Origin of the sequence: Peptococcus simiae (assembly GCF_046097595.1) — a bacterium.
Lineage (GTDB): Bacteria > Bacillota > Peptococcia > Peptococcales > Peptococcaceae > Peptococcus > Peptococcus simiae.
On the sequence record NZ_JBJUVG010000003.1, the window covers coordinates 110902 to 154146 of the forward strand.

General features: G+C 55.1%; 56 protein-coding genes, 1 tRNA gene and 1 other RNA gene (1 of these 58 only partly in view). 47 read left to right on the forward strand and 11 right to left on the reverse strand.

Going from position 1 to position 43245, the window contains the following annotated elements; all coding sequences use genetic code 11:
- From ACKQTC_RS03580 to ACKQTC_RS03590, 3 genes are all read left to right on the forward strand, one after another.
- Positions 1-621, forward strand: partial view of a Fic family protein gene (locus ACKQTC_RS03580; RefSeq protein ID WP_408977059.1) — the 3' portion only. It extends 288 nt beyond the left edge of the window; the window shows 621 of its 909 coding nt (coding positions 289-909); its start codon lies beyond the left edge, outside the window; its stop codon occupies positions 619-621.
- Positions 622-763: 142 nt separating this feature from the next.
- Positions 764-1030: an autorepressor SdpR family transcription factor gene (locus ACKQTC_RS03585; RefSeq protein ID WP_408977060.1), complete on the forward strand. Its 267-nt coding sequence runs from the start codon at positions 764-766 to the stop codon at positions 1028-1030.
- The gene (locus ACKQTC_RS03590) at positions 1023-1646 is read left to right on the forward strand and encodes an SdpI family protein (protein WP_408977061.1); all 624 of its coding nucleotides are present in this window, start codon (positions 1023-1025) and stop codon (positions 1644-1646) included. Before ACKQTC_RS03585 ends, ACKQTC_RS03590 begins: the two co-directional genes overlap by 8 nt.
- A 45-nt stretch (positions 1647-1691) precedes the next feature.
- Here ACKQTC_RS03590 and ACKQTC_RS03595 read toward each other — a convergent pair whose 3' ends face one another.
- Together ACKQTC_RS03595 and trmB are read right to left on the reverse strand one after the other, a co-directional pair.
- A complete protein-coding gene (locus ACKQTC_RS03595; RefSeq protein WP_408977062.1) occupies positions 1692-2234 on the reverse strand; it encodes a glutathione peroxidase in 543 nt (180 codons plus the stop codon).
- 128 nt (positions 2235-2362) lie between these two features.
- The gene (gene trmB / locus ACKQTC_RS03600; RefSeq protein WP_408977063.1) at positions 2363-3013 is read right to left on the reverse strand and encodes a tRNA (guanosine(46)-N7)-methyltransferase TrmB; all 651 of its coding nucleotides are present in this window, start codon (positions 3011-3013) and stop codon (positions 2363-2365) included.
- 128 nt (positions 3014-3141) lie between these two features.
- Between trmB and ACKQTC_RS03605 the strand changes: the two genes are divergently transcribed.
- The 5 genes from ACKQTC_RS03605 to ACKQTC_RS03625 all read left to right on the forward strand — a co-directional run bounded on the left by ACKQTC_RS03605 (position 3142) and on the right by ACKQTC_RS03625 (position 6474).
- Positions 3142-3360, forward strand: coding sequence for a hypothetical protein (locus tag ACKQTC_RS03605; RefSeq protein ID WP_408977064.1), 219 nt, complete (start codon positions 3142-3144; stop codon positions 3358-3360).
- Positions 3361-3447: 87 nt separating this feature from the next.
- Positions 3448-3765 carry a thioredoxin family protein gene (locus ACKQTC_RS03610; protein WP_408977065.1) on the forward strand — a complete coding sequence of 106 codons (318 nt, stop codon included), beginning with the start codon at positions 3448-3450 and terminating at the stop codon, positions 3763-3765.
- A 181-nt stretch (positions 3766-3946) separates the two neighbouring features.
- Positions 3947-4621 (forward strand): serine O-acetyltransferase, encoded by a 675-nt coding sequence (cysE, locus tag ACKQTC_RS03615; RefSeq protein WP_408977066.1) that lies wholly within the window; start codon positions 3947-3949, stop codon positions 4619-4621.
- A complete protein-coding gene (gene cysS, locus ACKQTC_RS03620; protein WP_408977116.1) occupies positions 4608-6020 on the forward strand; it encodes a cysteine--tRNA ligase in 1413 nt (470 codons plus the stop codon). The genes cysE and cysS overlap by 14 nt, the downstream gene beginning before the upstream one ends.
- Positions 6021-6111: 91 nt before the next feature.
- Positions 6112-6474, forward strand: a complete 363-nt coding sequence (locus ACKQTC_RS03625) for a desulfoferrodoxin family protein (RefSeq protein WP_408977067.1) — start codon at positions 6112-6114, stop codon at positions 6472-6474.
- Between the two features lie 93 nt (positions 6475-6567).
- Here ACKQTC_RS03625 and ACKQTC_RS03630 read toward each other — a convergent pair whose 3' ends face one another.
- Both ACKQTC_RS03630 and ACKQTC_RS03635 read right to left on the reverse strand, forming a co-directional pair.
- Positions 6568-7395, reverse strand: a complete 828-nt coding sequence (locus ACKQTC_RS03630; protein ID WP_408977068.1) for a DNA-deoxyinosine glycosylase — start codon at positions 7393-7395, stop codon at positions 6568-6570.
- Entirely contained in the window at positions 7388-7921 is a 534-nt protein-coding gene (locus ACKQTC_RS03635; protein WP_408977069.1) for a cysteine hydrolase family protein, read from the reverse strand. The genes ACKQTC_RS03630 and ACKQTC_RS03635 overlap by 8 nt, the downstream gene beginning before the upstream one ends.
- A 174-nt stretch (positions 7922-8095) precedes the next feature.
- Here ACKQTC_RS03635 and ACKQTC_RS03640 point away from each other — a divergent pair, with 174 nt between their 5' ends.
- The 3 genes from ACKQTC_RS03640 to ACKQTC_RS03650 all read left to right on the forward strand — a co-directional run bounded on the left by ACKQTC_RS03640 (position 8096) and on the right by ACKQTC_RS03650 (position 10888).
- A complete protein-coding gene (locus tag ACKQTC_RS03640) occupies positions 8096-9328 on the forward strand; it encodes a dicarboxylate/amino acid:cation symporter (protein ID WP_408977070.1) in 1233 nt (410 codons plus the stop codon).
- Between the two features lie 125 nt (positions 9329-9453).
- A complete protein-coding gene (locus tag ACKQTC_RS03645) occupies positions 9454-10101 on the forward strand; it encodes an ABC transporter ATP-binding protein (protein WP_408977071.1) in 648 nt (215 codons plus the stop codon).
- A complete protein-coding gene (locus tag ACKQTC_RS03650; RefSeq protein WP_408977072.1) occupies positions 10094-10888 on the forward strand; it encodes an ABC transporter permease in 795 nt (264 codons plus the stop codon). The genes ACKQTC_RS03645 and ACKQTC_RS03650 overlap by 8 nt, the downstream gene beginning before the upstream one ends.
- A gap of 43 nt (positions 10889-10931) precedes the next feature.
- On the opposite strand, the gene ACKQTC_RS03655 is transcribed toward ACKQTC_RS03650, so the two are convergent.
- Complete coding sequence (locus tag ACKQTC_RS03655; protein ID WP_408977073.1) at positions 10932-12113, reverse strand: FAD:protein FMN transferase; 1182 nt, start codon at positions 12111-12113, stop codon at positions 10932-10934.
- 151 nt (positions 12114-12264) lie between these two features.
- On the opposite strand from ACKQTC_RS03655, the gene ACKQTC_RS03660 reads away from it, so the two are divergent.
- The 15 genes from ACKQTC_RS03660 (at position 12265) to ACKQTC_RS03730 (ending at position 22304) form a co-directional block, all read left to right on the forward strand.
- Positions 12265-12894 (forward strand): IS1096 element passenger TnpR family protein, encoded by a 630-nt coding sequence (locus ACKQTC_RS03660; protein ID WP_408977074.1) that lies wholly within the window; start codon positions 12265-12267, stop codon positions 12892-12894.
- Between the two features lie 120 nt (positions 12895-13014).
- The gene (hisZ, locus tag ACKQTC_RS03665; protein ID WP_408977075.1) at positions 13015-14202 is read left to right on the forward strand and encodes an ATP phosphoribosyltransferase regulatory subunit; all 1188 of its coding nucleotides are present in this window, start codon (positions 13015-13017) and stop codon (positions 14200-14202) included.
- A gap of 1 nt (position 14203) precedes the next feature.
- A complete protein-coding gene (gene hisG, locus ACKQTC_RS03670) occupies positions 14204-14827 on the forward strand; it encodes an ATP phosphoribosyltransferase (RefSeq protein ID WP_408977076.1) in 624 nt (207 codons plus the stop codon).
- Positions 14824-16113 (forward strand): histidinol dehydrogenase, encoded by a 1290-nt coding sequence (gene hisD, locus ACKQTC_RS03675; protein ID WP_408977077.1) that lies wholly within the window; start codon positions 14824-14826, stop codon positions 16111-16113. The genes hisG and hisD overlap by 4 nt, the downstream gene beginning before the upstream one ends.
- Positions 16113-17132, forward strand: a complete 1020-nt coding sequence (locus tag ACKQTC_RS03680; protein WP_408977078.1) for a pyridoxal phosphate-dependent aminotransferase — start codon at positions 16113-16115, stop codon at positions 17130-17132. Before hisD ends, ACKQTC_RS03680 begins: the two co-directional genes overlap by 1 nt.
- Positions 17119-17700 (forward strand): imidazoleglycerol-phosphate dehydratase HisB, encoded by a 582-nt coding sequence (gene hisB / locus ACKQTC_RS03685; protein WP_408977079.1) that lies wholly within the window; start codon positions 17119-17121, stop codon positions 17698-17700. Before ACKQTC_RS03680 ends, hisB begins: the two co-directional genes overlap by 14 nt.
- An 18-nt stretch (positions 17701-17718) precedes the next feature.
- Complete coding sequence (gene hisA, locus ACKQTC_RS03690; RefSeq protein WP_408977080.1) at positions 17719-18453, forward strand: 1-(5-phosphoribosyl)-5-[(5-phosphoribosylamino)methylideneamino]imidazole-4-carboxamide isomerase; 735 nt, start codon at positions 17719-17721, stop codon at positions 18451-18453.
- Positions 18446-19198 carry an imidazole glycerol phosphate synthase subunit HisF gene (gene hisF / locus ACKQTC_RS03695; protein ID WP_408977081.1) on the forward strand — a complete coding sequence of 251 codons (753 nt, stop codon included), beginning with the start codon at positions 18446-18448 and terminating at the stop codon, positions 19196-19198. Before hisA ends, hisF begins: the two co-directional genes overlap by 8 nt.
- Complete coding sequence (gene hisI, locus ACKQTC_RS03700; protein ID WP_408977082.1) at positions 19198-19539, forward strand: phosphoribosyl-AMP cyclohydrolase; 342 nt, start codon at positions 19198-19200, stop codon at positions 19537-19539. The genes hisF and hisI overlap by 1 nt, the downstream gene beginning before the upstream one ends.
- Positions 19539-19862 (forward strand): phosphoribosyl-ATP diphosphatase, encoded by a 324-nt coding sequence (gene hisE, locus ACKQTC_RS03705; RefSeq protein WP_408977117.1) that lies wholly within the window; start codon positions 19539-19541, stop codon positions 19860-19862. The genes hisI and hisE overlap by 1 nt, the downstream gene beginning before the upstream one ends.
- Positions 19863-19921: 59 nt before the next feature.
- Complete coding sequence (gene rplI / locus ACKQTC_RS03710; protein WP_408977083.1) at positions 19922-20371, forward strand: 50S ribosomal protein L9; 450 nt, start codon at positions 19922-19924, stop codon at positions 20369-20371.
- A gap of 236 nt (positions 20372-20607) precedes the next feature.
- Complete coding sequence (locus ACKQTC_RS03715; protein WP_408977084.1) at positions 20608-20880, forward strand: Veg family protein; 273 nt, start codon at positions 20608-20610, stop codon at positions 20878-20880.
- Between the two features lie 161 nt (positions 20881-21041).
- A complete protein-coding gene (rbr, locus tag ACKQTC_RS03720) occupies positions 21042-21611 on the forward strand; it encodes a rubrerythrin (RefSeq protein ID WP_408977085.1) in 570 nt (189 codons plus the stop codon).
- Positions 21612-21755: 144 nt separating this feature from the next.
- Entirely contained in the window at positions 21756-22019 is a 264-nt protein-coding gene (locus ACKQTC_RS03725; RefSeq protein WP_408977086.1) for a hypothetical protein, read from the forward strand.
- Positions 22020-22215: 196 nt separating this feature from the next.
- Positions 22216-22304: transfer RNA gene (locus ACKQTC_RS03730), tRNA-Ser, on the forward strand.
- Positions 22305-22453: 149 nt separating this feature from the next.
- On the opposite strand, the gene ACKQTC_RS03735 is transcribed toward ACKQTC_RS03730, so the two are convergent.
- From ACKQTC_RS03735 to ACKQTC_RS03745, 3 genes are read right to left on the reverse strand one after another with little or no spacing between them, the layout of a single operon-like run.
- Entirely contained in the window at positions 22454-23389 is a 936-nt protein-coding gene (locus ACKQTC_RS03735; protein WP_408977087.1) for a glycyl-radical enzyme activating protein, read from the reverse strand.
- Positions 23361-25727: a glycyl radical protein gene (locus ACKQTC_RS03740; RefSeq protein WP_408977088.1), complete on the reverse strand. Its 2367-nt coding sequence runs from the start codon at positions 25725-25727 to the stop codon at positions 23361-23363. The genes ACKQTC_RS03735 and ACKQTC_RS03740 overlap by 29 nt, the downstream gene beginning before the upstream one ends.
- 18 nt (positions 25728-25745) lie before the next feature.
- Complete coding sequence (locus tag ACKQTC_RS03745) at positions 25746-26294, reverse strand: helix-turn-helix domain-containing protein (protein ID WP_408977089.1); 549 nt, start codon at positions 26292-26294, stop codon at positions 25746-25748.
- A gap of 200 nt (positions 26295-26494) precedes the next feature.
- Here ACKQTC_RS03745 and ACKQTC_RS03750 point away from each other — a divergent pair, with 200 nt between their 5' ends.
- Positions 26495-27949 carry an SLC13 family permease gene (locus ACKQTC_RS03750; RefSeq protein ID WP_408977090.1) on the forward strand — a complete coding sequence of 485 codons (1455 nt, stop codon included), beginning with the start codon at positions 26495-26497 and terminating at the stop codon, positions 27947-27949.
- Positions 27950-28044: 95 nt separating this feature from the next.
- On the opposite strand, the gene ffs is transcribed toward ACKQTC_RS03750, so the two are convergent.
- Positions 28045-28309, reverse strand: an RNA gene (gene ffs, locus ACKQTC_RS03755) — signal recognition particle sRNA large type.
- Positions 28310-28437: 128 nt separating this feature from the next.
- Here ffs and ACKQTC_RS03760 point away from each other — a divergent pair.
- Both ACKQTC_RS03760 and ACKQTC_RS03765 read left to right on the forward strand, forming a co-directional pair.
- The gene (locus ACKQTC_RS03760; protein WP_408977091.1) at positions 28438-29355 is read left to right on the forward strand and encodes a ketopantoate reductase family protein; all 918 of its coding nucleotides are present in this window, start codon (positions 28438-28440) and stop codon (positions 29353-29355) included.
- A gap of 71 nt (positions 29356-29426) precedes the next feature.
- A complete protein-coding gene (locus ACKQTC_RS03765) occupies positions 29427-30059 on the forward strand; it encodes a hypothetical protein (protein ID WP_408977092.1) in 633 nt (210 codons plus the stop codon).
- Between the two features lie 28 nt (positions 30060-30087).
- On the opposite strand, the gene ACKQTC_RS03770 is transcribed toward ACKQTC_RS03765, so the two are convergent.
- A complete protein-coding gene (locus tag ACKQTC_RS03770) occupies positions 30088-30444 on the reverse strand; it encodes a hypothetical protein (protein WP_408977093.1) in 357 nt (118 codons plus the stop codon).
- 95 nt (positions 30445-30539) lie between these two features.
- Between ACKQTC_RS03770 and ACKQTC_RS03775 the strand changes: the two genes are divergently transcribed.
- From ACKQTC_RS03775 to ACKQTC_RS03800, 6 genes are all read left to right on the forward strand, one after another.
- Positions 30540-30755 (forward strand): PspC domain-containing protein, encoded by a 216-nt coding sequence (locus ACKQTC_RS03775; protein WP_408977094.1) that lies wholly within the window; start codon positions 30540-30542, stop codon positions 30753-30755.
- A gap of 90 nt (positions 30756-30845) precedes the next feature.
- Positions 30846-31082, forward strand: a complete 237-nt coding sequence (locus ACKQTC_RS03780; protein WP_408977095.1) for a PspC domain-containing protein — start codon at positions 30846-30848, stop codon at positions 31080-31082.
- Entirely contained in the window at positions 31075-31494 is a 420-nt protein-coding gene (locus ACKQTC_RS03785) for a sirohydrochlorin chelatase (RefSeq protein ID WP_408977096.1), read from the forward strand. The genes ACKQTC_RS03780 and ACKQTC_RS03785 overlap by 8 nt, the downstream gene beginning before the upstream one ends.
- Entirely contained in the window at positions 31472-31852 is a 381-nt protein-coding gene (locus tag ACKQTC_RS03790; protein WP_408977097.1) for an ATP-binding protein, read from the forward strand. Before ACKQTC_RS03785 ends, ACKQTC_RS03790 begins: the two co-directional genes overlap by 23 nt.
- 16 nt (positions 31853-31868) lie before the next feature.
- Entirely contained in the window at positions 31869-32621 is a 753-nt protein-coding gene (locus ACKQTC_RS03795; protein WP_408977098.1) for a sigma-70 family RNA polymerase sigma factor, read from the forward strand.
- 556 nt (positions 32622-33177) lie between these two features.
- A complete protein-coding gene (locus ACKQTC_RS03800; RefSeq protein WP_408977099.1) occupies positions 33178-33906 on the forward strand; it encodes a hypothetical protein in 729 nt (242 codons plus the stop codon).
- Between the two features lie 52 nt (positions 33907-33958).
- On the opposite strand, the gene ACKQTC_RS03805 is transcribed toward ACKQTC_RS03800, so the two are convergent.
- Positions 33959-34444, reverse strand: coding sequence for a deoxycytidylate deaminase (locus tag ACKQTC_RS03805; RefSeq protein ID WP_408977100.1), 486 nt, complete (start codon positions 34442-34444; stop codon positions 33959-33961).
- Positions 34445-34657: 213 nt separating this feature from the next.
- Here ACKQTC_RS03805 and ACKQTC_RS03810 point away from each other — a divergent pair, with 213 nt between their 5' ends.
- From ACKQTC_RS03810 to atpC, 12 genes are all read left to right on the forward strand, one after another.
- The gene (locus ACKQTC_RS03810) at positions 34658-34987 is read left to right on the forward strand and encodes a MazG-like family protein (RefSeq protein WP_408977101.1); all 330 of its coding nucleotides are present in this window, start codon (positions 34658-34660) and stop codon (positions 34985-34987) included.
- The gene (gene wecB / locus ACKQTC_RS03815) at positions 34984-36126 is read left to right on the forward strand and encodes a non-hydrolyzing UDP-N-acetylglucosamine 2-epimerase (RefSeq protein WP_408977102.1); all 1143 of its coding nucleotides are present in this window, start codon (positions 34984-34986) and stop codon (positions 36124-36126) included. Before ACKQTC_RS03810 ends, wecB begins: the two co-directional genes overlap by 4 nt.
- 79 nt (positions 36127-36205) lie before the next feature.
- Entirely contained in the window at positions 36206-36511 is a 306-nt protein-coding gene (locus tag ACKQTC_RS03820; RefSeq protein WP_408977103.1) for an AtpZ/AtpI family protein, read from the forward strand.
- Positions 36508-36768, forward strand: coding sequence for a hypothetical protein (locus ACKQTC_RS03825; RefSeq protein ID WP_408977104.1), 261 nt, complete (start codon positions 36508-36510; stop codon positions 36766-36768). The genes ACKQTC_RS03820 and ACKQTC_RS03825 overlap by 4 nt, the downstream gene beginning before the upstream one ends.
- Positions 36769-36772: 4 nt before the next feature.
- Positions 36773-37480, forward strand: coding sequence for a F0F1 ATP synthase subunit A (atpB, locus tag ACKQTC_RS03830; protein ID WP_408977105.1), 708 nt, complete (start codon positions 36773-36775; stop codon positions 37478-37480).
- Between the two features lie 48 nt (positions 37481-37528).
- Positions 37529-37765, forward strand: a complete 237-nt coding sequence (atpE, locus tag ACKQTC_RS03835) for an ATP synthase F0 subunit C (RefSeq protein ID WP_408977106.1) — start codon at positions 37529-37531, stop codon at positions 37763-37765.
- Positions 37766-37819: 54 nt separating this feature from the next.
- Positions 37820-38314 (forward strand): F0F1 ATP synthase subunit B, encoded by a 495-nt coding sequence (gene atpF, locus ACKQTC_RS03840; RefSeq protein WP_408977107.1) that lies wholly within the window; start codon positions 37820-37822, stop codon positions 38312-38314.
- Positions 38311-38877 (forward strand): ATP synthase F1 subunit delta, encoded by a 567-nt coding sequence (gene atpH, locus ACKQTC_RS03845; protein WP_408977108.1) that lies wholly within the window; start codon positions 38311-38313, stop codon positions 38875-38877. The genes atpF and atpH overlap by 4 nt, the downstream gene beginning before the upstream one ends.
- Positions 38874-40388, forward strand: coding sequence for a F0F1 ATP synthase subunit alpha (atpA, locus tag ACKQTC_RS03850; RefSeq protein ID WP_408977109.1), 1515 nt, complete (start codon positions 38874-38876; stop codon positions 40386-40388). Before atpH ends, atpA begins: the two co-directional genes overlap by 4 nt.
- Positions 40389-40402: 14 nt before the next feature.
- Complete coding sequence (gene atpG / locus ACKQTC_RS03855) at positions 40403-41281, forward strand: ATP synthase F1 subunit gamma (protein WP_408977110.1); 879 nt, start codon at positions 40403-40405, stop codon at positions 41279-41281.
- A gap of 18 nt (positions 41282-41299) precedes the next feature.
- Entirely contained in the window at positions 41300-42733 is a 1434-nt protein-coding gene (gene atpD / locus ACKQTC_RS03860; RefSeq protein ID WP_408977111.1) for a F0F1 ATP synthase subunit beta, read from the forward strand.
- Positions 42734-42741: 8 nt separating this feature from the next.
- Positions 42742-43152, forward strand: coding sequence for an ATP synthase F1 subunit epsilon (gene atpC, locus ACKQTC_RS03865; protein WP_408977112.1), 411 nt, complete (start codon positions 42742-42744; stop codon positions 43150-43152).
- Positions 43153-43245: the final 93 nt, after the last annotated feature.

Genomic DNA, 43245 nt, shown 5'->3' on the forward strand with positions numbered 1-43245 from the left:
GTCTATGAATGTGGCGCCATTAGCGGCAATCCCCTGAGCCGGGATGAAGTAGCCACCATCCTTGAGGGCCAAGTGGTCGCCGGCCAGCCCCTGCTGGCCCACCTGCAAGTGGTCGGCTTGAGCGATGCTTATGACCATATGAAAGACCTGGTCGACAAACGGGTCCCCCTGTCTGAAAAGATCATCAAGGACCTGCACGGCCTCATCATGGTTGACAAGCCCGCTGAACGGGGCAAGTACCGGCTGGAATCCATCCACGTCCTGGGTGCCTACCACCAACCGCCGGAAGCCGACCGGGTCCCGGCCAAAATGGCCAAGCAGCTGGGTAAGTTCATCAACCCCCAACTCCATGCCGTTGAAAGCGCCGTCCTCTTCCTGATGAAATTTGACGGCATCCGCCCCTTTATGGATGCCAATGGCCGGGTTGGCCGCCTGCTCTTAAACTTTATGCTCCTCCAGCAGGGCTATCCGGCAGTGAGCATCTCCCCCAAAGACCGGGATGCCTTCTACGCCGCCATCGATACCTACTACCGTGACCAGACCTCAGCCCCCATGGTTGAGCTCATCGCCCAATATATGGAACAGCAACTGGATGACTACAAGGCCGCCTGCCAGGCCTAAGTTCCATCACTAGGCCCCCTTTCCAAGGAAGGGGGCCTTTTTCAATAAAACAATTAGAAAATAATCTAAATAGATATTGACGTTTGCTTGCCACCCCTTTCTATTTAGATAAAAATCTAAATAGAAAGGGGTGGCCATCTTGATGGACAAGACCTTTAAGGCCTTAGCGGACAGCCAGCGGCGGGAAATGCTCAAGCTCCTCCGGGCCGGCCCTATGGCTGCCGGGGAAATTGGTGCCCACTTTGACCTGACCGGGGCTACGGTATCCTACCACCTGTCTATTTTAAAGGCCGCTGACCTGGTCCGGGCGGATAAAGAGGGGAACCGGGTGATTTACAGCCTGAATACTTCTGTTTTTGAAGACCTGCTGGTCTTTATGGCAAGCTTTAAGGAGGATATCCATGAATAAGCGTCTTTATATCTTAGGCCTCTTACTGATTGGCCTCAGCCTGGCCTATGGCCTCTATTATTACGATCAATTGCCGGATCCGATGGCCGTTCACCTGTCTTTTGACAATACACCGGACCGCTGGCAGGGAAAATTATCGACCATTTGGGGCCTGCCGGTCTTTTTCGCCGCCATAGAAACCCTCATGTTTTTTAGCGCCCGGCAGAGTCCCCAGGTACACCCGATGATGCAGGCCATTTCTCTCTTAGCTGTACCTGTTATTGGCCTAGTGATCACTATGATGATGGTCCAGTTTAACTTAGGGGCTGATTTTTCCGTTCGTCGGGGCGTCCTCCTCCTCTTGGGAGGCCTTTTTTTGGCCATCGGCAACTATCTGCCCAAGACACCACCCAATGATTTTTACGGCTATCGCTTTCCCTGGACCGGCCGGTCACCGGTGGTCTGGGCGAAAACCCAACGGCTGGGCGGCTACCTCTTTATAGGGGCCGGCTTTCTGGCTCTGTTAGCCGGTATCACTGATATGCCGGCCCTCATGGTCCTGGCCCTCATAGGTATTTTTGTGGCGGCTATTCTGCCTGTAGTCTATGCCTGGCGGCTTGACCGGCAGCTGTCCTAAAATAAACCCGACCCGGCGTAGAAACGCCGGGTCGGGTTTATTGGATTAAGCCTCTAACAGTTCCTGGATTTTTTTCTCAAACCGCTTGGGTTCGATGTTCGGTTCATAGCGGGCAACGACATTGCCTTCCTTGTCCACTAAGAACTTGGTGAAGTTCCATTTGATATTGGCCCCCCGGTAGACATCGGTCAGGGTTTCCAGCTTGGCCAGAAAGGCGGCGGTGCCGGCATCGGCAATCCCTTGGGGCTGGGCGTCTTTTAAGAAGGTGTAGAGGGGGTCTTCATTGTCCCCGTTGACATCAATCTTGGCAAAGGTGGTAAACTCGGTGCCGTACTTGGTCTGGCAGAATTCAGCGATTTCTTCATTGCTGCCCGGGGCCTGGCCCAGGAATTGGTTGCAGGGGAAGTCTAAAATTTCAAAGGGTTGGTCTTTAAAGGTTTTGTAGAGGTCTTCCAGTCCTTCATACTGGGGGGTAAAGCCGCATTCTGTAGCGGTATTGACAATCAGAAGGACCTTGCCCTTATAATCGCTTAAAGAAACATCATTTCCCTTGGTATCCTTGACGGTGAAATCATAAATTGAAGCCATTGTCATCATCCTTTCCTGGAACGCTTTTGAAGGGCCTGGCCTTAACCGGGTCAGGCCTGTCACTAGAAAGATACATACCCGAAAGGGGAGGGCCTGACACAAGTTTCCAACCCTAGGGGCCGGTCCGTTTAATCCCGGGGCGGGGTGGCGATGATTTGGCCAATGGGGACTTGGCGCCTGTGGTAGCGGCGTTCGTATTCGGTAGCGATGTTATCAGCCGGGAGGTCCCGGTAGATGTCCCGGTCGGCAGAGACGATTTGCCAGCCGGCTTCCCGGAAGCTCTCCAGGGAATAGCTATAAAAATCGTCATGGTCTGTTTTAAAGAGGAGGTCGCCGTTCGCCTGAAGCAGGGCGGCATAGATGGCCAGAAAGCCTGGTGCTGTCAGCCGGCGTTTGGCATGGCGCTTTTTGGGCCAGGGGTCGGAAAAGTGGAGGTAGATCCGCTCAACGGACCGAGCCGGCAGGATGCGCAGGAGTTCGGTGGCATCACAGGCCATAAAACGGATGTTCTCCGGCCAGTCGGCCCGGCGGCTGTAGCTTTCGACAGCCTCCCGGATGATTTCCGGGACCACGTCAAGGGCCAGCCAATTCTTCTCCGGACAGGTCTTGCCGGCGGTATAGATAAAGCGGCCCCTGCCGGATCCGACTTCAATGCGTAGGGGCTGGTCCTTGGGGTAGCAGCCGGCCCAAAAGGCTGGGCTGGCTTCCGCCCGGGTGATCACGTAGGGGTTTTCTAAGAGCATGTCATGGGTGCCCGGAATATGTCTGACTCTGGCCATGGTTTCCTCCTTAAAAATCAGCGGATGGCTTGCACTGGATGTGTAACTTCGTTAAAATAAGGGTATTATATTATTAATGCTCGATGTAAAAATCGGGTGCTTGTATGATAGCATAAGGAGGCCCTGAATTGAAAGGTCACTTGGAACTCTTTGAAAATCGTTTAAAAGCGGCCGGTGCAAAGTTACCTGGTGCAGACCAGCTGGATATGGACCGGGTTTTTGCAGACTTTGCCGCAGCCCTGGGGACAGAAGCCCTTCCCTTTTACGATGTACAAAGCGGGCCTACCCTGGCAGATTATTACCAGTCTCACTTTATTCGTTTTGTAAAAAATGCCCTTAAAGCATAAGTCTAGGGTGGACAGTGAGAAAAGAGTTTGCTATACTGCTGGATAGACAGGACGCCTGGCAAGGGCGCCGGAATAGGAGTGAAATTCATGCAGAAATTAGATGCAAATTTATTTGAAGAAATCATCTATGATGATGGTGAAGCCTGTTGTGTCATCTTCTCCCGTAAGTCATGCCATGTGTGTCAGTCGGTTAAACCGAAACTGGAAGAGCTGGAAGAAGATTACGAAGGCGATTTTGGTTTCTATACGGTTGATGTTGAGGAACAAAAAGAGCTATTCCAGCGGTTCTCTTTAAAGGGTGTGCCGCAGGTCCTTTTCTTCAATGATGGTGAATATGTCGGTAAAATGGCCGGCGAAAAAGACATCGAAGACTACGAAGAAAAGATCGAAGAAATTCTCGGCTAATAATCGCTCGACTGCCGCACGTTTGTGCGGCTTTTTTCATGCTTTGATCCCAGGAGGGAGCAAGGCTTTCAGCTAGGCGCCTGAGGCGCCGGAAGATGTCCCCGGCCTTGGCGCCTGGGGAAAATGCCTACAGGCTGGCCGGTTGCGACCGGTTTGCCAGCTGCTTTGGAGGAAAAAATAGATGTTTAAACAATTGCGACGGGACATCCAGGTGGTCTTTGAACGGGACCCGGCAGCCCGGACAGTCATAGAGGTCCTACTGAACTACCCGGGCCTCCACGCCATCTGGATCCACCGCTTAACCCATCAAATGTATCTCTTGGGCTTTCGGACCCTGGCCCGGCTTCTTTCCCAAATCGCCCGCTTTTTTACCCAGGTGGAAATCCACCCCGGGGCGACCATTGGCGAAGGACTCTTTATTGACCACGGTTGCGGGATTGTCATTGGGGAAACAGCCATCGTCGGTGATGATGTGACCCTCTTCCAGGGGGTGACCTTAGGAGGGACCGGCAAGGAGAAGGGCAAGCGCCATCCGACCCTGGATGACGGGGTCATGGTCTCCAGTGGGGCCCGGGTCTTGGGCAATATCCATATCGGTGAAAATGTCAAAATCGGTGCCGGGTCAGTGGTCTTACAGGACGTACCGGCTAATTCCACAGTCGTCGGTATTCCCGGTCGGGTCGTCAAGCAGGATGGCAACCGGGTGCCGACCGATAAGCACCATGTAGACCTGGAACACAACCGCCTGCCGGACCCGGTCTGTGAATGCCTGAAAGACCTCCGTGCCCGTTTGGATGCTGTCCAGGTGCGTTTGGAAGAAATGGAGGAAAAAGCCAATGAGCATCAAGATTTATAATACACTCACCCGCCAGAAAGAAACCTTCACCCCGGTCCACGAAGGGGAAGTCCGGATGTACGTCTGTGGCCCGACCACCTACAACTACATCCACCTGGGCAATGCCCGGCCCATCGTGGTCTTTGATACGGTCCGCCGCTACTTCAGCTACCGGGGCTATGACGTCACCTATGTGTCCAACTTTACCGATGTGGATGACAAGATCATCAACCGGTCCCATGAAGAGGGAAAGACAGCGGCTGAGGTGGCCCAGTTTTACATTGATGCCTACTTCGAAGATACCGGCAAGCTGAATATCCTGCCGGCGGATAAGAACCCCCGGGTCAGCGACCATATGACGGAAATTATTGACTTCGTCCAGGAACTCATTGATGCCGGTTATGCCTATGCCCTGGACAATGGCGATGTCTACTTCGCCGTCCGCAAGTATGAAGACTATGGGCAACTGTCCGGCCGGAATATTGATGACCTCATGGCCGGGGCCCGGGTAGATGTCGATGAGAAAAAACACGACCCCCTGGACTTTGCCCTCTGGAAAAGTGCCAAACCCGGCGAGCCTGCCTGGGATTCTCCCTGGGGCCAGGGCCGGCCAGGCTGGCACATCGAATGCTCGGCCATGAGTCGGACCTACCTGGGCCAGACCTTTGACATCCACGGAGGCGGCCAGGACTTAATCTTTCCCCACCATGAGAACGAAATAGCCCAAAGCTGCTCCGCTTCCCATGCCGATATGGCCCGCTACTGGATGCACAACGGCTTTATAACGATCAATGAGGAAAAGATGAGCAAGTCCCTGGGCAACTTCTTCCTCCTCCGGGAAATCCTGGATAAATTCCCCGGCGATGTGGTCCGTTACTACCTCTTGAGCGTCCACTACCGGAGCCCCCTGGACTTTGACGATGAAAAGATTGCCGCGGCCGCCCGGGGCCTGGACCGGCTGAAAAATGCCTACCACAACCTCCTGGCCGCCCAAGCCAAGGCCCAGGGGACTGCCGGCGAAGCCGAAGCCAGCCTCCGGGACCAGCTGCAAGCGGTCCGGGCAGCTTTTGAAGCCGGCATGGATGATGACTTCAATACCGCCCTGGGGCTCAGCGCCTTATTTGACCTGGCCCGGGATGTGAATACCTACCTCCGCCAGGACAGCCATGAAAAGGCTCTTTTAGAAGAAGCCCAAAAGTGCTTCGATGACCTCCTCTATGTCTTCGGTCTGGACTTTAGCGCCAACAAGGCCGACGACAACCTGGCCGATGACCTCATGGCCCTCTTGATTGACCTCCGGGCCCAAGCCCGGGCCGACAAGCAATTTGCCTTGGCCGACGCCATCCGGGACCGGTTAAGTGACCTGGACATTATCCTGGAAGACGGGAAGAACGGAACGACCTGGAAAAAATCAAATTAACATCCATTGTTTATCATCATGTGGGCTAGGGTATAATCATAGTGTTGAAAGAAACGAAAAAATACCATTCAACACACATGGAGGTAAAAACATGGAAGAATTAAAATTTGTCAGATGCCCGGAAACTAAAAATGTCTTTGAAGCCGTTTATATCGTTGACGAATCTAAATTAGACCTTTTAACCGCTAATTCTACAGATGCCGCCGGCGAAAAACACGTGCCCGTTGTGAACCAAGACGGCAACAAGGTTGAAGTTGTTGTCGGTAGCGTGGAACACCCCATGACCGAAGAACACTACATCCCTTTCATCGTTGTCCAAACCGACAAACGGGTCCTGCGTAAAGACCTGACCCCGGACTGCGAACCAAAGGCCTCCTTCCTTTTAGAAGATGGCGAAAAATTCGTCCGTGCTTACGAATACTGCAACCTGCACGGCCTTTGGAAAGCTGAATAATTTCTGAAAGCCAGAAGCCCCCGGACTTGGGTACCCAAGTCCGGGGGCTTTTTTATTTTTGCTTTTAAAGGGGCGCCCTTAATCAGAGGCAGGCTACTTTTTGAAGCAGGCCAGCCAGATGCAGGGATCTGTGCTGGCGACCACCCGGTGGCGGACGTGGGGGGCCAGGAGGACATGGTCGCCTGTGTTTAAAACCTGGTGCCGGTCCCGGTCATCGGCCAGGATGGCCTGGCCCTCTAAGACCGCTACCCATTCCAGCTCGTCCTGGTCATAGTAGAAGCCATCCGGCGAGCAGTGGCCCCGGCTGATAATCCGCTCCAGGCGGAGCCCCTCGCCTGCATAAAGGACTTCAACCTGCTCGGCCCCATCGCCATCCAGGGGGGAGAGGGCAAATAAATTGCGGCCGCCGGGAAAGGGAGCCGGCTGGGTCAAGACCTCCCGGATGACCTGGTAGGCTGCCGGTAAGGCGGCATCCGGCCAGTGGGCCCGGTTGGCCGGGCTGGTTGAAGGGAGGCTGGCCGCCGGCAGGCCCAGCCGGTCTCCCCAATGGGCCTGGTAGGCCTGCCAGGCCTTTTGGCCGGTGCAAAAGATATGGTGGATGGCCGTCCCCTTGATTTCCCTGGCCAAGTCGTTGTAGTGGGCGTTGACAATGCTGCTGTCATCAGCCCCCTGGATATCGGCCTGGGCAAAAACATCCCAGAGGGCGATGTGATGGCGGCGGGCAAAGTCCCGGCAGGCCTCGGCATGGATGGGGCGGGGCTCCCCGAATACCTGGGCCAAGGTTGGCCAAAAGCGGTTCTGAGGGTGGCCGTAGTAGAGGCCCCTTTGGCGGGATGCCGGTGAGGGTAGGGTACCCAGGACCAGGACCTCAGAATCCTTCCAAATCCAGGGGCTTAAGGGGTGGGTCACTGTCTTACGCATGGAGGATATTCACCTGGCAAACGGCCATGGCCTCCAGGGCCCGCCGGTGGCTTTCAGGACTGACCCCGGCACAGGCCTTGGCATCCACATATAGGGGGACTTCTGGTAGGAAGGCCTTAATGACCAGGGCATTGGAGATGACGCAGATATCTGTACAGACGCCAACCAGGGTCACTGAAGTCAGCCGTCTTTCCTGGTCGGCCTCTTTTAGGGCCTGGGCTAAGTCCGGTGAGCCGAAGGTCGGTTTATCAAAAAAGGTCACTTCGCGTCCGGCCAGGGCCTGGGTCACCTCCGGCACCAACTGCCAGCCTTTCGACCCGCGGGTGCAGTGGACCACCGGCAGGTGGTGGCCTTCCTGGCGGGTCAGGTAGTCGTCTTCATGGGTATCCCGGGTGACAAAAATTTTCCCCTGGTGGTGGCGAATCCGGTCGACCACCTGGCTGATAATGGCCTGGCCTTCGGCGGTTCCCAGGCTGCCGGTGATAAAGTCATTTTGCATATCTATAACCACTAATATATCATTCATGGTATCCCTCCTCTGGGAATAGTTTATCATCTTCCCCGGGTGGGGTCGAGGGTGTTGTGAGCGGGGGACGATAAGTTGCCGAGAAAAGACAAATTGTACTTGCAAATACCTGCATAGTTAGATACTATTTCTTTGGTGGTTGTTTGTAAAAAAAATTAAAAAGGAGGGTTTATTTTGTCTGAACAGAAAAAGAAAAGACTCGGACTGGTCCCCCGGTTAATCCTCGGGATTGTCATCGGTTTAATTGTCGGGAGCCTTGTCAATGAACCGGTTATCCGCGTCTTTGCTACGATTGCAAATATTTTTGCCCAGTACCTAAGCTTTATTATTCCCTTGCTCATTATTTCCTTTGTAACGGCCGGGATTGCCCAATTGGCAGCCGGTGGGGCCGGTCGCCTCTTAGGCTTTACGGTTCTCTTGGCTTATTGCTCAACCCTGGTGGCCGGGACTCTGGCTTATACCGTGGATTCTGCTATTTTTCCTCATTTTATTACATCCGACATTATTAAAAATTTCACGGAAAGCTCTGCCACAGAAATCGAGCCTTACTTAGAGTTCACCCTGGACCCGATTTTCGGCGTAACGACGGCCATTGTCCTGGCCTTTATCCTGGGGATTGGGATTGTCACCCTGCGGATGAAGGATGATACCAAGTCTGTTGGGGACCTGCTCAAGGATGTTTTTGTCGGCCTCCAGGAAATCGTTTACCTGGTCCTGGCCAAGACCATCATCCCGATTTTACCCATCTACATCGGGCTGACCTTTGCTAAAATGAGCTATACCGGTGAGGTTTGGAGTGTGCTGAAGGTCTTCTGGAAGGTCTATGTGGTCATCCTGGTCTTGCACTTCTTCTACCTGGCGGTCCTCTTTACCATTGCCGGTACCGTCAGTGGCAAGAGCCCCCTCCGGCTCATTAAGAACCAGGTGCCCGGTTATCTGACTGCTGTAGGAACCCAGTCCTCGGCTATTACCATTCCGGTTAACCTCCAGTGTGCGGAAAAGAACGGCGTGACCAAGGGAATCCGGGACTTCGTTGTCCCCCTCTGCGCCACCATCCACCTGGCGGGGTCAACCATTACCATCACCAGCTGCGCTACCGGGGTCCTGATGATGAGCGATATGCCCCATAACCTGGGCCTCATGATTCCCTTCATTTTAACCCTGGGGGTTGTCATGATTGCAGCACCCGGCGCACCGGGTGGGGCTATTATGAGTGCCCTCTCCTTCCTGCCGATGATTGGTATCCCGGTAGAAGGGGCCCTGGCCAGCCTCATGATCGCCCTGTACCTGACCCAGGACTCCTTTGGGACAGCTTGTAACGTCAGCGGCGACAATGCTATTGCGGTCTTCATCGATACCTTTAAAGACCGGATTACCGGCCGTCACCAACCTGGTGAGACCAACTAGGCAGTCTGCCTTTACAACATTCACCAATAAAAAAGCACGCCAGACGGGCGTGCTTTTTGTGTCTAGGGGAAATGCTTGCCTATTCCCCGGGCCGGGGGTGTATACTAGACCTGAGAGGTGATTTTTTGTTTGAATTAAGAGGGGTACAGTTTAAAGGCATCCTCCATATTCCCGATTTAGAAATAGAGGAGGGGGCGGTTACGTCTATTGTCGGTAGCAGTGGCAGCGGCAAGACCACCCTTTTGCGGATGCTCAATAAAATGATTAGTCCTGACCGAGGGACTATTTACTGGCAAAGTCGGGACCTGGCCGACCTGGATGCAGTCGACCTCCGCCGGCAGGTGGTCATGCTGGGTCAGCGGCCGGTGATTTTTCCGGGTACGGTGGCCGATAACCTCCAGCTGGGCCGCCAGCTGGCCGACCAGGCCTCGGCTGAAGAAGGAGCCCTCCGGCAGGTGCTGGCACAGGTGGCCTTAGACAAGGCGCTGGAGGAGTCGGCTAAGGACCTGTCCGGCGGGGAGGGTCAGCGCCTGGCCCTGGGCCGAATCCTGCTCATGGATCCAGCGGTCTACCTTTTGGATGAACCGTCTTCAGCCTTAGATGAGCAGACGGCGGTAGAGGTCATCGGGGCCCTGGTCCGCCAGGTGCGGGCCAAGGGGAAGACGCTGGTTATGGTCACCCATGCGCCGGCCATCGCTGAAAGCTATTCGGACCGGATCATCAGTCTGGAACACGGGCGGGTCAAGGCCTGCCGGGAGTTGGCCCATGGCTGAAGGCATTGTTCATTTAGGCCTTTGGCAGGGGTTGGCGGCCTATGCCTTCATTCTCCTGGTCTTGGCCCTGGCCCGGTATGCCGGGATCCGGCGGGGGAAGATGATTGTCCTGGCCTCCATGCGGATGACCCTCCAGCTGGTCCTGGTGGGCTATGTGCTCATCTATGTCTTTGACAACCCGGCGCCGATTATTACCCTGCTGATTTTAGGGGTCATGGAAGTCTTCGCTATTTTTAATATCTATAAAAGGACCGGCATTCGCCAGGCACCCCGCCTGCAGAAGAGCCTGGCCATCGCTATGGTCAGTGGGACCGGCCTCTGTATGCTCTACTTTTTAGTGGCCGTCCTGGCCGCTGATCCCTGGTATAACCCCCAGTATGTGGTGCCCCTGGGCGGGATGATTGTGGGCAATTCCATGACCGCCCTGGCCCTCTGCGCCAACCGGCTCCTGGCCGACTTACAGGCCCAGCGCGCCATGGTCGAAGGGGCCCTCATGCTTGGGGCAAGACCCAAGAAGGCCCTGGCGCCCCTGCTCCGGGCGGCCTTTGATGCCAGCCTCCTGCCGACCATTAATTCCATGGTGGGCATGGGGATTGTCTTTTTGCCGGGCCTGATGACCGGGCAAATCCTGTCCGGGGTCTCGCCTTTGGTGGCCATCAGCTACCAGATCATCATGATGCTCTCTATTCTGGCCAGTGTGGCCCTATCGGTCTTTATCTTCCTCCAGCTATCGGTCCGGGCCTTTTTCAATGAAAATGCCCAGCTCAGCCTGGAAGGGGAGGCATAAAAAAACCGCCGGGCCAAAGCCGGGCGGTTGGGGTCGATAGGTGTTAGCCCTTGACAGAGATGATGTCCGGGGCCGGTCTGTTATTGGGGATGTAGCTGTTGGCGATACCGCCGGTGACAGCGACCTGTTCATTGTCATAGTAGAGGACCATGTCAAATTCATCGGCGTGCTGGCGCCAGTAGTCAATGGCCTTGGCCGGCCCCATGACATAGAGGGCCCGGGAGAGGGCACTGGCAGTGGCCCCGTTTTTGGCGATGACGCTGACCGAATTGAGGCCGTTGACGGCCGGCATGCCGGTCTGGGGGTCCAGGACAGAGTGCCAGGTCTGGCCATCGGCCTGGAACTGGCGCTGGTAGTCGCCGGTGGTGATGACGGCCTTGTTGTTGACGTTGACCTGGCCGATATAGCCCAGGTCCGATTTGGGGTCTTGGATCCCGACCCGGAAGTCGGTCTTGTCCGGGTGGCGGCCCAGGACCTGCACATTGCCATCGATAATGACCAAGCCGGAAGTGATGTCCTGCTGGCGCAAGACTTCCATGAGCCGGTTGGAAAGGGCCCCCTGGCTGATGCCGCCAAAGTCTAAGCCCATGCCGGCCTGGGCAAATTTGACCTGGCCGGTCTGGGGGTTGACCCGGATATCCTTGGGGTTGGTTAGGGCCAGGGCCTGGCTGAGGGACTGGTCGTCAGGCCGGCGGTAGTCACCGGTGTCAAAGCCCCACAAGTGGGTGATCGGATAGAGGGCCACATTATAGGCCCCGCCGGTGCTGGTGTAAATGGCCATGGCCTTGTCGAAAAGGGCGATGGCCTCGGGGCTTAACTTGCCCTCGCCGCTTTTATTGAGGGCGGCCACTTCGCCACCGTCACTGGTGGCGGAAAAGATATGGTTAAAGCGGTTGACCTCACTGAAGGCCGCCGCCATGGCCTTCTGGGCCTGGGCCTTGTCAGCAGCAAAGAGCCGGATATGGATGGTGGTATCCAGGGCAAAGCCGTCTGCATCGGCAGAGACCGGGGCCTTGGCATAGCCGCTGTCCCCGTAAGTGATGGGGGGCAGGTCCATGCTTTCAAAGGCAGCGCTATCGGCAGCCGGGTCTGCTTTTTGACTGGTTACTGCCGCCTTGCTGGTAGCGTCGTTCTTGTCAGTTTCTTTGGCCGGCTCGGCAGCCGACTGACAGGCACTAAGGGCCAGTGCGCCGATGATACAAATAGAAACAAAGGACTTTTTCATAGTACCCGTATCCTCCTAAAGGTAATGTATGGCTAAAGTAGCACAAGGGCGAGGCACTTGTCAACTGAAGCCCTCGGTCCCGGGAGGATTGTGGTTTTATCTTAAGAGATGTCAGTAATGAACCGACCGGATGTCGGATGAGGAGGCAAATATGCAAGCAGCGAGAAAAATCATGATGACCTTTACCGAAGGAGATAGCCCGGTCTGGCGGGAGCTCCTGGTCCCCTACCAGGCCACGGCTGCAGACTTGGGCCGCTGGCTGAGCCTGGCCGGAGGCTATAGCGGCCGGGAAAGCTGGGAGCTCCTCTGCCATGAGTTCAAAATGCGGATTACCGAAGACCGGCAGCTCCTGGATGAAGCCAAGGCCCTCAAGGCCCAGCGCCGGGCCGAGGCAGAGGCCAAGGGGGAAGAAGTGGCCGAAGTGGCCGGCGAAACCATGATCGTCCGGGCATCGGACCTCCCCCTGGACCCCTTCTTAGCCGACCACCCTAAGCTCACCTTTATTTATGACATGACCGACGAATGGCGCTGGGAGATGACCGCCGAGGATATGGACGAGCCGGTGGCCGGCCAGCTCCCCCGCCTAATCCAGGGGATGGGGACGGCCCCCTTTGTCGGTGTCGGTGGCCTGCAGGGCTACTATGACTTGGTCAGTGAGCTCACCGAGGATGGGCCGGAGGCCAAGGCCATCAGGGACTGGCTGGACCGGGCGGGCCTCTTCTTTTATGACGCCGACCGGGTCCAGGCCGCCCTGGGTCAAGAAGGGGAAAATAAGCAGTAAGGGTTGACGGAAACACTTTACTGGGCTAAAATGGTGATACATCGTGGTAACACGTTAATTAGATAAAGCAACCGTGCGGCCAGGCCGCAGTGATTTTTCCTGTGAAAGGAGCCCAGAGCAATGAAAATGGCAGGCTTAACCCCGGAAGGATCTGGGGATGTCCTGATGCCCCAGGCGGCCCGGGAGTACCGGGTAGCCGGTGACTTGCGCCGCTTATTCGGCCGCTATGGCTATGAAGAAGTGCGGACACCGGGCCTCGAGTATTATGACGTTTTTACCGATAAAAAACGCTACTTTCCCCAAGAAAATATGGTGAAGTCCATAGACCGCCATGGCCGGCTGACGGTCGTCCGGCCGGATGCCACCGTCCCCATTGCCCGCTTGGTGGCCAGCAAGCTTTCCGGCAAGGCCCTGCCCCTGCGGCTCTTTTATGACGAAATGATTTTTAGAAACTCCTCCACCCTCCAGGGCTTTTCCAATGAAATGCACCAGTGCGGGGTGGAGCTGCTGGGCAGCCGGGCCTACCGGGCCGATGCGGAAATGATTGCCCTTAGTTGTGCCGCCCTCAAGGCAACCGGCCTGACCAGTTACCGGCTGGAGCTGAGCCATGTAGGGGTTGTGGAGGCCCTGATCCGGGCCCTGGCAGTGGATGAGGACCTGGCTGACCAGATCCGGACCTCCCTGGAAGAGAAAAACTTCTCCCGGCTCAGGGACCTCCTGGCCCCCTATGGCCAGGGGCCGGTCGTCGAAGCCTTCCTGGCCCTGCCTGGCCTTTTCGGCGACTATGCTATTTTAGACAAGGCCCGGGCCCTCCTGGTCCCGGCCAGTCCGGAAGTGGGGCCAATCCTGGATGAGCTGGCCCGACGCTATGCCCTGGCCCAAAGCCTCTGCCGGGAGGATCACATCATGTTGGACCTGAGCCTGACCAACCAGGCCGACTACTACACCGGCCTGGTCTTTCGCGGCTATGTGGGCGGCAGCGGCGAGGCGGTCCTGTCCGGTGGCCGCTATGACAGCCTCCTGGAGACTTTTAACTACCCCATTCCGGCCATTGGCTTCGGCGTCCGGGTGGACCTCATTGCCCAGGTCCTGAACCGCCGCCGGCGGCCGGAGACAGAGCCCTTTTACCTCCTCTATGCAGGGCCGGAGGACCTACCTGCCGCCCTCAGTTGGCGGGCAGACCGGTCAGACCGGCTGGTCCTGGCCATGGCTGACCGGGTGGAGGACCTCGAAGAAGAGGCGGCCCGCTTAGGGGCCCGAGGAATCATCATCTATAAAGATGGCGACATACACTGGCAGGAGGACTGACATGTTGAGAATAGCCTTAACCAAGGGCCGGCTGGAAAAGGAAGCTGTGGCCCTCATGAAGCACGCCGGTTACGATACCGAGGCCCTGGCCGACAAGGGCCGCCGCCTGATCCTGCCGGTCGGCGATGATATAGAGGTTTTACTGGCCAAGGCCCCGGATGTTATCACCTATGTCATCCATGGGGTCTGTGACCTGGGGATTGTCGGTAAGGACACCATCATGGAATACGGCGGCTCCTTTTACGAAGTCCTGGACCTGGGCTTCGGCAAATGCCGCTTTGCCCTGGCCGTCCCCAAGGGGAGTGACTTTTATGCCGATGGCATTAGCCACCGGATCGCCAGCAAGTACCCCAATGTCACCCGGGACTATTTTGCGCGGAAGGGCATGGATGTGGGTATAATAAAAATAGAAGGGTCTGTTGAATTGGCGCCCCTGGTGGGCCTGGCAGACGGCATTGTTGATATTGTTGAAACCGGGACCACCCTCAAGGAAAATGGTCTGGAGGCCATTGAGGATGTTGCGGACCTGTCTGCCCGGCTCATTGTCAATACAGCGGCTATGAAGCTCAAGTACCCGGCCATAGAAGCCTTTATCGACCGGATTGCCCAGGAGGTGGACCAATGATTACAGAACTAGCACTGGGGAGCCCGGCCTGTGACCGTTTCCTTGACCGCCTGGCCAGCCGCATCCAGGCCCCGGACCCGGACATGTTGGCCCGGGTCGAGGCCATCCTGGCTGCGGTCCGGACCGAGGGCGATGCCGCCCTTTGCCGCTTTAGCGAAGCATTTGATGGCTTTAAGGGGCCAGTGACCTTTTTGACCCCGGCTGACTGTCAAGTGGCCCTGGAAGGCCTGGACCCCGGCCTGCAGGCAGCCCTGGACAAGGCCGCCCGGCACATCCGGGCCTTTCATGAAAGGCAGCTGACCAAGGGCTTTGTCCTGGACAAGGGCCGGGGGGTCCGGCTGGAGCAGCGGGTTCTTCCCCTCCAACGGGTGGGTCTCTATGTACCGGGGGGGCGGGCCGCCTATCCCTCAACGGTTTTGATGAACGCCATCCCGGCCCGGCTTGCTGGGGTGGAAGACCTGATTGTGGCCACCCCGCCGGGGAAGGAGGGGCTTGTCAACCCCATGACCCTGGCGGCCTGTGCCGTCGCCGGGGTGGACCGGGTCCTCCTGGCCGGTGGCGCCCAGGCCTGTGCCGCCCTGGCTTACGGGACCGCCTCCGTGCCCAAGGTGGATAAGATCACCGGGCCCGGTAATGCCTATGTGGCCACAGCTAAACGCCTCCTCTACGGGACGGTGGATATTGATATGATTGCCGGCCCGTCGGAGATTGTTATTGTGGCCGAGGCGGGGGTTAACCCGGCCTGGCTGGCCGCCGACCTCCTGGGCCAGTGTGAACACGACCCCCAGGCTGCCGGCATCCTCATTACACCGGATGCTGACCTGGCCCAGGCCGTCCGGCTGGCGGTCGCTGACCAGGTCAGCCGGGCCCCCCGGGCGGCCATTATGAAGGAGGCCCTGGCCAATTATTCAGCTATTATTGTGACCCAAGACTTGGACGAGGCCCTGACCCTGGCCAATGACCTGGCCCCGGAACACCTGGAGCTGGTCGGCGAGGGGCCGGAAGGCCGCCTGGACCAGGTCCGGCATGCGGGCAGTGTATTTTTAGGCCCCTATACACCGGAAGCCGTCGGAGACTATATGGCCGGGACCAACCACGTCCTGCCCACCGGGGGGACGGCCCGGTTCTTCTCCCCCCTAGGGGTGGAAGACTTCACCCGGCGGATGCAGGTGTCCCGCTATTCCCGGGCCGCCCTGGCTGAAGATGCCCCGGCCATCCTGGCCTTTGCAGAGGCGGAAGGCCTCTATGCCCATGGCCGGTCGGTAGAGATAAGGAGTGAAGACTGATGGCCCCGGAAAAAATACGCTTAAATGCCAATGAAAGCCCCTTTAGCCTCAGCGGTGCCAGCCGGGAGCGGTTGGCCCATGCCTTAAATGACCTGGCCTATAACCGTTACCCCGACCCCGAGGCCCGGGACTTGATTCGGGCCTTTAGCGCCCACTACCGGGTGGCTCCGGCCCAGGTCATTGCCGGCAACGGGTCCGATGAACTCCTCCAGCTTTTGATGCTCGCATATGCCAAGGCCGGCAAGCCGCTGGCCCTGACCAGCCCAGATTTTTCCATGTATGACCGCTATGCCCGGTTGGCCGGGGTGGAGACCCTGGCCTTGCCCAAGGACGAGGCTGGCCGCCTGGACGGCCCCGCCTACCTGGCCGCAGCCCAGGCTGCCGGCTGCGGCATGCTCCTCTTTTCCAACCCCTGTAACCCCATGGGCCAGGGCCTGAGCCGGGAAGGGGTCTTGGACCTGGCCGCCGCCTTTGATGGTCTGGTGGTCGTTGACGAGGCCTATATGGACTTCTGGGACCAGAGCGTCCTGGACCGGGTCCGTCCGGAGGGCAACCTGGCCGTTTTACGGACGGCCTCCAAGGCCTTTGGCCTGGCGGCCCTGCGCTTGGGTTTCGGGGTCCTGCCGACCGGGCTTTTGGAGGACATGCGGGCCCTTAAGAGCCCCTATAATGTCAGCAGCCTGTCCCAGGTCATCGGGAGTCAGCTCTATGACCAGCCGGACCAGCTGGCCGACCGGATTGCCAGTATCGTCGCCGGCCGGGAAAAGCTGCAGGCAGCTCTGGAAGACTTGGTCAGGGGCCGGCCCGGCTACCGGGTCTACCCCTCTGTGACGAACTTTATTTATTTTGAAGTCCCTGATGCCCCGGCCCTGGACGATTATTTACAGGGGCAGAGGATCATCATCCGCCGCTTTGGAGACCGGGGCCTGCGGGTCACCTGCGGCTTACCTGAAGAAAACGCAGCCTTTATACAAGCAGTTGCTGATTTTTTAGAAAGGAGGCCAGATGATGAGTATTGAACGCCGCCGCCATACCAAAGAGACGGACATTCATCTGGTACTTGACTTAGACGGGAATGGCCATACCAATATTGATACAGGCATTGGCTTTTTTGACCACATGCTGACCGCCCTGGCCGTCCATGCCGGTTGGGACCTGACCCTTTACTGCAACGGTGACCTGGAAGTCTGCGGCCACCACACGGTGGAAGACTGTGGGATTGTCCTGGGGGATGCCCTCCACCAGGCCCTAGGCACCAAGACCGGCCTGGTCCGCTACGGCCATGCCTATATCCCCATGGATGAGGCCCTGGTCCGCTGCGTGGTCGATGTCAGTGGCCGGCCCTACCTGGCCTTTGATGCGACCTTTACCGCCCCGACCGTCGGCCAGCTGGATACCCAGCTCGTTGAGGAATTTTTCCGGGCCTTTGCCATGCATGCCGGCATTACCCTGCATATTGCCGTCTTATCCGGTAAAAATGACCACCACTGCATTGAGACCATGTTTAAGAGTGTGGCCCATGCCATGCGGAAAGCCCTTATGAAGCGAGATGGTGTCTTATCAACAAAGGGCGTCTTCCACGCCTGATTCACAAAGGAGGCAAAGATGATTATTTTACCTGCCATTGATATCAAGGGGGGCACCTGTGTCCGCCTCTATCAAGGAGACCTGACCACCGCCCATAAAGTGGCCGACAGCGCCCTGGATACCGCCAAAAAATTCGAAGCCCTGGGCTGCCGCTGGCTGCATATGGTGGACCTGGACGGCGCCCTCCAGGGCATGGCCTTAAATAGCGGGATCTTTTTAGAAATTGCCAAACGGACCAAGCTGCGGATTGAACTGGGCGGGGGCATCCGGACCGCTGACCAGATCCGCCACTACCTAAACAAGGGTATCCGGCGGGTGGTTTTAGGGTCGATTGCCATTGAAGAGCCCAATTTTGTCCGCCGGGCCGTTGCCAACTTCGGGCCCGAATCGGTGGCCGTCGGTATTGATGCCAAGGATGGCTACATTTGCGGTGACGCCTGGACTTCCACCAGCGATATCCACTACACCGAAATGGCTGAAAAAATGGCAGATATGGGTGTCCGGACCTTTATTTACACAGATATCAGCCGGGACGGGACCCTGACCGGGCCGGACTTAGAAGGGCTGGCCGCCCTGCGCCAGGCCCTGCCTGAGGCGGAAATCATCGCCTCCGGCGGAGTCCGGACCGCAGCAGACATCCGGGCCATCAAGGACCTGGCCATTGACGGGGTCATTTGCGGCAAGGCCATCTATGAAGGGACCCTGGACCTCAGTGAAGCCCTGGAGATTGCTAGAGGTGAAGACCATGTCTAAGAAAAAAATTATTCCCTGCCTGGACACCAGAGACGGCAAGGTCGTCAAGGGCGTCCACTTTGAAGATGTCAAGGACGTGGGTAGTCCTGCCGACCTGGCCCAGCGCTATACCCGGGAGGGGGCCGATGAACTGGTCGTCCTGGATATCACCGCCGGGCCGGAAGGCCGGTCCACCCGGCTGGATGTCTTAAAAAGCGTCTGTGCCGCCACCGACCTGCCGGTGACCCAGGGGGGCGGCATCCGGTCCCTGGAAGATATTGAGGCCGCCCTGGCGGCCGGGGCCAGCCGGGTTGGCATTAATTCAGCTGCTGTCCAAAAGCCGGACCTCATCCGGGCCGGCGCTGAAAAATTTGGCAGCGAGACCATCGTAGCCGCCATTGACGCCAAAAAAGTGGGCCCGACCTGGCAGGTCTTCGTTGCCGGCGGCCAGGAAAATACCGGCAAGGACCTCCTGGCCTGGGCCCGGGAAGTGGAGAACCTGGGGGCCGGAGCCATCCTCCTGACCTCCATTGATGCCGATGGCACCAAGGCCGGCTATGACCTGGATATGACCCGGGCCGTTACCGAGGCTGTTTCCATTCCGGTGATCGCCTCCGGGGGCGCCGGTAGTGTCCAGGACATGGTTGACGTCCTCAAGGAGACCAACTGTGCCGCCGCCCTGGCCGCCTCCATTTTCCACTTCGGTGAGACCTCTGTCGGGGACATCAAGGCTGCCTTGGAGGCCGCAGGCCTGGAGGTTGACTGATGCAGGACCTGGCCGCCTACTTTGAAAAGTCCGCCCTGGTGCCGGCCATCGTCCAGGACGCCGACACCGGCGCCGTCCTCATGCTGGCCTATATGAATGAGGCCGCCCTAAGGGAGACCCTGGCCCTGGGGGAAACGGTTTTTTGGAGCCGGTCCCGTCAGACCCTTTGGCACAAGGGGGCCACCAGCGGCAATACCCAGACAGTCCTCTCCATTACTGCCGACTGCGACAAGGACAGCCTGCTCATCAGGGTCCGGCCCGCCGGCCCGGCCTGCCATACCGGGGCAGTGACCTGTTTTTTTAATGATATTCTTAAAGAAAACGATAGGGGGAACCTGTGATGCAAAGTCTTGACCAGCTTTACCAGGTGGTTCGTTGCCGGCAGGCTGACCCTTTTGAAGGCTCTTATACCGCCTACTTATTTGAAGAGGGCCTGGATAAGATTTTGAAAAAGGTAGGGGAAGAGGCCGCCGAGGTCATCATTGCGGGCAAAAATACCGACCGGGCTGACCTGACCGGGGAAATCTGCGACCTCCTCTACCACCTGACCGTCCTCATGGCGGAAAAGGGCCTGGACCCGGCTACCATCGATAGTGAACTGGCCCGGCGGGCGGAAAAAATTGGCAATAAAAAGCCCAGCCATGCCAGCGACCCCGAGAGCTAAAACTTGCGAAGGACCGGCTATTCTGCTATGATGAAGCCAATTTCGAAAGGAGCATGCCCATGAAAGTGATTTTATTACAAGACGTGGCTAAGGTTGGCAAAAAAGACCAAGTCGTCAACGCCAAGACCGGCTATGCCCGGAACTACCTCATCCCTAATGGCCTGGCCATTGAAGCCACCAAGAACAATATGAAAAACCTGGAAGACCGGCAAGAAGCCCAGGCAGAAGAGGCGGCCTACGAACTGGCCCAGGCCAAGGCTATTGCTGAAGAGCTGAAAGAGGCCAAGGTAGAAGTCTTTACCAAGGTCGGTGCCGGCGGCAAAACCTTTGGGGCCATTACCAATAAAGAAATTGCCGAAGCCCTGAAAAATCAGCACAACATTGATATTGACCGTCGTAAAATTGTTTTACCGGAAAAGATCAAGGACCTGGGCGTGACAGAAGTCACCCTGAAGCTCCATCCGGATGTCCACCCGATCCTCCGGGTTCAGGTGTCCGCAGAAGAATAATTGACAACCTGCAGAGATAGCTCTGCAGGTTTTTGTCTATCAAGGGCCGGCCAAGGCCAGGTCACCGGCCTGTCAGGAAGGCCCCTCTTTTTTTGAAAAATTGACAAAACCATCACTTTTGCTCTTGACACAGGGGTCAAGTCTTTGTATAATCATTGGTCAATTTGACAAATCTACTCTAATAGGTTATACTAGACACAGTCCGTTGCAAAGACCAACGAAAGGGTGAAGGCTGGATGTCCAGGAGAACCATTGAGCATTTACGTAAGGCATTAACGCCGTTTGTCGGTTGTGACATTGATGTTGATGCGAATGTAGGCCGCAAACGCATAGTCCCCTATGAAGGTGTTTTGGAGAATACATATCCAAACCTATTTGTTGTTCGCGTGGGGGATGAAGCGGATGAAGATGAGCGTCGCTTATCTTTCAGCTATGTAGACCTATTTACCGGTAATGTGGTGATCTCATTACATAAGGATGGGCACACTTACTCTCTGGCCAAATCCTAATGGATGCCAAAAGACCCTACGGGGTCATTTTTGTCAAGAAGGACCAGTATTTTTGTTTAGAAATGAAAAAGCCGGTTATATACTAGCTTAGGTGAGTATGTCACCGATGATATTGATTTGGAGGAAATCATTTAATCATTTTCGAGGAGGAGATTAGAGAAATGAAAGACATTAAAGGGACTAAAACAGAAGCAAACTTACAAGAAGCCTTTGCCGGTGAATCTATGGCACGTAATAAATATGATTATTTTGGGGCACAAGCTAAAAAAGACGGCTATGTGCAAATCCAAAATATCTTCTTTGAAACGGCTAGACAAGAACACCAGCACGCTAAATTGTGGTTCCGTTACTTAAACGGCGGCAAAATCCCTGCTACCCCTGAAGCCCTGACTATGGCTGCTGAAGGTGAAAACTACGAGTGGACCGACATGTACAAGCGCATGGAAGAAGACGCTCGTGCAGAAGGCTTTGATGAAATTGCCGATCGCTTCAAACACGTTGGCGAAGTTGAACGTGAACACGAAAGACGTTACCTGGCCCTGTTAGAATCTGTCAACAATGACACCGTATTCAAACGTGACCATGACGTCCGCTGGAAATGCTGCAACTGCGGCTACATCTATGTAGGCAAAGAAGCACCGGAAAAATGCCCGGCCTGCTTACATCCGAAAGCACACTTCGAAGTGCAAGTAGAATCCTACGCACAAGATAACAGCGATATCGTGAAATAAGTCTGACTGACATGTCGAAAAACCACCGGGTCTCCGGTGGTTTTTTATTTTGCCCTGGTAAAAAAATCTGCTAGTCAAGCTTGCGCAAAAGGGATCCCTTTAAGAGCAATCTGTGCTATAATTCCCTGAAAGGAGGTTGTTGGCATGAGAACAGTCGGCAAAAATGTAGAAAGATGGACCCTAGTCCTTGGCCTAGCAGCCCTGGTGGTCAGCTTTATTTTTAAAGAGGCCTGGATAGGGGCCTTCCGGCCCATCGGCTTCACCAGCCTTGTCATTTGCCCCTTGCTTGGGCTTGTAGGCTTGGTTGGCTCGATTTTTCATAAGAATATTTTATTTGCCTTTTTAAATGGCCTCCTGGCCCTTAGCTTTTTCCTAATTATGGGGATTGGCTACAGCCTGCTGGGCTGACCTGGTGGCGGCTGGAGGACAGGGCCCTTCACCCGTCCGTTTTTTTATGGGCTATGGATGAGGGACAAGACCAAGGCAGCCCTTTATACAAAAAGGACAAGCCTTAGGGGCCAGTTCAGAGAAATCGTAAAAATAAGGCTAAACTTTATTGACATTTGTTCCATCTTCCGATATACTTAATATCGGCTTTTCACTTGGAGAGATGTCCGAGCTTGGCTGAAGGAGCACGACTGGAAATCGTGTATACGGGAAACCGTATCGAGGGTTCGAATCCCTCTCTCTCCGTCTACCCCCGATCCGGGATATTCCGGATCGGGGTCTTTTTTTGTTCAAAAATAAGGGGCCCAGCCAGGGGCAGGTATAAAAAAAGGCCACCGGTTGGACGGTGGCCCAGTAAAGGGTTTTAATCTAACGTTTGAGGCGTAGGCCGAAAGCTAGGCATCTGTCACAGGGTCGCAGCCGGCCTGCCGGATGACCGCCTTGAGGGTCTGGATATGGGATGGGTCAGGGGCCTGGTAGAGGGGCTGGTCCTGGCCCAGGGCCTGGGCCTTGTCCCGTCCCAGGGCGTGGTAGGGGAGGAGGTCAATGGCCGGGTCCTGGGCGTATTGGGCCACAAACTGGGCCAGCCGGCGGATATGGTCCGGGTCATCATTGACCCCCTGCAAGAGGGGGATTCGGACGATGACCCTGGGATGCCGGGCGGCCAGCCGCTTAAAGTTGTCCTGGATTAGGCGGTTGTCCAGGCCGGTCAGCTGGCGGTGCCGGGCCGGGTCCATGTGCTTGAGGTCGAAGAAGACCAGGTCCAGCCGGGCCAGGGTCGGCCAGAGGCGGTCAAAGTCAAAGTAGCCACAGGTTTCCATGGCCTGGCTGATGGCCAGGTCGTAGAAGCGTTGGCTTAACCGGTCTAAGAAAGCCGCCTGACCGGTGCATTCGCCACCGGAATAGGTCACGCCCCCGCCGGAAGCGGTGAAAAAGGACTGGTAGGGGAGGACGGCCTGGACCAGGTCGTCGACGGTGTAGGCCGAGATGGTTGGCCGGCGGGCGCCTGTCGGGCAGGCGGTGGCACAAAGGCCGCAGCCTTGGCACCGGGCCCGGTCCTGGGCCCGGCTGAGGTCTAAGCCTCCGGGATAGGGGCAGACGGCCCGGCAGGCCTGGCAGGCCTGACACTTATCCGGGTAGAAGAGGATGGCCTTTTTCAGGCTGGCCGTTTCCGGGTTGGCGCACCAGCGGCAGGCCAGGGGGCAGCCGGCAAAGAAAAAGGTGGTCCGGATGCCATCGCCATCATGGACGGAAAAATGCTGGATATTGGTCAGGTAGCCATAGAGGGGGCCGGTGGTCGGTTTAGAAGCTGTCATGGCTATTCCGGTCAATGATGGCATCCTGCATAGACCGGGACAGGTTCACAAATTGGGTGGAATAGCCGGCCACGCGGACGAGGAGGTCCCGGTAGTTTTCCGGGTTTTTCTGGGCAGCGTAGAGGGTCTCGTTGGAGACGGTATTGAACTGGACATGGAAGCCGCCCAGGTTAAAGAAACTCTTGATCATATGGCCCAGGTTGGCCCGACCCCGGGGATTGTTGACCAGGCTGGGGCTCATCCGGAGGTTCATAAGGGTCCCACCGGAATGGACGTCCTGGTTGAGCTTGGCGGCGCTCCGCATGGCGGCCAGGGGGGTGGACTGGTCGGTCCCTGCATAGGGGGAGACCCCTTCGGAAATCGGGGCCCGGGCATGGCGACCATCCGGTGTAGCCCCTAGGATTTTCCCGGTGGGTAGGTAGTTGGAAATCCCCATAAAGGCAGACTTAAAGGCATTTCCATTGATGTCCTTATAGCTGTTGATGGCCTCATACTGGTGGTTGGCGATTTTAACGGCAATCCGGTCTACTTCATCGATGTTGTTGCCATACTTGGGTAGGTTGAGGATCTTTTGCCGGAGGACTTCATAGCCGGCCCAATCGGCTTCCAGGGCCTGGTGGAGGTCCTCGGCCGAGACGGTCTTTTCATCAAAGACCAGGTGCTTGATGGCATAGAGGGCATTGGCGCAGACGGCAATCCCCATGGAGGTGATGACCGGGCCCACATTGTATTCCGCCCCACAGTCGACCAGGTCCCGGCCATTTTCCAGGCAGGCGCCTAAGGTGGCGGACAGGAAGGGACGGGGGGCCTGGTCCCGGTGGAGCTTCTGGGCCAGGAGGGTATTGGATACGGACAGGGCGACCAGCCGGTCAAATTCAGCAAAGAAGGCCGCTTCCAGGTCAGCATAGCTGGCGTAGTCCGGCAGGCTTTTGTCGGAAATCCCCTTTTTTTCCCCGGTCAGCCGGAGTTTGCCGCCGGTTAGGGCAAATTCCAGGGCGGCAGGGATATTGAGGTTGACGGCTGAGGTCCATTCACTGACCTTGCGGAAGTGGGGGACCACGCAGCCGCAGTTATTCCAGTCCCGGGCATCTGTCGGTGAAATGCCATTGTTTAGGAGCATCTTGTAACCGACTTCATCATTGTGGATGGCCGGGAAACCGGTGCCCAGGGCGACCAGGTCGGTCACCGCATTGACAAAGGCCTGGGGGGCATCCTGGTGGAGCCGGACCGATAGGCCGGGCTGGTGGGTTTGCAATTCGCCGGTGGCCTTGAGGGCCAGATAGGAGACGGCATTGGTGGCGTCCTGGCCCTGGCGGTCCTTACCGCCGACGGTGAGGTTTTGGAACTGGTTGTAGCCGGCAAAGAAGTCGGCTGTATTTGAAGAAATGGTCCAGACCCATTCCGACATCTTGAGCCAGAGAGACTCGATGAGTTCCAGGGCCCAGTCTTCCGTGAGTCGGCCGGCGGCGACGTCTTTTTCATAATAGGGGAAGGTGTACTGGTCAAACCGGCCCGGGTTCAGGGCCAGGGGGTTTTCGGCTAAGATCCCGCCCAGCTGGGTAAACCAGACAAACTGGAGGGCCTCCCAGAAGGTGGTGGGCGGGTGTTCCGGCACCCGGCGGCAGTTGGCGGCGATGGTCAGGAGCTCTTCTCGGCGGGCGCCGCCGGCGTCTTTGGCCAGGGTCTCGGCCTGGTCGGCATAGCGGTTGGCCAGGCGGATAATCCCTTCAGCTGTGAGGATAATGGACCGGTAAAAGGTCATCTTGTCCAAGTCCTCGGCCCGGGTAGCAGAGAGGCTTTCCAGCTTGGCCTTGGCCTCCCGGATAATGCCGCCAAAGCCCTTGACAAAGAGGACCTCCTGGTAGTCCGGGGTGATTTCCCCGACAGACTGCCGCCACTTGGAGTCGTTGTCGACGATGGAGGTATCGACGGTGACCTTGGCGGCTTCCGGGTCGACCTGGTTTAAAAAGGCTTCCTCCAGGCTCTTGCCGGCCCAGTAGGGGAAGACGTGCTTGCGTAAGTAGTCTTTTTGCTCCGGCTCAATGGCATAGGGGTCTTGGGGGCGTTCGGCGAAGCGGTCCATTTCCCGGTCAACCCAGGACCAGGAAAATTCCGGGGTCAGAACGCCGCACTTCCGGTATTCACCCAGGGCGCCGACAATCAGCTCCCCTTCAAAGATGTAGACCCCCAATTCTTCGCAGGTATCCTTAAAGGCCATGGCTCGGCGGATGGGGGTGGCCATGCCTTCGGTCCGTTGGTGGGATTCGGTCCAAATCCGAGCCCGTTCAATGGAAATATGGGGCATGGTGTTGATGTAGTTGTCTTTGGCTTGACGGATGCGATCAGATAGCATAGGGACCTCCTTTAGGACTCAGTAAGACATGATATCTTGAAAAACAAGGGTTTCTTCCGTTTCGTTGATGTATTGGTGGCTGCCCGAGGGGACAAAGCGGAAGCCTGTCGGGGCCTTTAACCGGTGGGGCTGACCGTGACAGATGAGGGTCAGGGTCCCCTGGGTGACAATGATGTGCTCGTACCTGGCATTGGGATGGGCGGTAGAGGTATAGCCCGTGCCGGGGGCCATGGTGACGTAGAAATAATCGAAACCGGTTTCCGGTGCAAAGGGAAAGACAGGACAGAGCCGGACCGCCCCATCGGCTTCAGTGAGGACCTCTTCCTGGCCGATGGCCACCTGGAGGTAGCGGTCACTGTCATCGGCCAGGAGGGAGGCAAAAGATACTTTGAAGCCGCCGGCAATTTTCCATAAGGTGGTGATGCTCGGGGTCGATTCGCCCCGCTCGATTTGGCCTAGCATGGTTTTGGAGACATTACACAGGTCGCTGGCAGCGGCCAGGCTTAGGCTCCGGTCCTTGCGCAGGGCCTTGAGCCTGTCACCAAGAAAGGGGAAAGGATCGTTCATAGGGCCTCCTAAATAAAAAAGTTTAACCGCAAAACAGCGTACGCTATAACGTACGTATAGATTAGCAAAGAAGGGGACCCATGTCAATAAATTCAGACAATTAACTGACCCTCTAGCGGCCAATTGACCTGGTATTTTTCTTCCTTTACACTGAAACGGTACTTATTTTTATTGCTGTGAATGATGAAGGAGGTATTTGCTTGACGAATCAAAAGAAAAACTGGGCCTATTTGGTCAATAGCCTGGTCACCCTGGGGATTATGTTTGGCTTTTCCCTACTGCCGGCGCCGGGGACCATCACGCCCCTGGGGATGCAAATTTTAGGCATTTTTATTGCCCTCATCTACGGCTGGTCAACGGTCGGGACCATTTGGCCCAGCCTGGCCGGGATCTTGGCCATGGGCTTTACCGACTACGCCACCGTTTCTGAGGCTATTATGCAGGCCATGGGTAATGATGTGGTCTGGCAGCTCCTGCTTATTATGGCCATGCTGGTGCCTATTGAAAATGAAGGGGTGGCCAACCATATTTCCAAGTTCTTTTTAAGCCTGCCCATCGTCAAGGGCCGGCCCTGGGCTTTTAGTGCGATTTTCTTATTTGCCACCTATGTGCTTTCGGCCTCTACCAGCGGGACGGCGACCATCCTGCTCATGTGGGCCATCTTATACAGCATCCTCCGGTCGGTGGGCTATACCATTGCCGACCGCTACACCTCTTTGATGATCTTTGGGGTGGTCTATGCCAGTATTTTAGGCTTTGCCACCTTCCCCTTTAAAGGGCCGGCCCTGGCCATATTACGGTCTTATGCGGCCGCTTCCGGCCAGGTCATGGATAATGCCCTCTATATGGCGGTCGTTATACCGACCACGCTCGTCATGCTGGCCGGTTACCTCCTGGCCATGCGGGTCATCTTCAGGCCGGATACCGAGAAGCTTAAAAATATTGACTTACAGGCCTACTTTGATGCCCTGGACCTCCACCAAATGAACCGCCGGCAGAGGGTCCTCCTGGGGGTCTTGTGCATGAGTATTTTACTGATGTTCCTGCCCAGTATCATGCCCAAGACCTGGGCATTAACCGCTTTCCTACAGGCCCTTGGCTCGTCCGGGGTTATGGTCCTCATTGTAACGGTGATGATTGCCGTCCGGGTTGAGGGCAAGCCCCTTTTGAACTTTAAGCAGGCAGCTGCCCAGATTCAGTGGGGGATTGTCTTCCTGGTTATGGCCGCCCTCTTTGTGGCCGGCGCCCTTTGCAGCGAAGGGACCGGGGTGACGGACTACTTCCATGACGTCCTCTACCCGGTTTTAGGCGGCCGGTCTCTGGCAGTCTTTAGCCTCCTGGGTGTCTTGAGCGGGACCGTCATTACCAACTTTGGTAATAATGCAGCCATGGGGGTGGTCCTCATGCCCCTGATTCATGCCCTGTCTGCCGGTGGCGACTTTAACCCCCTCGTCCCGGTGACCCTGGTCACCATGAGCGTTTTTGTCGCGGTCATCACCCCGGTGGCCTCGCCCCATGCGGCCCTCCTGCATGGGAACAGGGAGTGGATTAGCGGCCGCCATGTCTACCTTTATGCCGTTTCCATGACCCTGTGGAGTGTTTTTGTCACCATGCTGGTGGGCCTACCCCTGGCCCGGTTGGTTTTCGGCAGTTAATGAGAAGCCGTACCTGCATCCTCCAAGGAGCTAGGTACGGCTTTTTTGCGCAAATATAAAAAAATCGCCCACAAGGGCGATTTGATGATATGTAGCCGCACACCGACCATTGAAAAACGCTCCCAAGCGGCAAACCACCAGCCGGCTCGAGCCAGGCACCCCGGCGGCACATATGTGGACCTGCTTATTGCTGCTTCCTTCCGGACCTGACAAGGTTCACAGGGACATATTGCGTCGGACCCGACTGTCATCACTACTTAATGATCGCCAGACCTTAAAATTACTTCCCGCGGGTCGGCCTCAGTCCTGCTATAGCGGATTGCAGGTAACAGGGCACCGCTAGCGCCCCACCTAGTGCGGTTTTTCTATTATACAGGTCTGGGGCTGTTTTTGCAAGAAGGCCTTTTATCCCGGGTGGGCTTTTGTGGTAAAAGGTGGAAAAGTGAGTTATAATTAAGCCAAAGTTAAATCATTTGGGAGTGATGTAAATGGCAATTGAAACAGTCGGTATCATCGGCATGGGGGCCATGGGTATGCTGCTGGCTTCTCAAATGGCTGACCGGTTACCGGAAGGCCAGTTAAATGTCATTGTAGACAAGACGCGGCTGAAAAGCTACGCTGAGGCAGACTTTATTGTGAATGATAAGCCCCTGCAGCTGAACTTTGTCACGGCACCGGCGGCGGGTGAGGCCCTGGACCTGGCCATCTTTGCGGTCAAGTACCAGGCTTTGGCCGGTGCCATCAAAGAAATGAAGCCCTTTATTGACGACCATACGACGATTATTTCTATTTTGAACGGGATCGCCAGCGAAGAGGACTTAGCAGAAGCCTTTGGCGATGACCAGGTCCTTTACTGTGTCGCCCAGGGCATGGACGCCACCCGCCAGGGGCATACCATGCACTATAGCCGGGCCGGCCAACTGGCCCTGGGGGTCCGGTCAGCAGGGCAGGAAGACCGGCTGCAAGACCTGGTCGACTTTTTCCGCCGGGTTGATATCGCCATTGAGTTACCGGAAGATGCCCGCCGCCAGCTTTGGAATAAGTTTATGTTTAACGTGGGGCTTAACCAGGTGGTCAGCGTTTACGGCGATGGCTACGGGGTCATCCAAAAACAGGGCGAGGCCCGGGACCAAATGGTCCAGGCCATGCGGGAAGTCCTCCCCCTGGCCAAGGCTGAAGGGGTGGACCTGACAGAGGACGACCTTAAGGGCTGGCTAGGCGTGGCCGATGGCTTTGCCGCTGACGGCAAGCCCTCCATGCTCCAAGACCTGGAGGCCGGTCGACCGACAGAGGTTGAGCTCTTTAGCGGTACGGTTTGCAAGCTCGCTGAAAAGCATGAAATGTCTGCGCCGGTCAATGACTGGCTCTACCATATTTTGACGGCTAAAAATAAGGAATTAGAATAAGTCCAGTTTGTGGGCTGCCGGGGGAGGGTATTTAGAGAAGTAAGTTTTAAAGTTAAAGTAGGTGGACAAAAATGACGCAACCGATGATGGAGGGGTTTAAGGCGCTACGCCAAGGCGACCGCCTATCCGTAGAGAGTCTGTTTGCATCAGAGCGTACATTTTGGCTGACGGCATCTATCGCAACTGGCTTCGCCTTAGCAGAACTGCAAGAGGGGCCCGCTCGCTTAATAACCCAGCAAAATGACGATGATATGCTTGAAAAATTCAACGCCTGCCTCCGGACAGGCCATATTGATGAGACGGTCTTTGTTGAAAGCAAGGCCCGGACCCTGGACAATATGCAGGCCATTGCCCGCATCCTGCAACAGGGCACTGTCTTTAATACAGACCGGGCGGTTCAAGTCTGTACGGCCTTTGTGAGCTACTGGCTCTTCAGCAAGCTCATTGAAATGGAGTGGGAAAGACTCCTGGCTGCAGATGCCCGGCGGGAAAGCTATATTTTCATGGATGGCATTATTGCCGACCAGGATGAACTGGCGATTATCCGTGAAAAGGTCCACCAGGACCAGCCCCTGTATGATGATGAAATTGTTTACTTGCGGAGCCACTGGCAGGTGGGCCGGGAATTCTTCCGTCGCCTGCAAAATAAGCTGGTGCTCCTAGACCGGGGCCTCATTCCCTTTGTATCCGGCCCCCGGGCATAAAAAAACCGCCCGGTGGGCGGTCTTTGTCTTAAGCTTCCGGCGGTGTCATAGCGATTTTTTGGGTCAAGTCCGGGTCTAGGTCCTGAGTAGCACCCAAAGGTGTACCACAGCGCGTTAAGCGGCTTTCGAGCTGGTTGCGTTGAGCGGCCAGCTCCCGCTTTTCACTTTCCAGGCTGGCGTTTAGCCGTTCGGCTTCCTTGGCCCGCTTGCGATTGGCATAGGTCCGGTACATAAAGTGGCCCAGGAACAAGGCCAGGCAGGCGCTTAGAGCGGTGCTGGAAATCATGTAGTAGACAAAGGGGAGGGTTTCGTTGAAACCCAGGTAGGCTAAGATGGCCGCCCCGGCCACAATGATCAGGGAAATAAGAAATAGGAATATCCGCATAATACATCTCCTTTTGAGCTGATGGGTTACTAGCTGTCATTATACTAGATGCCGGATTAGCTTTCAATTGCTAGCATTTAATATGGAGGTTGACCATGAGTTTAAATAAATTACGTCGCGTCAAGGAAGGCAAAAAAATTGCCGGTGTCTGCCAGGGCTTAAGTGAGTTTCTCGGTATTGATGCATCCTATATCCGGCTGGGCTTTGTCCTTCTGGCCTTTTTGCCGCCGATTCCTTTTTTTGGTATGGTGATTATTTATGCCGTTCTGGCAGCTGTGATTCCTGAGGACGAAGGCTATATTGACGTTTAATTGAAGCAAACCCGAGAGGATACCGGGGCTGCCCCGGTCCTTGTGGTCTTTCAAAATAAGCAAGTAGATTCTTAAAACGAGGTGAGACAAGTGGCTTATGAAGGGAATGGCTCCGGCCGCAAGAAAAGATTGAGTAAGGCTAAAGAGGGCGCTAAGCTGGAAGGGGTCTGCCAGGGCTTGGCCAATCATTTCGGCTGGGATGTGAGCCTGGTCCGGCTCTGCTTTTTCCTGCCGGCTATTTTACCCGGCGTTACGATGATGGGGGCCCTGGGTCTCTACATCATTTTAGCGATTATTTTACCGACGGAAGCGGATTCTTATGAATAAACAGGGTGTGGTGATTTTCGGGCATGGCAGCCGCCGCCGGGAAGGCCTGGCGACCGTTACGGAAACAGCGGCCCGCTTTGCCCGGGCCCATCCGGAATATGTCACTGCCCATGCTTTTTTAGAATTTGCCAAGCCGACCCTGCCTGAATCGGTGGTTGCCCTTTATGAGCAAGGGGTACGAACCTTTTATATCATCCCCCTCTTTTTAGCCATGGGGACCCATTGTGCCAAGCATCTACCGGATATGATCAGCAATCTAAAGAAGACTTACCCGGATGCCGGCTTTTTCCTGGCCCCGCCCTTAGGTGCCGACCCCTTATTATCGACGATTGTTGAAAAGCGGGTCACTGGCCTGGTAGATGAGCAGACGAAAAGAGGTGACGGATCCGATGAGAGTGCTCCTTCTTTATGATATTGGCGATATTCGCCCCTCCATCCATGAAGTCCTAACAGCGGCAGCCGTCGCCGGCGCCTGTCCGGACCGGCTCAATGATTTGAAGCTATGCCTATACGAACTGCTGGGCAACGCCCTCTTGCATAGTCAAGGGGCTGTGGCCCTGACCTGTTCCTTTGAAGCGGATGGTGTCCGGGTAAGCGTGCGGCAGACGGCCCCCTGGCAAGGTGAAGCCTTGGAGGGTTGTCACAAGTGCCTGGAAGCGGAAATCACCAGGGAAAGCGGTCGCGGGTTATTCCTGGTCCGGGCCTTAAGCGATGACCTGGAATACCGGGAAGAATCCCGGGACATGCGCTTACGGATGCGGTTAGTTTAATGTAATGGAGACTGCTATGGCAAACAACAGAAAAGATATAGAAAAATTAGTGCATGACTATAAGGCCGATCCCAGTGATGCTAAGCTGGAGGAAATTATTGAAAATATGGAGCCGCTGGTGCGCTACTGGTGTCAAGCACAATGCTATTTGCCGTGGGAAAAGGAAGACATGTTGCAGGTGGCCCGGATTGCTGTGCTGGGGGCCATTGACCGTTTTGACCCGGAAAAGGGCGTCCGGTTTAAAACCTTCGCTTACCGGACCGTTAGCGGCAAATTGATGAACTACTACCGGGACAACACCTGGCGGATCACCATCCCCCGGAAGTATAGGGAAATGAGCACCTATATTACCAAGGCGGAAAATGAATACTACCAGAACTTCGGTGAATCCCCTTCCACCGGGCAGATCGCCAAGATGATTGGGGTAGAAGAGCAGGAAGTGGCCGATGCCATTGAAGCCAAAAGGGCGACCCAAACCACCTCCCTGTCTGTCCAGGAAGATGCTGACGGCAACGTCAATACCCTGGCCAACTACCTGGGTGAAGAAGACGGCAACCTGGATACCGTAGAGCTCAAGCGGGACCTGAAAGAGGCCATGGAGCACCTGGACATGCAGGAACGCCAGGTTATCTATTACCGCTATGTGGAGGACCTGACCCAGACCAAGATTGCCGATATTTTAGGGGTCAGCCAAATGCAGGTATCCCGGCTGGAGAAGAACTCCCTGAATAAAATTCGCCAATTTATGAAAGCTGAAGCCCAGGCATAAAAAATAGACACGGCAACCGTGTCTATTTTTTATGTCGCCCGGCCAGGACTTGGAGGGTGTCTACGAGGGCGCAGAGAAAGACCAGGTACTGAGATCCTTGTTGTAAGGTATAAAGGCTTATATCTGCGGGTAAAGGGCCAAAAAAATCTATAGGAGCTACCTGTTGAAAGATAAAAGGTAAAGCTAGTAAGAGTATCAAACAACAAATGGTTAGTCCATTCAAAGCAATGATAAAAGTGTTTGAAATAATAAAATGAATTTGATGTAGGCAGATGCCGGCTAAAACTCCTATGATTAGCCATGGCAATAAGGTCAAAAGAGTCTTCAAAAAAATGAGTGTTATGGGGGGAACTGCATAAAAAAGAAATGGCTGATGAGCAATCAAGTGAAAAAGTGGAAAAGTTAGTATAGAAATAATTAGCAATAAAAATTGTTTTATTAAGCACTTATTCATAAAATCACTCTTTCGAAAAAGAATCATTGACTACTCTGTAATAATACTATAAAATATAAATACTCGCAATAGTTATTTTCGGTTGATTTAAGGGAGGTTTATATGATGAAAAGAAAGGGAATCTTATGCTGTGTTGTTATCGTTGTTGCAGCTTTCTTAGCAACGCCCGCTTTTGCTGGAACAGATAGTCACCCTCTAGAAAAAACATATTCTGCTGAAGAAATTCTTGACCGAAATGATTATTTGTGTAATGTAGATCAGGCAGAGATGAATAGCACAAATGCTTATTTAATTAATCCAAAAACTAATGAAAAAGTGATTCTTAGAACGTATACGTCGCCACAACTTAAAATGCTACAAACACCTTATGATAAGCTATCGAAGGTGAGTGAAGATATTTACTTTCGGGATGTAGCTGTTGACCTTACTGCAGAAGATTTGAGACGAGCAGGTCTATCTGAAGAGACGGGTGAAATATGGGATAATGGGGGGCGTGTAAAATCTTGGGGAAGGTTTTATTATAAACAAAATTATAACTATGTTTTAATGACGAAGATTACAGGTAATTGGCGTAATGATTATCCAAATGCTATCACTTTAAGTAACCATGTTGCTCAGGCAAAATGCGCAAGTAGTAATACATCTTTTCAAACACGAAAATGGTGGCCGAATGGTGGCTATACTTATAGTACAGGGTTTTCAGAATATGCGTTAATAGGGACTTCTTACACTACAATTGCTCTTCGACAACAAGTTAATGTAACCTATCGAAACACTGGGGAAACAACTATACTTACTTTAGTTCTTGCTCCGTGGGGCGAGGCTTGGTAGTTACTGCTTAGCGGCGTATCAAATGATTTTGATTATTTGATACGCCGCTTCTTTATTTCGGCTGGTAGGCCGTGGCCTGCCGGGTCTCAGGGTCGTATTGTTCCAGGGGAATGCCGGCCTCGGCGAATAAATCCATGGCCAGCTTGTCCGGGTAGGCTCCCAGAAAAACCACCCGGGTCACGCCGACGCCGATGAGCATTTTGGCGCATAGGGTGCAGGGGGAGTCGGTGCAGTAGAGGGTGGCCCCACTGATAGATACCCCCATAATGGCGGCCTGGATGATGGCGTTTTGCTCAGCGTGCAGGGCCCGGCAGTATTCGTGGCCGGCCCCGGAGGGAAAGCCCATCTTGACCCGGAGACAGCCCCCCAGGTCACCGCAATGGGCCATGCCGGCCGGGGCCCCGTTGTAGCCGGTGGTGATGATTCGGTGGTCCTTGACCAAGAGAGCCCCCACCTGCCGGCGGATGCAGGATGACCGCGTCTTTATAATTTGTACAATATCCATAAAATAACTGTCCCAGTCCGGACGTTCTAACATACTTTTCACCTCGTGCTTATCCTATCACGGCCACCGGCCGGGGACAAGGTTTTCTCTTGCCGGCGAGGGCTTTTACCCGGTCTGGCCGCAGGGGCCTGCCCTTTCCTGTAAGTGGGGATTTCTTGCACATTTTTTCACAGGCCGGTTGTTCTAGACGCTTTTCTTCCGTATAATAGGAATTAATCTGGCTAATATTATAAATGGGGGGATAGCATGGATCAGAAAGTGATTGCCCTACCTAGATTAAACGGCTTGAGCCCGAATTTAGAATCAACAGCCCTAAAGCTCATGGAAGAAACCGGTGAGCTGGCCCAGGCCATTGGCAAGTACCGGGGCCTGTCCGGCGAACGGTCCAGTTATACGGATAAAGAAATTCAAGGGGCCATTGCCTCAGAATTATTGGATGTGGCCCAAACCGCTGTCTCGATGATGTATGTCCTAGAAGAACAATATGACGTAGATATCGCCCAGGCGCTGGAGGCCCATATTGAAAAACTCCTACGCAAGGGCTACTTAACCATGGATAAGGGGGATGGCCAATGACAAAACGCCTCATGTTTGTTTTCGGAACCCGGCCGGAAGCCATTAAGATGGCCCCGCTGGTCAAGGCCTGTGAGCGGCATGATGCCTTTGAACCGGTGGTGGTGGTAACCGCCCAGCACCGGGAAATGCTGGACCAGGTCCTGGCGCTCTTTCACATTCAACCGGACTACGACCTGAATATTATGAAGCCCGGCCAGAGCCTGACGGATATCACCTGTGCGGTGATTCGGGGCCTGGAAGGGGTTATTGCCGAGGTCCAACCGGATATGGTCCTGGTCCATGGTGACACCACGACCACCTTTGCCGGGGCCCTGGCCGCCTACTACCAGGGGGTGCCGGTGGCCCATGTAGAGGCCGGCTTACGCAGTGGCAATATGTACGCCCCCTTCCCGGAAGAAGGAAACCGCCGGCTGACAGCTGTCCTTTCTGCGGTTCACCTGGCCCCGACGGCCGGCGCCCGGGCCGCCCTCCTGGCTGAAGGGGTCGCAGAAGACCATATCTACACCACCGGTAATACGGTTATTGATGCCTTGAATACCATCCTGGATCGTCCCTATAGCTTTCCGGAGGGACCGGTCAAGGAAGCCCTGGCCCAGCCGGGCCGCAAGCTCCTTCTAACGGCCCACCGCCGGGAAAACCTGGGGGACCCCATGCACCGGATTTTTGCCGCCCTGGTCCGCCTTCTGGAAGACTTTCCTGATACCACCCTTTTCTTCCCCATGCACAAGAACCCGAAAGTGCGGGCTGTGGTTGAGGAAGTGCTGGGCGGTCACGACCGGGTGGTCTTCATGGAACCCTTGGATTACGAACCCTTCGTCCACCTGATGAACCGGATGGACCTGATTTTAACCGATTCCGGTGGCCTCCAGGAAGAGGCGCCTTCCTTAGGCAAGCCGGTCCTGGTCTTACGGGATACCACTGAACGGCCCGAAGCCGTCGAAGCCGGTACCGTCCGCCTGGTTGGTACCCAGGAAGGGCCCATTTACGCGGCCGCCGCCGAACTCTTAACCGACCCGGCAGCTTATGCGGCCATGAAGCATGCCATCAACCCTTACGGGGATGGGGCAGCCTGTGCCCGGATTTTACAAGCCCTGGGTCACCATTTCGGCCTGAATGACCGGCCGGACCCCTGGGCCTAAAGCCTGGTGCGCTTCCGCCCTGTTGTTTGCATGCCTACAGGGCTTTTGATATAATTGTGAAGATTAGCAGGAGGGTGTCATGACCAACGGAAACTGGCGGCCCAAGCCGCCTCGTCGTCCCGGGTCTGATTCTGTCTGGTTTCGTGCCTTTAATGTGGCCCTATCCTTCGGCGTTACCCTGGGTGCCTCACTCTTTATCATGTGGCACCTGGGACAGTGGATTGACGGAAAAATCGGAACATACTTTGTTTTTACCGCCCTGGGAATCATCATTGCGGTGATTTCGGGCTTCCGTATTTTAATCCGGGAATTGACCCACTTTGAAGAAGGGCTTGCATCCGGCCGAAGACCCGATGACCCAGCCAAGAAGGGGGAGACGAAGTGACTACGACAACAGGCATCGTGATGGGCTTTTTGCTTGGCCTAGCTGCCTCTGCCATCAAGATATTTTTGACGGAGCGCTTTTTCATGAACCAGCCCTTGCGAGCCGGTACCGCCTTGGTACTGGTTGTGCGTATTTTGTTGGATATCGGCGTTCTCTTCGCTATGCACTTTCAACTGTCGGCGATGGTAGCAGCGGCTATTGGGCTAACAGTTGATCCAATTTATTTCTTGACGTATATTTGGCGCAAAAAGGGGTGAAGTTATGTTTTTAGCAAAGCCGGCCTATGCTGCAGAAGAGATGGGGGCGCCGCAAATTCTTGCCGGCAATGATCAGTGGTTTATTTCCAGTGATATGGTCACCATGTGGGTGATTATTTTGTGCTTAGCGGTGGTTTGCTTTATTGGCACTCGCCAGATGCGCAAACACCCCACAGGCCTGCAAAATATCCTGGAAACGATTGTCGAATTACTGCACGGAATTGTCGTCGATATTATGGGAGAGACCCGCGCCAAGCGGTATGGCCCTTTCCTGATGACCTTTTTCATTATGATTTTATGCTCGAACTATATTGGCCTTTTGCCGTTATCCGGCATGCACATACCCGGGTACATTGCGCCCACCGCCAACTTATCTGTTACGGCAGGGTTGGCAATCATCGTTATCGTCGGGTACTTTGTCATCGGCTTTATGGATGGACGGATGGCTTTTATCAAACATTTCTTCTTAACACCGATGTTACCCATGAACCTGCTGGAAATGATTACCCGGCCGCTTTCCCTGGCCATTCGTCTTTACGGCAATATTTTCGGGGAAGAAATGATCATCGGTGTGCTTTTCGGTATTTTACCCTTTTTCTTACCACTGCCGATGTATGCTTTATCTATCCTATTCGGCGCCATCCAGGCGTATGTATTTACCCTGCTGGCATGTATTTACTGGGAAGAAGCATCTAACCGGGAAGGCCACTAGGCCCTTCCGCGCAGACAGATCATTTTTATTTTAAGGAGGATGTATTACATGGAACTGACAATGGGTTTAATTGCAATTGGTATGGGCCTGGCCCTCGGGCTGGCTTCACTTGGTGTAGGGATCGGGCAAGGGATTGCCACCGGTCATGCGGCAGAATCTATGGCACGTCAACCGGAACTGGCCGGCACCATTCGTACGACCCTCATCATCGGTCTAGCCTTCATGGAAGCAGCTGCTATTTACGCGCTCTTGATCGCTTTCATGCTCTTCACCAAAATCGGTTAAGCGATTTTTAAGAGACTGGATCAGTTTTAGCGTGAGCAGAAAGGAGGGTTTTCGTTGCAAATATCCTTACCGCAAATTATTGCCGCTATAGTCAACTTTTTCGTCCTGCTGGCGATTTTGAAGGTTTTCCTATACAAGCCGGTCTTCAATATGCTGGAGGCCCGCAAAGCGGAAATCGATCAGAACTTAAGCGAAGCGGAACGTGCGCGCGAGGAAGCCGGTGAGCTCAAACGGCAGTATGAAGTCGAGCTCAAGGAAGCCAATACTAAGGCCCAGGCCATCATCAACGAAGCCACCGAACTGGGTGAGAAAAACCGCACCGATTTAATTGCAGAAGCAAGGGCGGAAATCACCCGGCTGAATGAACGCGCCAAAGCAGACATCGCTCGTGAAACAGAACAGGCCGCCCAGCGCCTCAAGGCAGAAGTAGCCAATATTGCGATTGATGCTGCCGAAAGTGTGCTCAAAAGAGAGGTTAGCCAGGCCGAGCATGAACAGGTCCTGGATCAATTTATTGCAGAAGAAATAAGTGCGGGGATAGCAAAATGAGAGACAGTAAACTCGCCAACCGCTACGCCCGCGCCTTAATGATCCTTTCGGACTTACCGGAAGAGCAGGAAGCCATCGCCCAAGACCTTGACCTGGTGGTGGACACCCTGCATAAGAATGAAGACCTGGCCGCTGTCTATACCGGCGTCCAGTTCTCGAATGTTGACAAAAAAGCGGTGGTGCGTCAGATTTTTGATGACACAGTTAGTGAAGATATTTTACATTTTCTGTTGCTCCTGGTGGATAAATCTCGCACCGACTATATTTTTGATATTCATGAAGCCTTTGTCACCCTGATGGATGAAGCCAAGGGTATTGTCGATATGGACTTGGAAACGGCCTTTCCCCTAGATGACCAGGCCCTTGACCGGGTCAGAGAAGGCCTGGCCCAGGCCAGCCAAAAGCAGGTCCGCCTGCATGTCACTGTGAATCCGGACCTCATTTGCGGTATCCGGGTCCAGTATGGCGACTATATTATCGACAACTCTGCAAAGGCTAAATTGGAAGCCCTGCGTCGGGACTTGGTGCAGGGGTATAAGAAGACGGAGGTGAGGGACAATTGAGCATCAGACCAGATGAAATTAGTTCAATATTAAAAGAACAAATCCGCGATTACGATCAGGCTGTTGAAACCTCCGAAGTGGGTACTGTTATTGAGGTTGGTGACGGGATTGCGCGCGTGCACGGCCTATCAAATGCCATGGTCAATGAGCTCCTTGAATTCCCCGGCGGCGTGCAAGGCATGGCGCAGAACTTGGAAGAAGACAATATCGGCTGTATTATTTTAGGGGACTTTAGCCATATCAAAGACGGCGACCCGGTCAAGCGGACCGGGCGGATCGTTGAAGTGCCCGTCGGTGAAGCCCTGATTGGGCGGGTGGTTAACGCCATCGGCGAACCGATTGACGGCAAGGGCCCCCTGGATACGGATAAAACCCGGCCGGTAGAAAATGTGGCCTCCGGGGTTATCACCCGGAAAGAGGTCAACGAGCCCCTGCAGACGGGCTTAAAGGCCATTGACGCCCTGGTACCCATCGGCCGCGGCCAACGGGAACTCATTATCGGTGACCGGCAAACCGGGAAAACAGCCATCGCGATTGATACCATTATCAACCAGCGCAATGAAGATGTCATTTGTATCTACGTGGCCATTGGGCAAAAAGCCTCTACTGTGGCCAACGTTGTAAGCCAATTAGAAAGCTTTGGGGCTATGGACTACACCATCGTGGTCGCAGCAACCGCTGCCGAACCGGCCCCCATGCTCTACCTGGCCCCCTATGCCGGGGCGGCCATGGGCGAAGAGTTTATGTTTAACGGCAAAGACGTCCTCATCGTTTACGATGACCTGTCCAAACAGGCCGTCGCCTACCGGGAAATCTCCTTGCTGCTCCGCCGGCCGCCGGGACGGGAAGCCTACCCCGGGGACGTTTTCTACCTGCACTCCCGCCTTTTGGAACGGGCAGCTAAGCTGGAAGACAAGTACGGCGGCGGGTCGATGACCGCCCTGCCCATTATCGAAACCCAGGCCTCAGACGTATCTGCCTATATACCGACTAACGTCATTTCCATTACCGACGGGCAGATCTTCCTGGAAACAGACCTCTTCTATGCCGGGATGCGGCCGGCTATTAACGCTGGGATTTCCGTATCCCGGGTTGGTGGGTCCGCTCAAATCAAGGCCATGAAGAAAATCGCCGGGAACCTCCGGATTGACCTGGCCCAATACAATGAACTGAAGGCCTTTGCCCAGTTCGGTAGTGACCTGGATGAAGCCACCAAGGCCACCCTGGCTCGGGGGGAACGGATTTCCGAACTCCTCAAGCAAAAGCAGTATAGCCCCATGCCGGTTGAAGACCAGGTAGTCGCTATTTATGCTGTCAGCCGGGGCTATGTTGATGACATCCCGGTAGACGAGCTGGCAAGGTTTGAACACGAACTATTAAGCTACATGAAGGGTGGCCAGACAGCCGATACGGTCTTGAAGGTCATTCGCGAAACGGGCCAGATGCCGGAAGAAACGGAACAAGCCCTGAAAGATGCGATTACATCCTTTAAAGAAGGCTTCTCCGTTTAGAAAGGGGGCAGACCATGGCGAAAACCAGAGAAATAAAAAGGCGCATGACGAGTATCACCAATACGCGCCAAATCACCTCCGCCATGAAAATGGTTTCTGCGTCCAAATTGCGTCGTGCACAAGTCTTTGTGGGCGCCGGAGAGCAATACCGGAATAAGCTGCGGCAGGTCATTGCCCAGGTGGCCCAGGCCAGTGGGCAGATTTTTGACCACCCTCTTTTAGACCAGCGGGAGGTCAAAAAAGCCGGCTTTGTCATCTTTGCCTCAGACAAGGGCTTGGCCGGCGGCTACAACAGCAACCTCCTCAACTTTGCCCTGGACCAGGTCCAGGCCGCAGAGGCCCGGGGGGCCGCTATCGGCATTATTGCTGTTGGCCGGAAAGCAACCGATTTCTTCAAAAAGCGCGGTTATACCATTGACTTAGCAGCGCTGGAAACGGCAGATGTGCCGGAGATCAGTGATTCCAATGAACTCACCAACCACATCATAGAAGCCTATGGGACCGGCTACTATGACGAGGTGACCGTCATTTACCAGCAATTTAAGTCCGCTATGAGCCAAACGCCTGTAGCGGTCAAGGTCCTACCCTTTGACACAGATGAAATGAGTGGGGAGCAGAAGGATGCCCCCTATACCGATGATTATATTTTTGAACCCAATGCCGCCGAGATTCTGGAGGCCTTGCTGCCGATGTACCTGTCCAACCAGCTTTACGCCGCCCTGGTGGATGCCAAGGTTGGGGAACATGGTGCCCGGATGACGGCCATGACCGCCGCCACGGATAACGCCACAGATCTTTTGGCTACACTGGAAATCACCTATAACCGAGCGCGTCAAACGGCCATTACCAATGAAATTACAGAAATTGTGGCCGGTGCCGATGCCCTGGGTTAGGAGTAAGGAGGAAGCAATTTGAATCAAGGAAAGATTATTAAGTTAGTCGGTCCAGTTGTTGACGTAGAATTCCCTAGCGGTCAGCTGCCGGGTATCAATAATGCTCTGCATATTTCCTCCGATGAGCAGCCTGAAGACAAAAAGACGGGAAGCGAATTTAAAGTCGTTTTGGAAGTGGCCGAGCATTTGGGCGGTAACGTCGTCCGCTCAATCGCAATGGAATCAACCGACGGCCTAGTCCGGGGGATGGTGGTTACCGATGAAGGCAACCCCATTACCGTCCCTGTCGGTGACGGCACCCTGGGCCGGTTGATGAATGTTGTCGGGGACCCCATCGATGAAGCCGGGCCGGTTGAAAGCGAAACCCGCTGGCCCATCCACCGCAAGGCCCCGTCCTATGTTGAGCAAAACCCCTCTCAGGAAATCCTGGAAACCGGGATTAAGGTCATTGACCTCCTTTGCCCCTATGTTAAGGGGGGCAAGACCGGCCTCTTCGGTGGGGCCGGCGTTGGGAAAACCGTCCTCATCCAGGAGTTAATTCGGAACATCGCCTATGAACACGGGGGCTACTCCGTCTTTGCCGGGGTCGGCGAACGGACCCGGGAAGGGAAAGACCTCCTGGTTGAAATGCGCGAAAGTGGCGTTATCGACAAGACCAGCCTGGTTTTCGGCCAGATGAACGAGCCCCCCGGGGCCCGGATGCGGATCGCCCTGACCGGGCTGACCGTTGCGGAATATTTCCGGGATGAACAAAACCAGGACGTGCTCTTATTCATTGATAATATCTTTCGCTTCACCCAAGCCGGGTCAGAAGTATCCGCCCTCTTAGGCCGGATGCCTTCCGCCGTCGGTTACCAGCCAACCCTGGCTACAGAAATGGGGACCATGCAGGAGCGGATTACCTCCACCGATAAGGGGTCCATCACCTCCGTTCAGGCCGTTTACGTCCCTGCCGACGACTTGACCGACCCCGCTCCGGCAACTACCTTCGCCCACCTGGATGCCACCACCGTCCTGGAACGGTCCATTTCTGAAAAGGGGATCTACCCTGCCGTTGACCCCTTGGCCTCCACCTCACGGATTCTGGACCCCCGGATTGTTGGGGAAGACCACTATGAAGTGGCCCGGGGCGTCCAGGAAGTCCTCCAGGAATACCGGGAACTCCAGGACATTATCTCCATCCTGGGGATGGACGAACTATCCGATGAAGAAAAACTTATCGTTGCCCGGGCTCGGCGGATTGAACGGTTCTTGTCCCAGTCCTTCTTTGTTGCAGAACAATTCACCGGTAACCCCGGTCAATACATCCCCCTGGAAGAAACCCTACGGGGCTTCCGCGAAATTTTAGACGGCAAACATGATGACCTACCTGAACAGGCCTTCCTGATGGTCGGCACCATTGATGACGCTGTTGCTAAAGCCGAGCGGATGCGGCAAGAAGGCCTGGCCTAGGAGGTATTATGGCGGAGAACAAGATACACCTTGACGTGGTTACGCCGCGCGGCGTTGCCTTGAATGTGGACTGCGATCTGGTGGTCGTCACCTCAACCAATGGTGAAATGGGCTTCATGGCCAACCACGCACCGACGTTGGCCGCCTTAATCCCACAAGTGGTCCGCTATACCGTAGATGGCCAGGAAAACGTCATCTTCGTATCCGGCGGCTTTGTCGAAGTAAACGACAACACCGTGAGCATCATGGCCCTGGCTGCAGAAACCAGCTCTGAAATCGACTTCAAGCGGGCTGAAGAAGCCAGAAACCGTGCCATTGCCCACCTCAAAGAAGGCGAGCACTCAGACCGCGTCCGGGCGGAAGCCGCCCTGGCTCGGGCCAATGCCCGTCTCAAAATGAGCGAATACCGCCACGGATAAATGCATATATTAAGCGTCTCAGCCACCAGCAGAGACGCTTTTTTATTATTTAGATTTTTACTGTAAGGAAAAGTATAAAAATAGAGTAGGTAG

What these genes read in the sequence shown, in the direction of transcription:
- ACKQTC_RS03775 (WP_408977094.1), top strand. Translation starts at nt 30,540, where the DNA reads ATGAGTTTAAATAAATTACGTCGCGTCAAGGAAGGCAAAAAAATTGCC.
- trmB (WP_408977063.1), bottom strand. Translation starts at nt 3,013, where the DNA reads ATGGCCAGAGTCAGACATATTCCGGGCACCCATGACATGCTCTTAGAA.
- ACKQTC_RS03765 (WP_408977092.1), top strand. Translation starts at nt 29,427, where the DNA reads ATGACGCAACCGATGATGGAGGGGTTTAAGGCGCTACGCCAAGGCGAC.
- ACKQTC_RS03795 (WP_408977098.1), top strand. Translation starts at nt 31,869, where the DNA reads ATGGCAAACAACAGAAAAGATATAGAAAAATTAGTGCATGACTATAAG.
- cysE (WP_408977066.1), top strand. Translation starts at nt 3,947, where the DNA reads ATGTTTAAACAATTGCGACGGGACATCCAGGTGGTCTTTGAACGGGAC.
- ACKQTC_RS03630 (WP_408977068.1), bottom strand. Translation starts at nt 7,395, where the DNA reads ATGCGTAAGACAGTGACCCACCCCTTAAGCCCCTGGATTTGGAAGGAT.
- rbr (WP_408977085.1), top strand. Translation starts at nt 21,042, where the DNA reads ATGAAAGACATTAAAGGGACTAAAACAGAAGCAAACTTACAAGAAGCC.
- ACKQTC_RS03655 (WP_408977073.1), bottom strand. Translation starts at nt 12,113, where the DNA reads ATGAAAAAGTCCTTTGTTTCTATTTGTATCATCGGCGCACTGGCCCTT.
- ACKQTC_RS03760 (WP_408977091.1), top strand. Translation starts at nt 28,438, where the DNA reads ATGGCAATTGAAACAGTCGGTATCATCGGCATGGGGGCCATGGGTATG.
- ACKQTC_RS03585 (WP_408977060.1), top strand. Translation starts at nt 764, where the DNA reads ATGGACAAGACCTTTAAGGCCTTAGCGGACAGCCAGCGGCGGGAAATG.
- atpG (WP_408977110.1), top strand. Translation starts at nt 40,403, where the DNA reads ATGGCGAAAACCAGAGAAATAAAAAGGCGCATGACGAGTATCACCAAT.
- hisD (WP_408977077.1), top strand. Translation starts at nt 14,824, where the DNA reads ATGATTACAGAACTAGCACTGGGGAGCCCGGCCTGTGACCGTTTCCTT.
- ACKQTC_RS03820 (WP_408977103.1), top strand. Translation starts at nt 36,206, where the DNA reads ATGACCAACGGAAACTGGCGGCCCAAGCCGCCTCGTCGTCCCGGGTCT.
- ACKQTC_RS03790 (WP_408977097.1), top strand. Translation starts at nt 31,472, where the DNA reads ATGAGAGTGCTCCTTCTTTATGATATTGGCGATATTCGCCCCTCCATC.
- ACKQTC_RS03625 (WP_408977067.1), top strand. Translation starts at nt 6,112, where the DNA reads ATGGAAGAATTAAAATTTGTCAGATGCCCGGAAACTAAAAATGTCTTT.
- hisI (WP_408977082.1), top strand. Translation starts at nt 19,198, where the DNA reads ATGCAGGACCTGGCCGCCTACTTTGAAAAGTCCGCCCTGGTGCCGGCC.
- atpH (WP_408977108.1), top strand. Translation starts at nt 38,311, where the DNA reads ATGAGAGACAGTAAACTCGCCAACCGCTACGCCCGCGCCTTAATGATC.
- ACKQTC_RS03745 (WP_408977089.1), bottom strand. Translation starts at nt 26,294, where the DNA reads ATGAACGATCCTTTCCCCTTTCTTGGTGACAGGCTCAAGGCCCTGCGC.
- ACKQTC_RS03660 (WP_408977074.1), top strand. Translation starts at nt 12,265, where the DNA reads ATGCAAGCAGCGAGAAAAATCATGATGACCTTTACCGAAGGAGATAGC.
- hisA (WP_408977080.1), top strand. Translation starts at nt 17,719, where the DNA reads ATGATTATTTTACCTGCCATTGATATCAAGGGGGGCACCTGTGTCCGC.
- ACKQTC_RS03650 (WP_408977072.1), top strand. Translation starts at nt 10,094, where the DNA reads ATGGCTGAAGGCATTGTTCATTTAGGCCTTTGGCAGGGGTTGGCGGCC.
- ACKQTC_RS03590 (WP_408977061.1), top strand. Translation starts at nt 1,023, where the DNA reads ATGAATAAGCGTCTTTATATCTTAGGCCTCTTACTGATTGGCCTCAGC.
- atpE (WP_408977106.1), top strand. Translation starts at nt 37,529, where the DNA reads ATGGAACTGACAATGGGTTTAATTGCAATTGGTATGGGCCTGGCCCTC.
- ACKQTC_RS03635 (WP_408977069.1), bottom strand. Translation starts at nt 7,921, where the DNA reads ATGAATGATATATTAGTGGTTATAGATATGCAAAATGACTTTATCACC.
- ACKQTC_RS03770 (WP_408977093.1), bottom strand. Translation starts at nt 30,444, where the DNA reads ATGCGGATATTCCTATTTCTTATTTCCCTGATCATTGTGGCCGGGGCG.
- rplI (WP_408977083.1), top strand. Translation starts at nt 19,922, where the DNA reads ATGAAAGTGATTTTATTACAAGACGTGGCTAAGGTTGGCAAAAAAGAC.
- ACKQTC_RS03740 (WP_408977088.1), bottom strand. Translation starts at nt 25,727, where the DNA reads ATGCTATCTGATCGCATCCGTCAAGCCAAAGACAACTACATCAACACC.
- ACKQTC_RS03610 (WP_408977065.1), top strand. Translation starts at nt 3,448, where the DNA reads ATGCAGAAATTAGATGCAAATTTATTTGAAGAAATCATCTATGATGAT.
- hisZ (WP_408977075.1), top strand. Translation starts at nt 13,015, where the DNA reads ATGAAAATGGCAGGCTTAACCCCGGAAGGATCTGGGGATGTCCTGATG.
- ACKQTC_RS03715 (WP_408977084.1), top strand. Translation starts at nt 20,608, where the DNA reads ATGTCCAGGAGAACCATTGAGCATTTACGTAAGGCATTAACGCCGTTT.
- ACKQTC_RS03805 (WP_408977100.1), bottom strand. Translation starts at nt 34,444, where the DNA reads ATGTTAGAACGTCCGGACTGGGACAGTTATTTTATGGATATTGTACAA.
- hisB (WP_408977079.1), top strand. Translation starts at nt 17,119, where the DNA reads ATGATGAGTATTGAACGCCGCCGCCATACCAAAGAGACGGACATTCAT.
- ACKQTC_RS03785 (WP_408977096.1), top strand. Translation starts at nt 31,075, where the DNA reads ATGAATAAACAGGGTGTGGTGATTTTCGGGCATGGCAGCCGCCGCCGG.
- ACKQTC_RS03810 (WP_408977101.1), top strand. Translation starts at nt 34,658, where the DNA reads ATGGATCAGAAAGTGATTGCCCTACCTAGATTAAACGGCTTGAGCCCG.
- ACKQTC_RS03725 (WP_408977086.1), top strand. Translation starts at nt 21,756, where the DNA reads ATGAGAACAGTCGGCAAAAATGTAGAAAGATGGACCCTAGTCCTTGGC.
- wecB (WP_408977102.1), top strand. Translation starts at nt 34,984, where the DNA reads ATGACAAAACGCCTCATGTTTGTTTTCGGAACCCGGCCGGAAGCCATT.
- atpB (WP_408977105.1), top strand. Translation starts at nt 36,773, where the DNA reads ATGTTTTTAGCAAAGCCGGCCTATGCTGCAGAAGAGATGGGGGCGCCG.
- ACKQTC_RS03595 (WP_408977062.1), bottom strand. Translation starts at nt 2,234, where the DNA reads ATGGCTTCAATTTATGATTTCACCGTCAAGGATACCAAGGGAAATGAT.
- hisF (WP_408977081.1), top strand. Translation starts at nt 18,446, where the DNA reads ATGTCTAAGAAAAAAATTATTCCCTGCCTGGACACCAGAGACGGCAAG.
- hisG (WP_408977076.1), top strand. Translation starts at nt 14,204, where the DNA reads ATGTTGAGAATAGCCTTAACCAAGGGCCGGCTGGAAAAGGAAGCTGTG.
- hisE (WP_408977117.1), top strand. Translation starts at nt 19,539, where the DNA reads ATGCAAAGTCTTGACCAGCTTTACCAGGTGGTTCGTTGCCGGCAGGCT.
- ACKQTC_RS03680 (WP_408977078.1), top strand. Translation starts at nt 16,113, where the DNA reads ATGGCCCCGGAAAAAATACGCTTAAATGCCAATGAAAGCCCCTTTAGC.
- atpC (WP_408977112.1), top strand. Translation starts at nt 42,742, where the DNA reads ATGGCGGAGAACAAGATACACCTTGACGTGGTTACGCCGCGCGGCGTT.
- ACKQTC_RS03800 (WP_408977099.1), top strand. Translation starts at nt 33,178, where the DNA reads ATGATGAAAAGAAAGGGAATCTTATGCTGTGTTGTTATCGTTGTTGCA.